The sequence below is a fragment of the Megasphaera sp. SC8-1 genome, assembly GCF_024436295.1.
GTDB lineage: Bacteria > Bacillota > Negativicutes > Veillonellales > Megasphaeraceae > Megasphaera > Megasphaera elsdenii.
This window is the reverse complement of the sequence record NZ_JANFQH010000003.1, coordinates 1-57,671: the sequence shown is the minus strand read 5'-3', so window position 1 is coordinate 57,671 and position 57,671 is coordinate 1. Positions and strand designations below refer to the sequence as shown.

The 57,671-nt window shown below is 54.8% G+C and carries 50 protein-coding genes and 2 pseudogenes (1 of these 52 running past the window's edge); 46 read left to right on the top strand and 6 right to left on the bottom strand.

Annotated elements, in window-relative coordinates:
* From NOS26_RS00375 to tnpB, 7 genes and pseudogenes are all read left to right on the top strand, one after another.
* Positions 1-1,561, top strand: partial view of an ESPR-type extended signal peptide-containing protein gene (locus NOS26_RS00375; RefSeq protein ID WP_255917098.1) — the 3' portion only. It extends 866 nt beyond the left edge of the window; only the last 1,561 of its 2,427 coding nucleotides appear in the window; the start codon falls outside the window, past its left edge; it ends in the stop codon at positions 1,559-1,561.
* Positions 1,509-1,733: pseudogene (locus NOS26_RS11655) on the top strand (hypothetical protein); the annotation flags it as partial. The gene NOS26_RS00375 and the pseudogene NOS26_RS11655, both read left to right, overlap by 53 nt.
* 252 nt (positions 1,734-1,985) lie before the next feature.
* Positions 1,986-3,512 (top strand): YadA C-terminal domain-containing protein, encoded by a 1,527-nt coding sequence (locus NOS26_RS00370; RefSeq protein ID WP_255917097.1) that lies wholly within the window; start codon positions 1,986-1,988, stop codon positions 3,510-3,512.
* A gap of 9 nt (positions 3,513-3,521) precedes the next feature.
* Entirely contained in the window at positions 3,522-3,701 is a 180-nt protein-coding gene (locus tag NOS26_RS00365) for a type II toxin-antitoxin system RelB/DinJ family antitoxin (RefSeq protein WP_014016379.1), read from the top strand.
* 486 nt (positions 3,702-4,187) lie between these two features.
* Complete coding sequence (locus tag NOS26_RS00360) at positions 4,188-5,171, top strand: hypothetical protein (RefSeq protein WP_014016380.1); 984 nt, start codon at positions 4,188-4,190, stop codon at positions 5,169-5,171.
* Positions 5,172-5,298: 127 nt separating this feature from the next.
* Positions 5,299-5,566, top strand: a pseudogene (locus NOS26_RS00355) (transposase).
* The gene (gene tnpB / locus NOS26_RS00350; RefSeq protein WP_255411320.1) at positions 5,563-6,684 is read left to right on the top strand and encodes an IS200/IS605 family element RNA-guided endonuclease TnpB; all 1,122 of its coding nucleotides are present in this window, start codon (positions 5,563-5,565) and stop codon (positions 6,682-6,684) included. The pseudogene NOS26_RS00355 and the gene tnpB overlap by 4 nt, the downstream one beginning before the upstream one ends.
* A 289-nt stretch (positions 6,685-6,973) precedes the next feature.
* Here tnpB and NOS26_RS00345 read toward each other — a convergent pair whose 3' ends face one another.
* On the bottom strand, positions 6,974-8,344 hold the full coding sequence (locus NOS26_RS00345) for an amino acid permease (protein WP_255917096.1): 1,371 nt from the start codon (positions 8,342-8,344) through the stop codon (positions 6,974-6,976).
* Positions 8,345-8,699: 355 nt separating this feature from the next.
* Here NOS26_RS00345 and NOS26_RS00340 point away from each other — a divergent pair, with 355 nt between their 5' ends.
* Both NOS26_RS00340 and NOS26_RS00335 read left to right on the top strand, forming a co-directional pair.
* A complete protein-coding gene (locus NOS26_RS00340; RefSeq protein ID WP_255917095.1) occupies positions 8,700-8,858 on the top strand; it encodes a hypothetical protein in 159 nt (52 codons plus the stop codon).
* A gap of 12 nt (positions 8,859-8,870) precedes the next feature.
* Positions 8,871-9,827 (top strand): D-2-hydroxyacid dehydrogenase, encoded by a 957-nt coding sequence (locus NOS26_RS00335; protein WP_255917094.1) that lies wholly within the window; start codon positions 8,871-8,873, stop codon positions 9,825-9,827.
* 115 nt (positions 9,828-9,942) lie between these two features.
* Here the strand turns inward: NOS26_RS00335 and NOS26_RS00330 are convergent, their stop codons facing one another.
* The 3 genes from NOS26_RS00330 to NOS26_RS00320 form a co-directional block, all read right to left on the bottom strand.
* Positions 9,943-10,578 (bottom strand): YigZ family protein, encoded by a 636-nt coding sequence (locus NOS26_RS00330; RefSeq protein ID WP_170101404.1) that lies wholly within the window; start codon positions 10,576-10,578, stop codon positions 9,943-9,945.
* Positions 10,579-10,743: 165 nt separating this feature from the next.
* Positions 10,744-11,106, bottom strand: a complete 363-nt coding sequence (locus tag NOS26_RS00325) for a helix-turn-helix transcriptional regulator (protein ID WP_255917093.1) — start codon at positions 11,104-11,106, stop codon at positions 10,744-10,746.
* Positions 11,107-11,282: 176 nt separating this feature from the next.
* Positions 11,283-12,569, bottom strand: a complete 1,287-nt coding sequence (locus NOS26_RS00320) for a M18 family aminopeptidase (protein ID WP_014016387.1) — start codon at positions 12,567-12,569, stop codon at positions 11,283-11,285.
* 154 nt (positions 12,570-12,723) lie between these two features.
* Between NOS26_RS00320 and NOS26_RS00315 the strand changes: the two genes are divergently transcribed.
* The 25 genes from NOS26_RS00315 (at position 12,724) to dprA (ending at position 43,691) form a co-directional block, all read left to right on the top strand.
* Positions 12,724-14,175 (top strand): TrkH family potassium uptake protein, encoded by a 1,452-nt coding sequence (locus tag NOS26_RS00315; protein WP_027894808.1) that lies wholly within the window; start codon positions 12,724-12,726, stop codon positions 14,173-14,175.
* 116 nt (positions 14,176-14,291) lie between these two features.
* The gene (locus NOS26_RS00310) at positions 14,292-14,816 is read left to right on the top strand and encodes a helix-hairpin-helix domain-containing protein (RefSeq protein ID WP_074787241.1); all 525 of its coding nucleotides are present in this window, start codon (positions 14,292-14,294) and stop codon (positions 14,814-14,816) included.
* Complete coding sequence (locus tag NOS26_RS00305) at positions 14,813-16,930, top strand: ComEC/Rec2 family competence protein (RefSeq protein ID WP_074787243.1); 2,118 nt, start codon at positions 14,813-14,815, stop codon at positions 16,928-16,930. The genes NOS26_RS00310 and NOS26_RS00305 overlap by 4 nt, the downstream gene beginning before the upstream one ends.
* Positions 16,909-17,928 carry a DNA polymerase III subunit delta gene (holA, locus tag NOS26_RS00300; protein WP_074787245.1) on the top strand — a complete coding sequence of 340 codons (1,020 nt, stop codon included), beginning with the start codon at positions 16,909-16,911 and terminating at the stop codon, positions 17,926-17,928. Before NOS26_RS00305 ends, holA begins: the two co-directional genes overlap by 22 nt.
* 77 nt (positions 17,929-18,005) lie before the next feature.
* Positions 18,006-19,541: a VanW family protein gene (locus NOS26_RS00295; RefSeq protein WP_255917092.1), complete on the top strand. Its 1,536-nt coding sequence runs from the start codon at positions 18,006-18,008 to the stop codon at positions 19,539-19,541.
* A 263-nt stretch (positions 19,542-19,804) separates the two neighbouring features.
* Positions 19,805-21,031 (top strand): RNA-guided endonuclease TnpB family protein, encoded by a 1,227-nt coding sequence (locus NOS26_RS00290; RefSeq protein ID WP_106699276.1) that lies wholly within the window; start codon positions 19,805-19,807, stop codon positions 21,029-21,031.
* A 146-nt stretch (positions 21,032-21,177) separates the two neighbouring features.
* On the top strand, positions 21,178-24,816 hold the full coding sequence (locus NOS26_RS00285) for a PolC-type DNA polymerase III (protein WP_014016395.1): 3,639 nt from the start codon (positions 21,178-21,180) through the stop codon (positions 24,814-24,816).
* A gap of 204 nt (positions 24,817-25,020) precedes the next feature.
* Entirely contained in the window at positions 25,021-25,344 is a 324-nt protein-coding gene (locus tag NOS26_RS00280) for a YerC/YecD family TrpR-related protein (protein WP_255917091.1), read from the top strand.
* Between the two features lie 16 nt (positions 25,345-25,360).
* Positions 25,361-25,927, top strand: a complete 567-nt coding sequence (locus tag NOS26_RS00275; RefSeq protein ID WP_255917090.1) for a hypothetical protein — start codon at positions 25,361-25,363, stop codon at positions 25,925-25,927.
* Positions 25,928-25,947: 20 nt separating this feature from the next.
* Positions 25,948-27,465 carry an FGGY-family carbohydrate kinase gene (locus NOS26_RS00270; protein WP_255917089.1) on the top strand — a complete coding sequence of 506 codons (1,518 nt, stop codon included), beginning with the start codon at positions 25,948-25,950 and terminating at the stop codon, positions 27,463-27,465.
* 933 nt (positions 27,466-28,398) lie between these two features.
* Positions 28,399-29,253, top strand: a complete 855-nt coding sequence (locus tag NOS26_RS00265; protein ID WP_014016399.1) for a 3-hydroxybutyryl-CoA dehydrogenase — start codon at positions 28,399-28,401, stop codon at positions 29,251-29,253.
* A gap of 192 nt (positions 29,254-29,445) precedes the next feature.
* Positions 29,446-30,228, top strand: coding sequence for a short-chain-enoyl-CoA hydratase (locus tag NOS26_RS00260; RefSeq protein ID WP_014016400.1), 783 nt, complete (start codon positions 29,446-29,448; stop codon positions 30,226-30,228).
* A 184-nt stretch (positions 30,229-30,412) separates the two neighbouring features.
* The gene (locus tag NOS26_RS00255; RefSeq protein WP_014016401.1) at positions 30,413-32,026 is read left to right on the top strand and encodes a hypothetical protein; all 1,614 of its coding nucleotides are present in this window, start codon (positions 30,413-30,415) and stop codon (positions 32,024-32,026) included.
* Between the two features lie 199 nt (positions 32,027-32,225).
* The gene (gene hrcA, locus NOS26_RS00250; protein ID WP_014016402.1) at positions 32,226-33,260 is read left to right on the top strand and encodes a heat-inducible transcriptional repressor HrcA; all 1,035 of its coding nucleotides are present in this window, start codon (positions 32,226-32,228) and stop codon (positions 33,258-33,260) included.
* 16 nt (positions 33,261-33,276) lie between these two features.
* Complete coding sequence (gene grpE, locus NOS26_RS00245; protein ID WP_014016403.1) at positions 33,277-33,888, top strand: nucleotide exchange factor GrpE; 612 nt, start codon at positions 33,277-33,279, stop codon at positions 33,886-33,888.
* A 33-nt stretch (positions 33,889-33,921) separates the two neighbouring features.
* Positions 33,922-35,781: a molecular chaperone DnaK gene (gene dnaK / locus NOS26_RS00240; RefSeq protein ID WP_014016404.1), complete on the top strand. Its 1,860-nt coding sequence runs from the start codon at positions 33,922-33,924 to the stop codon at positions 35,779-35,781.
* Positions 35,782-35,805: 24 nt separating this feature from the next.
* A complete protein-coding gene (gene dnaJ / locus NOS26_RS00235; RefSeq protein ID WP_014016405.1) occupies positions 35,806-37,065 on the top strand; it encodes a molecular chaperone DnaJ in 1,260 nt (419 codons plus the stop codon).
* Between the two features lie 14 nt (positions 37,066-37,079).
* A complete protein-coding gene (gene prmA, locus NOS26_RS00230; RefSeq protein WP_074787272.1) occupies positions 37,080-37,955 on the top strand; it encodes a 50S ribosomal protein L11 methyltransferase in 876 nt (291 codons plus the stop codon).
* 4 nt (positions 37,956-37,959) lie between these two features.
* On the top strand, positions 37,960-38,688 hold the full coding sequence (locus NOS26_RS00225; protein ID WP_014016407.1) for a 16S rRNA (uracil(1498)-N(3))-methyltransferase: 729 nt from the start codon (positions 37,960-37,962) through the stop codon (positions 38,686-38,688).
* The gene (gene mtaB / locus NOS26_RS00220) at positions 38,688-39,992 is read left to right on the top strand and encodes a tRNA (N(6)-L-threonylcarbamoyladenosine(37)-C(2))-methylthiotransferase MtaB (protein WP_074787270.1); all 1,305 of its coding nucleotides are present in this window, start codon (positions 38,688-38,690) and stop codon (positions 39,990-39,992) included. The genes NOS26_RS00225 and mtaB overlap by 1 nt, the downstream gene beginning before the upstream one ends.
* A gap of 105 nt (positions 39,993-40,097) precedes the next feature.
* Positions 40,098-40,442, top strand: a complete 345-nt coding sequence (locus tag NOS26_RS00215) for a histidine triad nucleotide-binding protein (RefSeq protein WP_014016409.1) — start codon at positions 40,098-40,100, stop codon at positions 40,440-40,442.
* Complete coding sequence (locus NOS26_RS00210; protein WP_014016410.1) at positions 40,439-40,564, top strand: hypothetical protein; 126 nt, start codon at positions 40,439-40,441, stop codon at positions 40,562-40,564. The genes NOS26_RS00215 and NOS26_RS00210 overlap by 4 nt, the downstream gene beginning before the upstream one ends.
* 107 nt (positions 40,565-40,671) lie before the next feature.
* Complete coding sequence (locus NOS26_RS00205; protein WP_014016411.1) at positions 40,672-41,043, top strand: YraN family protein; 372 nt, start codon at positions 40,672-40,674, stop codon at positions 41,041-41,043.
* 4 nt (positions 41,044-41,047) lie between these two features.
* Positions 41,048-42,562 carry a YifB family Mg chelatase-like AAA ATPase gene (locus NOS26_RS00200; protein ID WP_074787268.1) on the top strand — a complete coding sequence of 505 codons (1,515 nt, stop codon included), beginning with the start codon at positions 41,048-41,050 and terminating at the stop codon, positions 42,560-42,562.
* A 13-nt stretch (positions 42,563-42,575) separates the two neighbouring features.
* Positions 42,576-43,691 carry a DNA-processing protein DprA gene (dprA, locus tag NOS26_RS00195; protein ID WP_255917087.1) on the top strand — a complete coding sequence of 372 codons (1,116 nt, stop codon included), beginning with the start codon at positions 42,576-42,578 and terminating at the stop codon, positions 43,689-43,691.
* Here the strand turns inward: dprA and NOS26_RS00190 are convergent.
* A complete protein-coding gene (locus tag NOS26_RS00190; protein WP_232501458.1) occupies positions 43,686-44,444 on the bottom strand; it encodes a hypothetical protein in 759 nt (252 codons plus the stop codon). The two genes, dprA and NOS26_RS00190, sit on opposite strands and share 6 nt — an antisense overlap.
* A gap of 231 nt (positions 44,445-44,675) precedes the next feature.
* On the opposite strand from NOS26_RS00190, the gene NOS26_RS00185 reads away from it, so the two are divergent.
* The 8 genes from NOS26_RS00185 (at position 44,676) to NOS26_RS00150 (ending at position 51,657) form a co-directional block, all read left to right on the top strand.
* A complete protein-coding gene (locus tag NOS26_RS00185; protein ID WP_014016415.1) occupies positions 44,676-44,894 on the top strand; it encodes a hypothetical protein in 219 nt (72 codons plus the stop codon).
* Positions 44,895-45,021: 127 nt separating this feature from the next.
* A complete protein-coding gene (locus tag NOS26_RS00180) occupies positions 45,022-45,306 on the top strand; it encodes an HMA2 domain-containing protein (RefSeq protein ID WP_014016416.1) in 285 nt (94 codons plus the stop codon).
* Positions 45,307-45,308: 2 nt separating this feature from the next.
* Entirely contained in the window at positions 45,309-45,959 is a 651-nt protein-coding gene (locus NOS26_RS00175) for an HMA2 domain-containing protein (protein ID WP_014016417.1), read from the top strand.
* A 3-nt stretch (positions 45,960-45,962) separates the two neighbouring features.
* Entirely contained in the window at positions 45,963-48,056 is a 2,094-nt protein-coding gene (locus NOS26_RS00170) for a cation-translocating P-type ATPase (protein ID WP_255917086.1), read from the top strand.
* A 272-nt stretch (positions 48,057-48,328) separates the two neighbouring features.
* Entirely contained in the window at positions 48,329-48,619 is a 291-nt protein-coding gene (locus NOS26_RS00165; protein WP_014016419.1) for a DUF2325 domain-containing protein, read from the top strand.
* Positions 48,620-48,642: 23 nt separating this feature from the next.
* Positions 48,643-48,879 (top strand): FeoA family protein, encoded by a 237-nt coding sequence (locus tag NOS26_RS00160; protein ID WP_027894788.1) that lies wholly within the window; start codon positions 48,643-48,645, stop codon positions 48,877-48,879.
* A gap of 18 nt (positions 48,880-48,897) precedes the next feature.
* The gene (gene feoB, locus NOS26_RS00155; protein ID WP_074787266.1) at positions 48,898-51,333 is read left to right on the top strand and encodes a ferrous iron transport protein B; all 2,436 of its coding nucleotides are present in this window, start codon (positions 48,898-48,900) and stop codon (positions 51,331-51,333) included.
* Between the two features lie 138 nt (positions 51,334-51,471).
* Entirely contained in the window at positions 51,472-51,657 is a 186-nt protein-coding gene (locus NOS26_RS00150) for a hypothetical protein (protein ID WP_014016422.1), read from the top strand.
* 40 nt (positions 51,658-51,697) lie between these two features.
* On the opposite strand, the gene NOS26_RS00145 is transcribed toward NOS26_RS00150, so the two are convergent.
* The gene (locus NOS26_RS00145) at positions 51,698-52,642 is read right to left on the bottom strand and encodes an alpha/beta hydrolase (protein ID WP_255917085.1); all 945 of its coding nucleotides are present in this window, start codon (positions 52,640-52,642) and stop codon (positions 51,698-51,700) included.
* 210 nt (positions 52,643-52,852) lie between these two features.
* On the opposite strand from NOS26_RS00145, the gene NOS26_RS00140 reads away from it, so the two are divergent.
* The 4 genes from NOS26_RS00140 (at position 52,853) to alr (ending at position 57,539) form a co-directional block, all read left to right on the top strand.
* Entirely contained in the window at positions 52,853-54,025 is a 1,173-nt protein-coding gene (locus NOS26_RS00140; protein ID WP_014016424.1) for a lipopolysaccharide assembly protein LapB, read from the top strand.
* A 102-nt stretch (positions 54,026-54,127) separates the two neighbouring features.
* On the top strand, positions 54,128-54,925 hold the full coding sequence (locus NOS26_RS00135; protein WP_014016425.1) for a hypothetical protein: 798 nt from the start codon (positions 54,128-54,130) through the stop codon (positions 54,923-54,925).
* Positions 54,926-54,996: 71 nt separating this feature from the next.
* Positions 54,997-56,283, top strand: a complete 1,287-nt coding sequence (locus NOS26_RS00130) for a serine hydrolase (protein WP_072983584.1) — start codon at positions 54,997-54,999, stop codon at positions 56,281-56,283.
* A gap of 56 nt (positions 56,284-56,339) precedes the next feature.
* Complete coding sequence (alr, locus tag NOS26_RS00125) at positions 56,340-57,539, top strand: alanine racemase (protein ID WP_014016427.1); 1,200 nt, start codon at positions 56,340-56,342, stop codon at positions 57,537-57,539.
* Positions 57,540-57,671: the final 132 nt, after the last annotated feature.

The window sequence follows — 57,671 nt, the reverse complement described above, 5'->3', positions numbered from 1 at the left end:
GGCTACTTTTTCCAGTCCATATTCTGGAATTGCTAACAGTATCGTAGGCACCGCCAACAGAGCTTCTAACTCCAATGGTTCTCTGATTTTTGGGGCGGGTAATGAAATTCAAAATTCTATCACTGATATTTCTTCTGCGCCTTCAAGTGGGGGAGACTCAGCACAGGCTTTGCAGAATAATTTGATGAAGGCAGTGCAGGACAGCGAAAGCGGTGGAGCTACGCTTGCCATTGGTGGTGGAAATAAAGCGAATTATACCCAAAAAACATCTATTATTGGTGTGAATAATACAGTAGTAGGAGAAAAGAGCAGTATTAGCTCCTATAATTCTATTAATGGTTTTAAAAATACGGTAACAAATGCCAGCCATGTAAAGGTGCTGGGACAGGGTGTCACGATCAATAAGGGGGCTGATTCCAATACGGTCATCGGCGATTATCGCGCCGTAGCAGAAGACCAGACCCATAACGTGATTATCGGCAATGCCGACGAAACGGCGCCCATCACAACAGAGAAAAAAGACACAGTCATCCTCGGTCATAATGCTAATGCCACTATCGATGGCGGTGTAGCCATCGGTGCCGGTTCCGTAGCTGTTATCGATAAGGGTGCAGATGGTTATGACCCGGCAAATGGTGACCATCAGACTGATACCACTGGCACCTGGAAATCAAAGGCGGCTGCTGTTTCCGTCGGTGATGCTTCTAAGAACCTTACTCGTCAGATTACTAACGTCGCAGCCGGTAAGGAAGATACCGATGCGGTTAACGTAGCTCAGCTGAAAAGTGCCCAGATTCATTATTATAGTATGAATCCAAAAAGTGGTGCTGTTACAGGTACTGATAGTAATTATAACAATAATGGAGCTACAGGGGATGATGCTATTGCTATCGGACCCTTTGCTTCAGCCCGGGGAACTCATTCATTAGCGTTAGGATATAGTGCTAAAACAACCCATTCCGATGTTTTAGATGAAAATCATAAAATGGATGATAACACGGCGGTTGGTTATAATAGCCAGTCTGGTTATCGTTCGACCGCCCTGGGCTATAATAGCAAGGCAACAGGGCGGTATGCTGTTGCACTAGGTACCGATGCCCTGGCCAATCAAGATAACAGTACGGCTATTGGCATGAATGCACAGGCTGAAGGAACGCAGGCAACCGCACTGGGTTCGCTCGCCAGGGCTAGTGGGGAATCGGCTACTGCCGTAGGTGAAGGTGCAGAAGCTTTGGCCAATTACTCGTCAGCTGTTGGATTAGGAGCTATCGTAGACACAGGTGCGTCTAAGGGAACGGCATTGGGATATCAGGCAAAGGTTTTGGCCGGTGCAGAAAATAGTATGGCCTTAGGTGCAAGCAGTCAGGTAAGTGGAGCAAACAGTATGGCTATAGGTATGAATGCACAGGTTTCCGGTGCAAAATCTGTTGCCATTGGGAAAGATGCAAAGGTTTCAGTAGAAAATTCCGTTGCCCTGGGCCAAGGTTCGGAAGCTTCGGGAAACTTGAATGATTACAATGTCATGTCTCTTACGATTCCGAATCTTAACAGCAACTTATAGTGTAAGCGGCGGGTGGCCAAGCGGAATCGTTAGTGTAGGTAATGATAAAGTGGTACGGACTATTACGAACGTAGCCGCCGGACGTGTTACGCCTACGAGTACGGATGCCGTCAATGGGAGCGAACTTTATGCCGTAGCTATAGAGGCTGCCAAGCATGCGACTGTCAAAGCGGCTGCAAACAGTCGTATTACAGTAGATAACACAGGCGTTAACAAAGGAAAGGGTATCGAATATACGATTGGCTTAAATACGGACGGATTGGCTAAAAGTACGGATGGTTTAACATTTGCTGGTGATGACGGAAAGTCAGATAATAGCAAAGTCATATCGAGAAAGTTGAATGAGCAACTTAATATTGTCGGAGGAGCGACCGAAACTGTTGACGCTGCTAACATTGGTGTTGTAAGAAAAGATGATGATACCTTGAATATTCGTCTTGCAAAAGACATTACAGGTCTCAACAGTCTGCAAGCCACAACTGTTACTTCTGGTAATGTGACTGTAGACGGTCAGCATAATGTGATTACAGGTTTGTCTAATACGACCTGGGATAAAACGAAAGATTATTCTCAGTCTACAAAGGCTGCTACGGAAGCTCAGCTCCACGAAGCGATGACACAGGCCACAGCCGATGCCAATGATACACATATCACGGCTGGAGATTATGCCGTTGGTACTATTACAGACAAGGATGGCCAGTCAGTGCAGGGCGTATCGATAGACGTTGTAGATAAGACGGGAAAAGTTGGTACCGTCCGGATTACGGATGTAGCCAAAGCCAGTGATGTAGGCAATGTAACGGATTTGAATGCAGATATTAAAAATGCTGAAGGTAAAACGACCGTAGTAGATGCTGTCAATCATGTAGATAACAAAGTGGGGAATCTTGACTACAGCAGCACGAAGTACGTTAAAAAAGGTGAAGACGTCACGACTTCCATTGGAAAACTTGACGAAGCCATTAAATATGCGTCAGAAGCTGCAGGCAAGCATACTATTGTATCAACGGAAGATGCTAATCTTTCTGTTGAAAATATTGCCAAAGAGGGAGAAGCAGCGAATTATCAGATTTCCCTGAATAAAGATCTGAATGTCGATTCAGTTACAGCAGCTAATAAGATTACAACAAAAGACCTCGAAGTGACAGGTTCCGCTGCCATTGGCAAGGTCACCATCAACAAGGATGACAAAGGCACGATTGGTGGATTGACTAACAAGACCTGGGACGCCAAGAACATTACGTCCGGTCAGGCTGCTACGGAAGACCAGTTGCAAGCTGCGACCAAGAACGCCGTCAACTATGACGGTGACGACAGCAAGACCGTTACGCTGCGGGAAGACACGACCATCCAGAATGTAGCCAACACCACGATTGAGGAAGGCTCTAAGAACGCCGTCAATGCCGGGACCGTCTACAAGGAAACGAGAGTCGAAAAGGACGGAATCTTCATCAGACAGGCTAACACAGCTGGCCAAAACATAACGGCTTTGGATCATCAGGTCGCTGCCAACACGGAATCCATTTACCACATCAACAACCGCGTTTCTGACCTCGATAACCGCGTCAACAAGGTCGGTGCTGGTGCGGCTGCTTTGGCAGCGCTTCATCCATTGGACTTCGACCCTAATGATAAGTGGGATTTCGCCGTTGGTTACGGCAATTACCGCAATGCCAACAGTGTCGCTTTGGGTGCCTTCTATCGTCCCAATGAAGATACCATGTTCAGTCTGGGTACGAATTTCGGCAACGGGGAAAATATGTTTAACGCCGGCTTGAGCTTCAAGATTGGTCAAGGTGGCAGCGGCATCACGACGTCGAAGACGGCCATGGCTAAGAAGATTGAAAGCCTGGAAAATACGGTGGATCAGCAGGATAAGAAGATTGCCGAACTGGAAGCTCTGGTCAAGGAACAGGGAGAAATGATCCGTCAGTACGTCGGCAAGAAATAGAGGGGTATCATGGCACAGACAACGATTTGTATTCGCGTCGACGCGGATCTGAAAAAAGACTTTGAGAAATTTTGTGACTCCATCGGCATGAGCATGTCGACGGCAATCAACATTTTCATCAAGAAATCCGTCGGGGAACAACGGATCCCCTTCGAGATTACGGCTAGAAGCAATATAAAGAAAGCGTAAAGTAAAAACGGCGCTGTCGCTTAAAGCCATCCGCCAACAACTAACTGCTAGCCACTAACAACTTTAACGGGCTTGTCGTCGTGCGACAAGCCCGTTTTTTATTTTTGTATTACGACCGTGTACCACTCGTCATAAATTCCGGCTATGCCCAGGATTCACGCGGCCTTTTTGGCCCGTCAGGTGCCGAACAGCGGGAGGTGCAGGACGGCTGCCAAAACGGACAGCCGTGGCTGGACGCCCTTTGGCCGTCCCCTACGAATGCGGCCTGCGGGGCCCTCAACTCTAAAATTCGATGAACGACTTTTCGCCCGGCCGATAGGCACTAATCTACATTAACGGTTCCTTAAATATTCGGGAATTCGATTAAAGGACGATTAGAATTTCTGGCGGGCCCTGTTTGGTAGTGTATGATAGAATCAGAAGCCGTTCTATTGCGGAGCGGAAATGATTATTATACAATAAAAGTGAATCTGGAGGTGTGACATCATGTCCGATTCGGCACAACAGGCCAAAGCGCAAAAGAAAGCGTATGACGAGGCGTGCAAGCGGGTCCTTTCGGAACGGGAAATCATGGCCCATATCCTCAAGTCCTGCACGGAAGAATTTAAGGATTGTAGTTTGCTGGATATTGCGTGGCGCTATATCCAGGGCGAACCGAGTATCAGCCGCATTGCCGTGGAACCGGAAACCATTTCACCACGCATCGAAAGTGAGCAGACGGAAGACAAATCTGGAGCGGAAGGAACGGTGTATTACGACATCCGGTTCCATGCCGTAGCTCCCGTGGATGGGAAAATGATTCAACTCATCATTAATCTGGAAGCGCAGAACGATTTTAACCCGGGCTATCCGCTGCTAAAGCGGGCCGTCTACTATTGCGGTCGCATGATTTCCAGTCAGTATGGCACGGTTTTCGTAAAATCCCATTATGAAAAAATTCAGAAGGTCTATTCCATCTGGATCTGCACGATGCCAACGAAAAAATGGGAGTACCATATTTCACGTTACCAACTGACTGAGAAACATCTAATCGGGCATACCCAGGCCGAGCGGAGTCATTACGATTTGATCAGTATCGTCTTGGTCTGTCTGGGAAGCAAAAGCCATAGGCAGTTAAAAGGTATTTTGCGGTTGCTAAACATGCTGCTCTTGGATAACATCAGTCCTCAAGAAAAGCAGAAAGTATTGGCGAAAGAATTTAACGTAACAATGACACCGCACTTAGAGAAAGGAGTGGCGACAATGTGTAACTTGAGCGAAGGTATTGAACGGCGCGGGGAACGGCGAGGAGAAAAACGCGGACGTAAACTGGGGGAAGAAGTAGGAGAAAAACGTGGTTGGGATTTAGGAAAACAAGACGACGTACTGGAAATGCTGAAAGATGGCGTACCTTTTGAAAAGATTGCTCAGTATACTAAGTTATCCTTAGAAGCTATTGCTGACATTGCCAAGCAAAATAAATTAACCTAATCCGCCAGAAGTCCTCCACCTCTTAGGTGGGGGATGAAGGCGGGTATGGCGAATTTACGTAAGTAATTGAGCCATACCATTGCTCTGTAGATAGTTCTGTAGTATAATCAGTCGTAGATGAGAAAGAATTGATTATACTAAGAAATTGGATAGTAATAACTATTCAGTATTCTTATTCTATTACCAGCTGGTTCTAGTGGTAAAATACCGCCGCAAAGTGTTTTCTGATCAGATGAGCCAATATGCAAAAGGTATATTTGTCCACATAGAAAAAAGATTTTCCGGAAGTCAGATGTAAGCTTTGAAAGGAAATGTTTTGGTCAAAAAGCTATTGCCTGCTGACAACAGGCGGCGCTCCCATAATACGAAAATACATAGAAAATCAAGGCAGGTGATTATAGTGAATAAGGCATACCGATACAGGCTCTATCCAACAACTGAACAAAAAATTATGTTTGCCAAGACTTTCGGCTGTGTCCGATTCATCTATAACAAGATGCTTGGAGACCGCCTTGATTACTATAAGGAAACCGGTAAGAAACTGAATAATACTCCTGCACAGTACAAGGAAGAATTCCCTTGGCTGAAAGAAGTCGACAGCCTTGCTCTTGCCAATGCACAGATGAACCTGAACAAAGCATACAATAACTTTTTTAGAAATCGAAAGCATTTTGGCAAGCCACGCTTCAAATCGAAAAAGACAGGTCATGCTTCGTATTCTACGAACAACCAACACGGTTCTGTAAGAATCGAGGGGAACAAGGTCAGGCTGCCAAAAATAGGTTTGGTGAAATTGTGCCTGCATCGTCCATTGATGGAAAACAGCACGATAAAGACTGTAACCATAAGCAAAACATCATCAGGAAAATATTACATCAGTATTTTGGTGGAGTACGAAAACCAAATACTCCCTATAATGCCGAAGAAATTTCTTGGACTTGATTTTGCCATGCACGGACTATATGTGGCTTCCGATGAAGAGGATGCGGACTATCCCCATTTCTTGAGGAAAGCCGAGAAAAGATTAGCCAAGGCACAAAGAAAACTTTCTAAGCGGCAAAACGGAAGTCATAACCGAGATAAACAAAGGTTACGGGTAGCTAAACTCCACGAAAAAATTGCCAATCAACGCCGCGATTTCCTGCACAAAAAAGCCCGCTACTTGGTAGACCACTATGATGCCATAGGTATTGAGGATATCAGCGTCAAAGCTATGGCGAAGCACAAGAAAGGTGGTAAGTTCAGTTTTGGTAAATCTGTAGCCGACAATGGCTGGAATATGTTCACAAACATGTTGGAATATAAGCTGGCTTGGCAAGGTAAACAGTTTATCAAGATAGACAAATGGTATCCTAGTAGTCAGCTATGCCATGTTTGCGGTTACCAGAACAATGAAACGAAAGATTTGTCTATACGAGAATGGGATTGCCCGAAATGTGGCAGTCATCATGACAGAGATAAGAACGCTGCTATAAATATTAGAGAGGAAGCTAGGCGCATATCCGCCGCCTAATGTAACGCATAGAGTACCGTGGGTCGCACGGAAACTTACGCCTGTGGAGAGAGTGTAAGTCGCCATAACTCTTCAGAGTCAGTGGTGCTGTTCTCGCTGAAGCAGGAAGCCCCCGCCTCTGTAGGCGAGGGTACGTTCACTTTAAGTATGTTTAGCCAATAGAGAAGGGGCTGTTGCATGAAAGCATAGGCTATCATGCACAGCCCCTTTATAGTAAAAATATTATACGGATGAAAAGGAGATTTATGGAATAAGGGCAACCATTTTCAACAGACTGGGCAGCGTTGTGCTAAGGCTTTTGCATGGTGTGTGTCATCATGGGTGCCAGGGTCAGGCGGCGCCAGCAGCACCAGAGGATAGCCAGCCAGACAGGCATGATGAGGACGGCTGTGAGCATGTCCGGCATCTGGGTCATCATGAGGACGATGAAGCACAGGAAGGCCAGGCAGAAATAGTCGGCTGCCGGATACCAGAGGGACGGGAATTTCGTCGTCTGCCCTGTTTTCCGGCAGTAGGCTTTGAATTTTAAGTGCGTCACGATGATGGTGATCCAGTTGACGATGGTCGCGCCGACCGTGAGGGACAAGAAATACATAAAGATTTTTCCCGGGAAGAAATAGGTCACGGCGACGACGAACAAGGTCAGGCCCGAGCAGAGGCAGAGCGTGTGGACCGGTACGCCCCGGGACGACAGCTTCTTGAACCATTGCGGCGCGTTGCCTTCTTCTGCCAGGCCGAAGGCGATGCGGGAATTGCCGTAAATGGCCGAGTTATAGACGGAAATGGCCGCAGCCAGGACGACGAAGTTGAGGAGATTGGCCGCTGCCGGGAAGCCGACGTTGGTGAAAATCTGGACGAAAGGACTGTTCTGGGTGCCAATCTGGTTCCACGGCCACAAAGTCATGATGACGACCATCGTGCCGATGTAAAAGACGAGGATACGCCAGATGATCTGGTTGATGGCCTTGGGCAGGGACCGTTCGGGATTTTCCGCTTCGCCTGCCGTGATGCCGATGAGTTCGACTCCGCCGAAGGAAAAGATGACCGTCACCATGGCCAGGCAGAAGCCCCAGATGCCCTTGGGCAGGATGCCGCCGTAGGCCCAGAGGTTGCTGAAATTCTGCGGGAACGGCCGGCTGTCCTGCAAGATGAGCCAGGCGCCGAGGGCAATCATGCCCAGGATAGCCGCCACCTTGATGAAGGACATCCAGAACTCCGTTTCGCCGTAGGCCCGGACATTGACCAGGTTGAGACAGGTGATGGCTATGAGGCAGACCAGGGCCGTGACCCATTGCGGCAGGTCCGGCAGCCAGTAATGGACGTAGATGCCGACGGCTGTCAATTCAGCCATGCTGATAATGACGTAAGAGAACCAGTAATTCCATCCCAGCATGAACCCCGGGAAGGGGCCCCAATATTTGTCGGCATAATAGCTGAAGGAGCCGGACACCGGCTCTTCGACGGCCATTTCCCCTAACATGCGCATGATGAGAAAAATGACGATGCCACAGATGAGATAGGCTGCGATGACCGACGGCCCGCCCAGGGAAATGGTCGACGCCGACCCGTAAAACAGCCCGGTACCAATTGCGCCGCCCAGGGCGATCATCTGGAGATGACGGTTCTTCAGGCCGCGCTGCATTTGTGATGCTTCTTTCATGAAAAAGACCTCCTGACAAAAAAGACCGCACGAAAGTTTACACCCAAGGTGGTGTACCCCTTCGTGCGGTCGTTTTGCGATTACACTCTGTCTATTAGTATAGAACAAAAACGGAACTTGTCAATCCAAGAAGATATAGCCCCCGAATATGACCGGGCTGGCACAGTTCTGTTACAGCTATCATGGGGTGCTATCTTTTTCTTTATTGAGAAGCTATAATAAAATAGAAATTGACGGCTGTTACCTAGGGCCTTCTTAGGACTGGCAGCGGTTCCTTAAGAAAGAAGGATGATTCTTGTTGCAATATATATGCAGGCCTTTTTATTGTGTTATAATGGCAGAGGAGGCGGGAAAAATGGGCACATTCGTCAATGCGGACGGAGAACCGTGCAGTGTCGATCAGATTGTCAGAGATCTCTTGAAGGAAGACGTGACGTATGAATTCATTGCGCACATTGCCCAATGCCCGTTAGAAACGGTGAAACGCATTGCCGCGAAACAAAAAAAGCAATAGGGAGTGATTCTATTGAATATTTTAGTTGTCATGGATGTCGATGCAAAACAGAAACAGTGGCTGGAAATGGCCGCTCCGGAAGCGGATTTTTGCTATTGTCCCGGTGACGGGACGCAGGCCGGAAAAGCGTTGAAAGAAGCAGATGTCATCATTGGCAATATAGCTCCTGACCTGGTGAAGAAAGCGTCGCAGCTGCAGTGGCTCCAGCTCAACAGTGCCGGTGCCAACGAATACTGCCAGCCCGGCGTCCTGCCAATGGGGGTCACCCTGACCAATGCGACCGGCGCCTATGGCCTGGCGTTGTCAGAACACATGCTGGCCCAGACACTGGCGATGATGAAAAAATTGTACCTTTATTATGATAATCAGCATCAGTCGCAATGGCGCGACGAAGGGCCCGTTACGTCCCTCTATGGCGCGACCGTCGTCGTCGTCGGATTCGGCAACATCGGCCGCAACTTCGGCCAGCGCGTCAAGGCCATGGGGGCCCACGTCATCGGCCTGCGCCGCCGTCAGGGAGCCGTACCGCCCGAAGCCGATGAAATGGGGGATATGGCCCATTTCAATGATTACCTGGCCCAGGCCGACATTGTCGCTTCGTGCCTGCCCGATACGCCGGAAACGTATCACATCTATGATGCGGCGCGCTTTGGCGCCATGAAGAAAGGGGCGTACTTCGTCAACGTCGGCCGCGGGACCAATGTCGACCAGGAGGCACTCCGCGATGCCGTCGTGGCAGGCCATCTGGCCGGCGCTGCTTTGGATGTGACCGACCCGGAACCGCTGCCGTCGTCAGATTCCTTGTGGAAGACGCCAGGCATCTACATTACGCCGCACATTTCCGGCGGCTATCACCTCCAGGCGACGCACGACTACATCGTCCGCATCGCCGCGGATAATCTCAAACGCTACCTGACCGGCGACCCCTTGGAAAACATCGTCGACCTCATGACCGGGTATAAGGCGTAGGATAAACGGGGCCTCGCATGATGGAAAAAACATCGTGCGACAGCCCCATTTGTATATCGCCAACTGTTCGCGGCGGGCCATTAGGTCGCCCATACGAAACACTAACCACGAGCCACTAACCACTAACCACCGGCTTGACGAGGGTGCCGGTTTTCTGGCAGGTGACGCGGCCGCTGGTCGTGTCGGTCAGGGCGGCGGCGAAGGGGGCGGCTTCGTCCTGGGGGACTTCCATGGTGAAGGTCACGTCAGCGGCGAACTGGCGGTCCGTGATGGTGCCGCCGTGGTCGGGGACGAAGCGTTCCATCGTGCTGACCAGGGGGTAGGCGACAGTCGCCTTGAGGATCGTGAACGGCGTATAGACGGCGATATCCGCAGCTTCCAGGCCCAGGGCGGCCGTATGGCTGTAAGCCCGGATGAGGCCGCTGGCACCGAGCTTGATGCCGCCAAAGTAACGGGTGACGACGATAGCCGTATTGGTCAGGCCCTGCTTCTTGAGGACTTCCAGGATGGGCCGTCCTGCCGTGCCGGCCGGTTCGCCGTCATCGCTGGACCGCTGGAAACGGCCGTCGGGGCCGACCTGGTAGGCCGAGCAGTTGTGGCGGGCATCCCAGTATTTCTTTTTCACTTCGTCGATGAAGGCAGATGCTTCATCTTCGGACTTCACTTCGCAGACCGTCGCGATGAAGCGGGACTTCTTGATGACATATTCAGCGTCAGCCCGGCCATAGACCGAGCGGATAAGAGATTCCATAACACATCGTCCTTTACTTTTTTTATCATCATACCATGGATTCGTGGCTCGTGGCTAGTGATTCGTGGCTCGTAGGGGCTGTCGCACGAAGGCTTCTGCATCCCCTAACCACTAACCCCTAAAAAAAGGGCTGTCGCATGTGCGACAGCCTCTTTTTGTGATGCTTTATTTTTTCTCATTGATATTCAATAAGGTTTTGATGGCTTCCTGCTTTTCCGGCGGTAAGGCGTGGATAGCCCGGATGATGAGGCTGTCGTCTTCGGTGATGGAAGCGCAGAAGTCACAGTTATTGCCGTGTTCTTCACTGCCTTTGCAGTACATACCCGGTCGGCCGACGAGGATACAGATGGGAATCTGGAAGAAGTCTGCCATCTTCAGCAATACGGAAATATCCGGCGAATAGAGGCCCGTTTCCCAAGAATAGACGGCCTGTTTGGACATGCCGAAGAGGGCACCGAAAGCCGTCTGGGTTAAGCCCTTTTTTTGCGATAATACCTGATTTCTTGTCCTAAAGTCATGCGCGTTCACTCTTTCTGTATACAAAATCTCTGTTTTATGCAAGGTTTTTGGGATATAGTATCATGTACCGTGTACAACGTAATGTACTATACATTAGTCATTATAATATGGATAGCCAAAAGCGTCAACCGTATAAAACCGCATTTTTAAAACAAATAGATTTATGAAGCATGGGGGATGGAAACCTATTTATGGCCGAAAAAAGCGCGGATCAGGCGGACCAGGCTTTCCTCGTCAGCAGCGCCCATCAGTTCCCGGCAGGAATGCATCGCCGTAATGGGGATGCCGATATCCATGGTCCGCAGGGGGAGATTGGCCGAGAGCAGCGAGCCCAGGGTCGAGCCGCCGGGGATGTCCGACCGGTTCATGAATACCTGATAGGGAATTTCATTTTCCCGGCACAAGGCCTTGACGACGGCCACGGCTGTGGCATCGCCGGCATAGCGCTGGCTGCTGGCAATCTTCAGGGCGACGCCATGGCCCATGACGGGCTGGTTGGTGACGTCGCATTTTTCCGGCACGTTGGGATGGATGGCGTGGGCCACGTCGACGGAGAGCATGAAGGCCCGGCCCAGGTCGGCCGAGAAGTCGTCGTCGGTGAAGCCGAAGGCGTGGTAGATGCGGCGCAGGATGCCCGGCAGGATCTGGGAGTCCGCACCCTGTTTCGTCTGGCTGCCGACTTCTTCATTGTCGAAGAGGGCCGTCACGTTGAGGCCGTCGGCCCTATCTTCCTTGACCAGCCCCATCAGGCAGGCCAGGACCGACGTCAGGTTGTCCAGCCGCGGCGACGAGATAAATTCATCGTGCCAGCCCAGGGAGCAGCCCGTTTCACAGGGATAGACCGTCAGGTCATACGATAAGATGGCTTCCGGCAGGCAGTGACATTTTTCCGACAGGAAATCCAGGAAGAAGTGGTTCGTCAAGGCCTGGTCATCGAGGCCCATGACGGGCAGGAGGTCCTTCTGGGGATTGAGGGCGACGCCGTCGTTGGCCTGGCGGTTCATGTGGATGGCCAGGCGGGGGATGGTCAGGACGGGCCGGCCGATGTCGATGAGGCGGACTTCCGGCCGGAAGGCATCCTTACTTTGCAGGGCCACGGTACCTGCCAGGGACAAGGGGCGGTCGAGCCACGATTCGCGCAGCAGGCCGCCGTAGACTTCGGCGTTCAGCTTGAGATAGCCGTGCTGGCGCAGTTCCGGCCGGTATTTCAGGCGCAGACAGGGGAAATCCGTATGGGCCGCGCTGAGGCGCAGGTGACGGCGCACATCGGAACCCGTGCGGAAGGCGACCAGGCCCGAATCATAGAGGGGTACATAATAGGCGCTGTTCGGGGCCAGGTGCCAGGTTTTGGACAGGGCCAGGGCCTGGAAGCCGGCCTGATCGAGATAGGTCCGGCTGGCCTGGACCGTATGGTATGGCGACGGGCTGCGCTGGATAAATTTCAACAAATCTTGGGTATAGTCATAAGTCATGGGCGTCATCCTTTCTGACAGGATAAGTCTTTAATTTCAATAGTAGTTCTTATTATAACATATATACAAGAATCTATGGAATGATTGTTTTTTTGCGGTTCTCTCGCCAGCCATGGTATAATAAAAAGGATTTTATTTTTTTGAAGGGAAGCTTATGGATTTACACGTAATCTGTCAATTTTTAGGAAGAATCGCCTGGGCCCAGTCCGGCGTCATGACCCTGCCCCTGGTGATGGCCCTGGTCTTTGCCGAAGACAGCTGGCTGGCCTTTTTGGGCACGATGGGGACCTGTGCCCTGGCGGGCTGGGGATTTCTGCGTTACGGCCACGTGCGGACGAAGAAACTGACCATGCGCGAAGGCATCGCCATCACCGGCCTGGGCTGGCTCCTGGCGACCTTCCTGGGGATGCTGCCTTATTGCCTGGGCGGCTACCTGAACTATTTCGACGGCCTGTTCGAGAGCATCTCCGGCTTTACCGGAACCGGGGCGACGGTCATCCCCGATTTGGAGATCCTGCCGCAGAGCCTCCTTTTCTGGCGCAGCCTGACCCACTGGCTCGGCGGACTGGGTATCGTCGTCATCTTTATCGCCCTGCTGCCGGAAGCGGGCCAGTCGACGGTCTACATGTACAATGCCGAATCGACAGGGCCTACGCGGGAACGGGTCCTGCCCAGGCTCCATGACATGACCCAGGTCCTGTTTCGCATGTACATGGCCTTTACGGCGACGGCCTTCGTCATCTTCTTCCTCTGCGGCATGGACTTCCTCGGGGCTCTGAACCACGCCTTGTCGACGGTCTCGGCCGGCGGTTTTTCCACGTATAATGCCAGTGCGGCTCACTTCGAGAGCCCGGCCGTCGAAGCCTGGATGACCTTTTTCATGATCCTCACCGGCGGCAACTACGGCCTCTATTACCAAGCCTGGCAGAAAGGCGCGCACGTCCTCTGGCGCAATACGGAATTTAAGGCCTATTTGCTGATCATCGCTGTGGCGGCCGCCCTCATCGGTATCAATCTCATGGATGGCTTTGACGTATCGGCTGCTACGGCCTTGCGCTATTCGTCGTTCCAATCGGCGTCCATCGCGACGACGGGCTTCGTCTCGGCCGACTACGACCGCTGGCCATCCTTCTCCAAAGGCATCCTGCTCTTGCTCATGATCTCCGGCGGCTGTGCCGGATCAACAGCAGCAGGCCTCAAAGTCTCGCGCGTCGTCATTATGGTGCGCTACATCTGGCAGGCTGCCAAGGCCAAACTCCATCCGCGCCAGGTCGTCGCCCTGAACATGAACGGCCACCGCATCGGTGACGACACGGTCGTCCGCGTCGCCCAATTCTGCTTCCTCTACCTCATGTTCATCGCCCTCTGGGCCCTGCTGCTGACCTTCGACGGCATCGGTGCCTTCGACGCCATCGGCATCAGCGTCTCCACCATGGGCTGCATCGGACCGGCCTTCGGCATCACCGGCGCGACCTGTACCTATGCCGAACTCTCGGTCTTCTCCAAATCCATCCTCTGCCTGTCCATGCTCCTGGGACGACTGGAAATCTTCACCCTCCTGGTCATGCTGCGCAAGAGTTTCTGGAAATCCAGGAGCAGCTGGTAAATGAGAGAATGATTAAATTTTGCCAAATTCGATTAAAGGACGATTAAATTTTCCAAGAAGACCTGAAAAATGGGGCATACTATACATATATAATCATATGTATAGGAGTGATAAGCATGAAGAAAATGGTAGTCCTGGCTTTGGTCTTATTGGGGGTAGCCCTGTTCCAGTTTGCCCCTGTCTTTGAGTCCCTTGTTAGCGAGCCGCCGCCGGCTGTGGAAGAACCGCTGCCGGAAAAAGCCTTTGTCTATGTCACGGGGGCTGTCAAGAATCCCGGGCTCTACGCCTTGGAAACGGGAAAAACGGCCGGTGAAGCCGTAGAAGCAGCTGGCGGCATGATCGCCTATGCCGATACGAGAGCCGTCAATTTAGCGGACCGGGCTGACGACGGTGCCCATATCCACGTGCCCTATGATTTCCAGGGGATTCCCGAAAATCCGGCAGAAGCCGGCAAGGTATCTCTGAACCGGGCCGATGAAAAGGCCCTTACGGCGCTGCCTGGCATCGGACCGGCTATGGCGGCCAACATCATCGCTTATCGTCAGGAACATGGCTCTTTTGGCAGTATCGAAGAGCTGCAGAAAGTCAAAGGGATCGGCCCGGCGAAGTTTGCCAAGCTGAAAGACCAGGTGTGCTTATGATGGGACATAGACATAACATTAAACCTGAATGGGTCAGCTTGTCCCTGGTCCTGGCCTTGGCGACAGGGATGATCTTGGCCGATGCGTTCACTTTGCCCCTGATTCTTTGGCTTTTTATCTTTTGGCTGGCCCTGTCGGGAATCTTCTTTTTCCGGTCCCGAAGCCGTGTCGTCCTATCCGTCTGTCTGTTTCTGGTTGCTTTGGTCTTGGGGGTGGGGCGTCTCCAGCTGGAAGCGAATCGTTATGAAGCCCTGCCGCATCAGGCTGTCGGGGCCAAGTTGACCGTAGAAGGGACGCTGCAAGAGCGGCGCAGTACTTATGCTACGGAGAAGGGCCTTGTCGGAAGGTATGTCATGCAAGTCCGGCGCTATGCCTATGCCGGAGAAGAGGACGTACAGCCGGGAAGTGGTTGTGCCTACGTGACTTTGCCTGAGCCGCAGGTCCTGGGCAGTACAGTCGTCGTCACGGGCGACAGCCGGCCTTTGACATATTATAAGAACGACGGCATGTATGATGCATTCCATCGCGACCGGGAAAAGGCGATTTGGCTGCGTTTATTTGCCGATGATGGGAAAAAGGTGTCCGTGACGGCTCCACCGGGTCGCTGGGACTCTTTTTTGCAGGCCTTGCGCCAGGCACTGACCGGGCGGTATGAGGCTGTCCTCGGCGAATCCTATGCGCCTGTGCTTGCTAGTCTGCTCTTCGGCGGTCATTACGATGAATTGCCGCCAGGCCTGCTGGAATCGTTCAGCACGACCGGACTGATTCACATCCTCTCCGTGTCCGGGTCCCATGTGGCATTGTTGCTGGCTGTCATCCAGCTCATGGGCCGCGCCCTGGGATTGCGCCCGCGCGGTTTGTGCCTGGTTTCTGTGAGTTTTTTGTTCCTGTACGGAGCGCTTTCGGATTTTTCGTCGCCTGTCGTCCGGGCTTCTCTCATGGGTGCCGCTAGTGCCTTGAGCCTGACTGTGCGGCGCGAGTATTTGGCCGGTCATGCCCTGGCTTTGGCCATGGCGGCTATGCTGATTTACAGTCCCTATCTGGTCTTTGATTTGAGTTTTCGCCTTTCCTGCGGGGCCTCGGCCGGCATCATCCTCTTTCAGCGTCCTGTCAGTGCCTGGTTTTCGGCACTGCCTGATTTTTTGCGGGATTGCCTGACAGTCTGCGTGGCGGCGCAGATCTTAGTCGTGCCCCTCTTGTTTTCGGCTTTCTTTTCCTTTCCCGTCTATTCACTGGTTGCCAATATTCTGGTAGCCCCGGCCTTGGACCTGGTCATGGTCCTGGGTCTGTTGGCATCGGTCCTGTCCCTCTTGTGGGGCGTCGGTGCCGATATGGTGTTGTGGCTCATCAAGCCCTTGTTGGCTCTGGCTTTGAAGGGCAACGCCTTCATCGCAGCCCTGCCGGGGAGCCGCTTCTGGGGCGGGCAGCCGTCGGTCTTGGCTGTGCTGGCCTGGTATCTGGTCGTAGCTTTTGGCTTTTGTCCGGCTTTTCGCAGGCGCATCGGTCCCGGGCTGGCCCTTTGTCTGGCAGCGGCATGGTTCCTGCGGCCGTCTGGGCCCGAAGTCTTAGTCCTCGATGCCGGACGGGACCAGGTGACTGCTGTCATTTATGAAGATAAATCGGCCGATATATGGTATAATAAGTCGAGATTCGCCAACCCCGACCAGGCAACTGTCGTCGTGACGCCGGCTTTGCGGGCTCAGGGTGTCTTTCGTCTTCGCCAATGTCGTGTCGATGGCGACGGGGCAGGCTATACGCTAGCCTTGCTGCGGCGCCATTTTGATTTCCTGCCGGAGCAAGGGGCGGAGGACGTGCCTTTTCGCTGTCTGCCGTCAGCGTCGTCGGCTTTTCCCGACGGGCCGTTGTGTCTGGAATTTCGGTCCCTGGCGGGCTGGAATGGCCGGGATTTCCCCGTATCGGCCATGGCGACCATTGTCTATGCTTCGCGCCGCGGCGATGAGGCCTTGACGGAATGGGGCGAAACGGCGGCATTTCATGGAAGGCCCTGTTATACTCCGAGCCGGGACGGTCAGATCCGGCTGTATCGCTGGCGGGGACAGTGGCAGGTAGCTACTTTTGATGAGGAACAATCATGGAATATAAGAAACATATAATGATTATTTATGGGACAGAACCTTATGTCATGGAAGACGGGCGCCGGCGTTTCCTGGCGGCTGCTAATAAGCGGGCCGGCGGCGAGGCCGAGGTCCAGTCTTTCCAGAAGGATGCTGTAGCGGCGACAGTCGTCGAATCCTTCCAGGGGGCGAGTCTCTTTAGCAGTGGGACAGTCACGATTTGGTATGACTGTCCCTTTCTGCCGCTCAAGCGCGGCGGCCGGTCGCGGAGTAAGCTCACCAAGGAAGAGCAGTGGTTCCTGGATGAAGCCCGGCGGCTCAGTGACGAGAACAGCCTTTTGTTTTATACTAAGGGCAAGATGGATACGGGCAGTGCTTTTTTCAAGGCCCTGAAGCCCATGGCCGACGTCGTGGCGGCGGAAGCGGTGACGGAAAAGACGGTCATGCCCTATGTGACGGACTATTTGAAAGGCAAGGGCAAGCATCTGACCAGCCGGGCGGTAGCCTATTTGCGGGCTCTGTTCCAGACTTGGGGTGATATTTCCCTGCTATATGTCTTTTCGGAGCTGGAAAAGTTGTGCATCACCGTGCCCGACGACAGGCAGAGCGTCGATGTGGCCGATTTGCAGGACCTCTTTGCCGGGACGATGGAAAAGAATTTGTTCACTTTTATGGATGAATTTTTGCGGCGCAATGGGGACAAGACCCTGCCTTTTTTGGAAGGCCTTTTCAGCCGGCAAGATGCGTTTTTGAAGAATACCGGCTATATGTTGTCGCGCCTGCGCCTGCTCCTGGCCTATAAGGAGTTGCGCCGGGCCCATGCCGGCCAGCACCAGTGTGAACAGATTTTGCAGACCATCAATAAGGGCCGCAGTGTAAAATATGTCTTATACCACTTGCAAAAAGTGGCATCTTATTGGAAAATAGAAGAGTTGGAAAGTTGTATTTGCCAAATTTTTACGCTCCAGCTCCATATCCGCCGCGGCATGGCGTCGCCCGAGGATATAGGCCCTCTCATTTGCCTGTATTGCAGGTAGGGACGGCCCCTACGAAGCGGCATTTTAATGCCGCGTGAGCTATAAAATGAATATAATGAGTAAAGGCAGGTTAGAATGTGACTGACGAAGAACGAGCACGGAAAGAACGGATGAAGGAATATCGCCGGCGGTACCGGGAAAAGCACGGGCTGCCTCCGGAAAAGGAAAGGCCGGCCTGGAAGAAGCGGGCGGCTGTGATTGTCGCTTTGTGTGTGATTGGATTCGGCGGCTTTTTTGCGGCCCAGAGCAAGGCGGAACAGATGGTGACCCTCAACGGCCAATCCATTGCCGATATGACGTCCGATGATATTACCAATTATCTGGATCTCCATGAAAAGGATGTAGAAGATAAGAAGCTGCGCCTGGCGACGGACGGTGTCGATGTGACGCTGGATCTCGATGAACTGGGGGCTAAATTGGACCGGGCCTATATCGACGATGAATTGCATCTCGTCGGTCGCCGGGGCCTGCCCTGGCAGCGCGTGGCCGATGTGGTGACGACGCTCCGCCATGGCAAGGATGTGCCTTTGGCCATTGCCGTCAACGACGATAAATTGGATAAGGTCTTGTCCGATGTCCACGACAAGTACGATAAGGACCCGCAGAATGCCTATGCCTATGTCAAGGATGACCAGAAGACTGTTGCCATCGAAGACGCCAAGGACCGCATCGTCATCAATACGGGTAAGCTGAAGGACGCCGTGACCGATGAACTGCATACGGGCAAGACGGATACCCTGGACGTTCCCGTAGACAGCCGGGAAGGGGCGGACATCAAGGCCGATGACCTCAAGGATATCGACACGGTCTTGTCGTACTATACGACGCATTTTGACGACACCAACCCGGACCGCAACGTCAACATCCGCCTGGCCCAGCAGCGCCTGAACCACGCCGTCGTCATGGCTCAGAAGGATTTCTCTTTCAATAAGTATGTCGGCACGCGGACGGCGGACAAGGGCTATAAGCCGGCGCCGTCGTATTTCGAGAATAAATTGGAACAGTCCACCGGCGGCGGTGTTTGCCAGGTCAGCACGACTTTGTTTAATGCCGCACTGCGGGCCGGTCTGTTCATTGCCAGCCGGGAACCGCATTTCGCTCCGGCCGCGTATGTGCCCGTCGGCATGGATGCGACCGTCGCCGATGACGGCCTGGACTTCTCCTTTACCAATCCCTTCCAGCACCCGGTCTGTGTCTATACGGTGGCCGGCAAGAATACGGTGACGACGTACATCCTGGGCAATCATGCCGATACGTGCAGTGTATCTTTTGAAACGACGCATCTCCAGAACCTGCCCCATAAGGTCATCAAGAAGCACGATGACAGTGTGACCGAAGATAAGCGCAAGCAGGAAGGCTATGACGGCCACGACGTGACTATCCGCCGGACCGTGGCTTACAGCGACGGCGACCGCCATGTCGATACCATCGAGTCACATTACGACCCGAATGATGAAATTATCCTCACGCCCGGCGACGACAGCGAAGAAGTCGTCAGCACGGCCGACCTGGAACCGCAGGACCCGCTTCTCAACGCGCCCCACGACATGATGGACTTCAATGTCCCGGCGGCCGATACAGCCGATACGGCCGATACGGCCGATGAGGAATAACTCATCGGTTAATGTAGGAGCCGTCCTTCGTAGGGACCGTCCTGCTAAGGCGGCCCGCAGACCGCTTCGTAGGGGCCGTCCCAAAGGGCGGCCCGCCTGAATCCCCTATTCATCTTCATGGTGCGGCGGAGACTCGTGACTTTAGTCATGAGAGGAGCCGCACCTCCCCTCCTTTCAATAATAAATAATAGACTTTTAGCAAAAAAATTATGATATAATAATTTTAATGAAGTAGTATAGATTTTAGAAAGGCAGGTGAAAAAATGTCTAGCCTAACTAAAACGATAAAACTTCGTATACACGTTACTCCCGAACAAGAGACGCTGTTCCGTCAGATGACGGAACAATACCGTCAGGCTTGTAACTTCGTGTCGCAGTACATCTTCGACCACCGATTTAACATGACCTACCAAAGTCTCAACAGAGAGCTGTACAGTGACCTGCGCAGCCAGTTCGGTCTGAAATCGCAGCTGGCCCAGTCTTCTATCAAGACGACGATTGCCAGATATAAGACGGTAAAACAACAGCTCTTCCAAAATCCTTACAGATATAAGGATGAGAATGGCAACTGGAAACGCATCGCCAAGACATGGGAATGGCTTTGGAAGCCTGTGTTCTTTAGCCGCCCACAAGCGGACTTGGTTCGCAATCGTGATTATAGCTTCGTTGATAGCGGACAGGTTCTGTCCATCAATACGCTCGGGAAAAGAACTAAATGCGCCTTTGAGGGCAAGCATTTTGCGGAATATCTTGATGGCGCTTATGACCTTGGAACAGCAAAACTGGTCGAACTCAAAGGTTTATGGTATCTCCATATTCCCGTAACCCAAGCTGTCGAAGATTTTCAGAAAGAAAACGTCCGTCACGTTGTCGGTATTGACCGTGGATTACGTTTTCTTACTGTTAGTTACGACGAACAGGGCAAAACTGAATTCGTCTCTGGTAAGAAGATGGCTACTAAACGCCATAAATTTCAGGAAGTCCGCCGCCAGCTCCAGTCTAAAGGCACAAAATCAGCAAAGCATAGACTCAAGGCCATTTCAGGACGAGAGAACCGTTGGATGTCTGATGTAAACCATCGGATTTCTAAGACACTCGTTGAAAAATACGGCAAAGATACGCTGTTTGTGCTTGAAGATTTGACCGGTGTTAGCTTCGAAGAGTCCCATCTTTCAAAAACGGCTAAACAAAATTACGACCTGCGCAGCTGGGCGTTCTATCAGTTGGAGCAATTCTTGACCTATAAGGCTCATGAAAATCGTTCCGAAGTTCTGATGGTATCTGCTCAGTATACCTCTCAACGTTGTCCCAAATGCGGTACTATCCACAAAGAAAACCGTGACCATCACAAACACTTATATCGTTGTCAGTGTGGTTACAGATCTAACGATGACCGTATCGGAGCTATGAATATCCAACTCCTCGGAACTATGTGGATTTCCGGAGATAACCATCCTCATTATGAAAGAATAACAACTGCTTCGGAGTAAACTCCTTAGCAAAGCGGGTGTTGTCAGCCACCCGATGATGTAGGCGGATTTAGGAAGACATCTTTTGATGCCGTTAGTACCTATGCAGTTCCGACCTACAAGCTCCCGACTTTAGTCGGGAGTAGTTGACATAGAAAGGAAAATATATGAAAGTCTGGCATATTGTTCCTAAAAATGATATTTTGATTCCCGCCGATGGCGGGCGTTCCGTGACCATCGCTTCGATTGCGGCGGATCTGGCCGGCCATGCCTGGCATGTCAAGACCGAGTCGCCTTATGCTATCGGCGACATGGACCTGCTCCGCGACCGGGTCTGCCGCAAATTGGGCCTGGATGGGACGGTATCTGTCGAACACCGCGTGACGTCTGTTTTCCACGGCGGCGACATGTCCCTGGCCGTACCCGACAACGACCCGCTGCGTCAGGTCGCCGATATTTCCACTGACGATATGGAAGGCTACGGGATTCCCCACGAAGACTGCTATGATGCCATTTACGACGTCGACGATGAATTGTACGACGATGCCGATTACAAGAAGGCCTGCCAGTCGGCGTCCCAGAGCGGCGACAGCAGCGCCAAGAAGGGCAGCAAGGGCAGCGGCACCAAGACTGGCAGTGACAGCCGGGTCTGGATGGGCCGGGCCTTTGGCGGCGATGCCGTCTCCATCAACGACGTCCTCGGCGAGGAACAGAACGACGTCATCCTCAAGGGCAAGGTCGTCAAGGTCGAGTTCCGCGAGCTCAAGTCGAAACGTACCCTCCTGACCTTCCAGATGGCCGACAGCACCAACGGTATTTCGGCCAAGAAGTTCCTCGACGTCAGCAATCAGGGCGGTGGCGGCAAGTACCGCCGCAAGAATACGCTGACGCCGGAAGAATACGACAACCTGGTCAAGAAGCTCAAGCCCGGCGTCTATGTCCGGGTCCACGGCAATATCCAGTATGATAATTACCAGAACGACTACGTCCTCATGGCCTACGACATGATGGAAGCCGACGGCGGCACGGTGGAACGGGAAGACCACAATCCGACGCCGCGCGTCGAACTCCACCTGCATACGGTCATGAGCGACATGGACGCCCTGATCACGGTCAAGCAGCTCATCAAGACTATCAAGAAGTGGGGCCATCCGGCCGTCGCCGTCACCGACCACGGCGTCGTCCAGTCGTTCCCGCTGCTCCAGGAAATTTCGACGGATAAGACCAACAACGTCAAGGTCATTTACGGCATGGAAGGCTATCTCTTTGACGATAAGATCGACCAGTCGTACCACATCATCATCCTGGCCAAGAACCAGATCGGCATCCGCAATCTCTATAAACTGGTCAGCATTTCCCATCTGAAATATATCTACCGCGGCCGGCCGCGCATCCCCCGGGCGGTCCTGTCGGAATACCGCGAAGGCCTCATCCTGGGTTCGGCTTGTGAAGCCGGCGAACTGGTGCGGTCCATGGTCCAGAAGAAGCTGCCTTATGAAGAGCTGAAGAAAATCGCGTCGTTCTACGATTATCTGGAAATCCAGCCCCTCACCAACAACGGCTTCCTCGTCCGCGAAGGCTTCGTCGCCGATGAAGAAGGCCTGCGCGACATCAACCGGACGATTCTCAAGCTCGGCGATGATTTGGGGAAATTGACTGTCGCCACGTGTGATGCTCATTTCATGAACCCGGAAGACAAGATTTACCGGGAAATCCTCATGACCGGCAAGGGCTTCAAGGATGCCGAATTTCAGCCGGATCTGTACCTGCGCACGACAGACGAGATGCTGGCGGAATTTGCCTATCTCGGCGAAGAACGGGCGCGGGAAGTGGTCATTACCAACCCCAATAAGATCAACGATATGATTGCCGACTGCCGGCCGGTACCGAAGGAAACGCTCTATTTCCCGCAAATCGCCGGGTCATCGGAAGCGCTGAAGAACATGTGTTATAAAAAGGCTCATGAAATTTACGGCGACCCGCTGCCGAAAATCGTCGAAGACCGGCTGGAAGAAGAATTTACGTCCATTTTAGGCCATGGTTTCGGCGTCCTCTATTACATTGCACACAAGCTGGTCAAGCACTCCAACGATGACGGCTACCTCGTCGGCTCCCGTGGGTCTGTCGGCTCGTCCTTCGTGGCGACCATGTCGGATATTACCGAAGTCAATCCTTTGCCGCCTCATTATGTCTGCCCGAAATGCCAGTGGAGCGAATTCTTTACGCACGGCGAAGTGGGCGGCGGTTTCGACTTGCCGGACAAGGTCTGCCCACAGTGCGGTACGCCACTTCATAAGAACGGCCATAATATTCCTTTCGCTATCTTCTTGGGCTTCGACGGCGACAAGGTCCCTGATATCGACCTCAATTTCTCTGGCGAATACCATCCGAAAGCCCATAAGTATACAGAAGAACTGTTCGGCAAGGACAACGTTTTCCGCGCCGGGACTATCGGTGCTGTGAAGGACAAGACGGCCTATGGCTATGTCATGAAGTGGGCCGAAGCCAAGGGCATCAAGGTCAATGACGCTTACGTCAACAGCCTCGTCGCCGGTTGCACGGGCATCAAGAATACGACAGGCCAGCATCCGGGCGGCGTCATGGTCATTCCCCGCGATATGGACGTCCATCATTTCACGCCCGTCCAGTACCCGGCCAACAAGAAGGACAGCGGCATCATTACGACCCATTTCGATTATCACTCCATCGAAGGCCGTCTGGTCAAGCTCGACATCCTCGGCCATGATGATCCGACGGTCATCCGTATGCTCGAAGATATGACCGGCATCAAGGCGACGACCATTCCCTTTGATGACCCGGCCACCTTGAGCCTGTTCAGTTCGACCAAGGCCCTGGGCGTGACGCCGGAAGAGCTGGGCTCGAAAGTCGGCAGCCTGGGCATCCCGGAATTTGGCACGTCTTTCGTCCGCCAGATGCTCGTCGACACCAAGCCCAAGACCTTTTCTGAATTGGTCCGCATTTCCGGTTTCTCCCACGGCACCGACGTCTGGCTGAACAATGCCCAGGACCTGATTACGTCGGGCACGGTTCCCCTGAAGGAAGCCGTCTCGACGCGTGACGACATCATGAACTATCTCATCCAGCACGGCATCAAGCCCAAGACGAGTTTCAAGGTCATGGAAAATGTCCGTAAGGGCAAGGGCATCGACAAGCTCAATAAATTGGGCCAGAAGACGACGGACTACGAAGGGGAGCTGAAAGCCGGCCATATCCCGCAGTGGTTCATCGACTCGTGCCATAAGATCGGCTACCTCTTCCCGAGGGCCCACGCCGTGGCCTACGTCATGATGGCTTTCCGCATCGCCTGGTATAAGATCAACCAGCCGTTGGCCTACTACTGCGCTTTCTTCACGATTCGCGCCAAGGCCTTCAAGCTGTCGGCTATGATCCACGGCCTGGAAGGGCAGGAACGGGCCATGAAGGAAATCGCCGCCAAGGGCAAGAGCGCATCGAAGATCGAGCAGGACCTCTATTCGGCGCTGGAACTGGCCAAGGAAATGAGCCTGCGCGGTTTTTCCTTCATGAACGTCGATATCAACCGCTCGGCGGCGACGAAGTTCACCATCTGCGACGGCAAGATCCTGCCGCCCTTTACGGCCATCGACGGCCTGGGCGCCAACGTAGCCGAACAGATTGTATCGGCCCGCGAGCAGGCGCCGTTCAGCTCCAAGGCCGACCTCAAGATGCGCGGCAAAGTGTCCCAGTCCCTGGTCGACGTCATGAGCCAGGAAGGCTGCCTGGGCGATCTTCCCGAAGATGAACAGATCGACCTCTTTGCCATGTAGGCGCCTGCAGCGCCGCAGTTAGCCGCAGGCGGCTGTAGGGGCTCGCATGTGGCGAGCCCGCGCGAATCCTGTAGACATCCCGGTGGGTATTTGGATGATTTGGGATGAATTATAGAGACGCCCTCGACAGATGACCTGTCGTGCCGTATAATATTTTTAGTGTTTAACGAACTAAAGGAAATGGTCATAGAAAGAGGGATTGTCATGGCAGTGAATGAAAAATTGCGAGATCATTTGCACGATCAGCTGTTTCGTGCTATTTTGGAATTGAAAAGTGTCGACGAATGTTATGAATTTTTTGAAGACCTTTGTACCATTCAGGAAATGAAGGCCATTTCGGCCCGCCTGGAAGTGGCCCGCATGCTCAAGGCCGGCGATATCTATGAAGACATCGTCCAGAAGACCGGTGCCAGTACGGCGACGATCAGCCGCATCAAGCGCTGCCTGGTCTACGGCAGCGGCGGCTATGAGAAAATCCTCACGCGCATGGCCGAAAAGGACCCGGATTTCCTGAAGTTATCCAAGTAGGAGGGTAGCCGCTTTTATGAAGGCTAAGATTGATGTCACTATTTTCCATAATGGTGATATGGATATATTGCATGCTTCCATTTATGAAGAGTTGTGGAAGGATTATTGTACATTTAAGAAACGGGCTGCTATGCAGCAGGAGAAGGGGACAAAGAAAGGGACGTTCCTGGCCCGGCGCTATTACCGGGCGGCGCTCCTTTCCTTGTTCGCTTTCTTCGAAGGCGTCTTGAACAACTGGATCAAGACGATCATCCAGGAACGGCAGGAATTTGTCGGCGTCGAACGGCAGGATACGCTCAAGAAATGCGACGCCATGGTGGAATACTGCTTTTTCTGTTCCTACACCAAGCGGCCCGGTACGTTTTGTTCGCTCTACGGCTACATCAACCGCTATGAACAGCACGACCTGGCCCTCATCGAGCACATCGACGGCCAGACCCTGGGGCGGATCGAGACGGCCATGGAAGAGTTCTTCTGTTATGTCGAAGCCATGACCGCCCTGCGCCGTTTTCCCAAGCCGAATGAATCGACGACGGGCCTCGTGAGCCGCCTTGGCGGGATGGTAAAGGACTGCCGCGGGTGAACGGAAAGGATGTGTTACCCATGAGTGACAAGTATTATCTCGGTTTCGACGCCGGCACGCAGAGCGTCAAAGTCGCCGTCTATGACGAGGACCAGCACTGCCTGGCCATGGACACGGCCAAGACGCATCTGGCCTATCCCCATCCGGGCTGGGTCCAGATGGACGTCGATGAATATTACCGCCTCATCAAGCAGTGCATGGCTTCGTGCAGCCGCCAGATGGAGGAAAAGGGCTGGGACGTAAAGAAGGTCCGGGCCATTATGGGCGACGGGATCATCTGCGGCATCGCCGGCATCGACGCCGACGGCAACGCCATCACGCCCTATGTCAATTACCTCGACAGCCGCACGGCCGACGACGTGGAAGCCCTGAAGGCGAAGAAACTCGCTATCTGGGGGAAAGAAACAGGCAATGCCGAACCGAACATCATGTTCCCGGCCATGTTCGCCCGCTGGTTCATGAAGAACATCCCGGCCTGGCAGGAAAAGGGCGTCAAGTTCGTCCACAACTGCCCGTATGTCCTCATGCACCTGGCCGGCCTCAAAGGGGAAGACGCCTTCATCGACTGGGGCGCCATGTCCGGCTGGGGCCTGGGCTACGACGTAGTCCAGAAGAAATGGTCGCCGGAGCAGCTGGAAATCCTGGGCATCCCGGAAACGTATATGCCCCGCATTGTCAAGCCCTGGGACATCATCGGCACGCTCTGTGAAGAAGATGCCATGGAAACGGGCTTCCCCGCAGGCATCCCCATCTGCGCCGGCGCCGGCGATACGATGGAATCCATGATGGGCAGCGGCATCCTGGAAGCGGGCCGCGCTGTCGACGTCGCCGGAACGTGTGCCATGTTCTGCGCCGCCACCGACGGCATCATCCCGGAACTGTCCGTACCGGGGAGCAACCTCATTTTCAACTCCGGCACCCTGCCGGGGACGTATTTCTACTGGGGCATGGTCCGCACGGGCGGCCTGGCCCTGCGCTGGTTCAAGGACAGCATCGCCCGCGAAGAAGGCGATGATTACTACGGGACCCTGGACGAACTGGCCAAGCGCCATCAGCCCGGCTGCGACGGCGCCATGTTCATTCCCTACCTGACCGGCGGCAATGGGGACTATCCCAACGTCCGCGGGACCTTCACGGGCCTGACCCTCGATTCCGACCAGGGCGCTATGTGGCGCTGCGTCCTCGAAGGCATCGGCTACGACTACATGGAAATCACCGACCGCTACCGCAAGGCCGGCATCGACCTGACCCAGCTGACCATCACTGAAGGCGGCAGCCGCGACGAACTGTGGAACCAGATTAAGGCCGACATGCTGGATACGAAAGTCGTGACCCTGAAAGTCGCCGGCGGTGCCGTCCCGACCAACTGCATCGTCGCCGCCTACGCCGCAGGCGATGTCCCGGACCTCAAACAGGCCCTCCAGCGCCAGCTGGAAGTCAAGGCCACCTACGTCCCGGACGAAAACAATACCACCACCTACCGCAAGGCCTACGAAAAACGCGAAGGCCTGCTCAAAGCCCTGAACGGCGTGTTGTAATCCATTTTCGCAGGCTGCAGTTCGCAGGCCGCTTCGGACTCAGATGCGGCGGCCCGCCGCGACAGACTCAAAATGAAAACGACGCTTCGGGATACCCTCAGCGCGTAGCGGGCCGCCCTCTGGGACGGCCCCTACGGATGCCGTTGCACGGCAGGTTCGTGGCTCGTGGTTCGTGGCTCGTGGTTCGTGGCTCGTGGTTCGTGGCTCGTGGCTCGTGGCTCGTGGGGCGTAGGGGCGTAGGGGCCGTTGCACGGCAGAGCCTCAAAGGGACAAGATCGCCTTGGATGACCCTCGACTCGTAAAAATGGTCCCGATTGGGGGTTTTTCGTAGGGGCCGTCCTGATAAGGCGGCCCGCCTGAATCCCGTGAACAACGCTATCCGAAGGGCGGCGCCCGGCTCTCCTCATAGGAGAGCTGTCAGTGAAGCTGACTGAGAGGTTGCTCTTAACTTCAAACTTCAAACTCAAAAAGGGCTTGTCGCACGACGACAAGCCCTTTAAAGTTGTTAGTGGCTAGCAGTTAGTTGTTAGCGGATGGCTTTAAATTTGAAGGTTTTCTCTGCAAACCGCCCTTTGGGACGGCCCCTGCGGAGCGACATCTTTGATGTCGCGGTGACCTGTGATTCCCGGAGGGAATCGCTATCCATGCACTTTGTGAAAAATAGAAGTATCTCCTATGATGTAAGTTCATAACGTCACATACACCTATGAGGCAATTGTATTGAATAATGCGGAGAAGTAATTTGACTTCTTGATTATTTCATAAAATGCATGCCATAAATGTGAAAAATTGAAAAAAGTGCCGTTTTTTAGTGGATTTTTTTGGGAAGTGTGGTATACTATCAGTGTAAGCAGTGAATCTTATTTAGAACGTGCGTGATTTTTTTTAGAGAAATCTAGTGAAAAAAATCACGCGACGAAGGAGGAGTTAAACATGAGTAAAGTAATGGTTATTGGTGCAGGTACAATGGGTTCGGGCATTGCCCAGGTTTTCGCTACGCACGGCTGGGACGTCGTCTTGAACGATATTAAAGACGAATTCATCGCTGGCGGCAAAGCTAAAATCGAAAAACAGTTGACCAAACAGGTCTCCAAAGGCAAAATGACCCAGGAAGACAAAGACGCAACGATGGCTCGCATCTCTGGCTTCGTAACCCGTACCCCTGATAACATGAAAGACATCGACCTCGTCGTCGAAGCAGCTATCGAAGACTTGAAGATCAAATCGGCTATCTTCAAAGAACTCGACGAATTCTGCCCGGAACACACGATCCTCGCATCCAACACTTCGTCCCTGGCTATCACTCAGATCGGCGCAGCTACGAAACGCCCGGACAAAGTCATCGGCATGCACTTCTTCAACCCGGCTCCTGTCATGAAATTGATCGAAGTCATCAACGGCATCGCTACTTCCGAAGAAACGTACGACAAGATCGACAAACTCTCGAAAGACCTCGGCAAAACGCCGGTTAAAGTCAACGACTTCCCGGGCTTCGCTGGCAACCGTATCGTCATCCCGATGCTGAACGAAGCTATCCAGGCTTTGATGGAAGGTGTTGCTTCCAAAGAAGATATCGATAACGTCTGCAAACTCGGCTTCAACCATCCGATGGGACCTCTGGCTCTCTGCGACCTTATCGGTAACGACGTCGTTCTCCATGTCATGGAAGTCCTCTATGATGGCTTCGGCGATCCGAAATATCGTCCTTGCGCATTGCTCAAGAAATATGTCCAGGCAGGTTACCTCGGCCGTAAGACTGGCAAAGGCTTCTACGATTACACGAAATAAGTTAGCAATCTGCTAATCGAATACGGGGCGTGACTTTCACACCCCGTATTATTTTTAGAATCTCATACGCGTATCGGCAGTACGTCTGTCCCAGCCGACAGGGGCGGTCTGGAAGCTGGGTCCCCATAGGGGAGGGGCGTCCTGTTATACATATTATTACTATACTATTATATGTTTTAGGAGGTTTTTCTCATGGATTACCAGAACATTATTTTTGCTGTAGAAGACGGTATTGCAACGATTACGATCAATCGCCCGAAGGCTCTGAACGCTTTGAACCAGGCTACGGTCAGCGAATTGAAAGACGTCGTTGAAAAGATTGCAGCTGATAAAGCTATCAAAGTCGTCATCATCACCGGTGCAGGCGCTAAATCCTTCGTCGCTGGCGCTGACATCAAAGAAATGGCTTCCAAGAACGCTGCTGAAGGCCGCGAATGGGGCCAGTTCGGTCAGAACGTCTTCACGGAAATCGAAAACCTGCCGCAGCCTGTCATCGCAGCTATCAACGGCTTCGCTCTCGGCGGCGGCTGCGAACTCTCCTGCGCTTGCGATATCCGCTATGCAGCTGAAAACGCTAAATTCGGCCAGCCGGAAGTCGGCTTGGGCATCACTCCGGGCTTTGGCGGCACGCAGCGCCTGACCCGTGTCGTAGGCCGCGGCCACGCGAAAGAACTCATCTACACGGGCGGCATGATCGACGCTGAAAAAGCAAAAGCTATCGGCTTGGTCAATGAAGTCTTCCCGCAGGAAGAACTGATGCCGGCTGCTGTTAAATTGGCTAAGAAGATCGCTAAGAACGCTCCTATTGCAGTACAGCTCTCCAAAGCTGCCATCAACCGCGGCATCAACTGCGACGTCGTAACCGGTATCGCTTATGAAGCTGAAGTCTTCGGCCTCTGCTTCTCCACGGCTGACCAGAAGGAAGGCATGGCTGCTTTCTGCGAAAAACGCAAAGCAACGTTTGAAGGTAAATAATTCCATTGTTTGACTCCTAATAGAGAAAGGACCTGTCGCTGTGCGGCAGGTCCTTTTCCGTTGTCCGTGACTAGGAGAACCACGAGCCACGAGTCTCCATCAAATTGTGTCACAACGGCCACAAGAAGGCTAACCAGGCGTGGTATAATGAATTGCAAAAAATTCAATTCGAGGTGACCTCTTCATGAAAGGTAAACATATTACCGCGCTGGCTGTATTGTGCTGTGCCCTCAGCCTGACGGCCCCTGTCTGGGCGGCACCGGCAGTTGAAGGCTTGAGTCAATCTGCTGTGACGGCGACGACAGCCGTGCCGGCAGCGCAGTCTTCTATTCGCGATGTGACAGCTTTGAGCACGGTCTATGGCGATGGCGAAAGCGTCTCGGCTGTGGCCCTCCATTATCCCAAGCCGATAGATGCCAGCCGCCTGAAGACGTCGGACTTCACCGTCGCCGGCAAGACCATTGACAAGGTCTACACCAACGATGTACCGGAAACGGCGCAGACCGGGAAAACAGGGGATTACGTCATCGTCAGCCTGGTTCATCCGGCTACGTCGTTGCCGACGGCAGCTTCCCAGAACAAGCCCAAAGCGGACCAAGGCGATAAGAGTAAAGAAGGGGCTAATGCCCTGAACGGCGGCGATGCGCCTATGTATTCGGACCGTAAGGCACCGGATCTGAGCGTCTCCGTCAGCCAGACCGGGACGGTCTATGCCACAGACGGCACGGCATACGGCCCGACGACGGTTGCGCTGACAGCGGATAAGACGGTCGATGCCGTCAAGGATGCTTTTCAGACTTATCTATATAAGGACCCGGCTACGGGCTATAAAATGCCTTATAATCTGTACTTGCCGAAAGGTTACGACGCTGACAAGACCAAAACGTATCCTATGGTCGTCTTTATTGCCGATGCCAGTGCCAATATCAATGACCCTAAGGCGGTCCTTTATCAGGGCAACGGGGCTATCGTCTGGGCGACGCCGGAAGAACAGGCTAAGCATCCGGCCATCGTCTTGGCACCGCAGTATACGGAAGACCTTATCCGCTCGATCGGCATGATGACGACGGATACGCACCAGTGGACGAAAGGACTGACGCTGGTGACGGACCTTATCCTCGATGTATCCCATAAGTACCGTGTCGACAAGGACCGCATCTACGGGACCGGCCAGTCCCAGGGCGGCATGGCCAACATTGCCATTAGCGACGCGTATCCGGACCTCTTTGCTGGTCAGTATCTCGTCGTCTGCCAGTGGGATACGCAGGAAATGGAAAAACTGAAGGACAAGAATCTTTGGATTACGGTCTGCCAAGGCGATACGAAAGCCTTCCCCGGCATGAATGAAGCGACGGCCTTGTGGGAAAAGGATGGCGCTGTCGTCGCCCGCAGCCGTATGTGGGACAGTACTGGCGGGACGCCTGTCTTTGAACAGATGATGCGGGTCATGGAAGACCAGCAGGCACCGATTAACTATACGGTCTTCCAAGGCGGCAGCCATATGTACACGTGGTCCTTTGCCTACAATATCGAAGGCATCCGGGATTGGCTCTTTGCTCAGACAAAAGCCAAAGATGTCCTGAAACAGACGGCTCCGACCCAGGGGGCAGCCCAGCAGGGCGAAAAGGGCCATGGTCCTAAGGGGAACCCGGCCGGACGAGCCCTGCTCAATACGGGCATTGCCTACTTGTACGGCCTGGGTGTAGCTGCCGATACGGCCAAGGCCAAAGCCTGGTATCAAAAAGCCGCTGCCACAGGTAATCTCGACGCCATCGAAGCGCTGAAAGCGATGGGCTAATCCTTTTTAATTCCATACGACGAAGAATCGACGTAAAAGGGCGCTGTCTTTATGGGACAGCGTCTTTTTTTGCAATTAATTTGACTTTTTGACTTATATTCTCTTGACAAAACATATTCTCCATGCTATCTTATATATAGTCTTAGAGGTCAAATAGTCAGACTGCTAAGAATAGTCAAATGAGCAGAAGGTGAGTACGATGGATTTGGATGCACGAAAACAAAAAATACTGCAGGCCATTATTCAGGATTACATCTCCTCTGCCGAACCTGTCGGGTCGAGAACGATTGCCCGCAAGTATGACTTAGGCGTCAGTGCCGCGACGATCCGCAACGAAATGTTCGATTTGGAAATGATGGGCTACCTGGAACAGCCTCACACGTCGTCTGGCCGCATCCCGTCGCTGAAGGGATACCGCTTTTACGTCGACTGCCTGCTCAAGCCGACGAAGATCACGGACGCAGAAAAGCAATTCGTCCGGGCCTGGTTCCAGGATAAAGTGAGCAGCGTCGACCAGATCTTTCAGTCGACGGCCAAGTTACTGGCCAGGATCACCCACAACGTCACCCTGGTCATGGCGTCACAGCGGCTCAATTCCAAGCTGAAGTACATCCGCTTCTTACCGCTTGATGACCGCCGGGCCATCATGATTGTCGTCACCGATACGGGGCAGGTAGAGAACTGCCTTTACCCCAGACCGGCCGGTGCCAGCCTGGACGATTTGAACATCATCGCCCAGCGGCTGACCAATTACCTGGCCGGCATGGCCATAGACCATATCGATGAAAAGGCCATCGAAGCCTTTCACGAGACCATCGTCGATGACGTCGAATTATACCGCCTGGCATTCCGGTCCATGGGACGGGCCTTCCACAAGGGACAGCAGTTCTATAAAGGCGGGACCATGGAACTTTTGAACAAGCCGGAATTTAAAGATGTCGACAAGGCCAAGAGCCTCTTTACCATGCTGGAAGAACAGGATGTCGTCGCCAATCTTCTTCACGACGAAGGAGAAGGCGAGGCCGTTACGGTCCGCATCGGCGAAGAAGCGAAGTTATCGCCTATCAATGATTGCAGTATCATTGAAGCGACCTTTACCGACCATGATGTAGTCCTCGGCAAGCTGGCCGTCTTGGGACCAGCCCGTATGGAGTATGCTAAGATTATCGGTCTCTTGGATTTCATGAAACAGCATGTGACACATATGCTGGCGCATTACCACGACGATAAGTAGGGAGGGGTACACAGACATGAGTAATAAAGAAAATAAAGAAGAAAAAGACACAGTGTTGAAAGACGACGCAGAAAAAGTCGTCGAAGACGCTGCCAAAGAAAAGGCAGACGAAGCCAAGGAAGCTGCGGCAGATGAAAGTGCCGATCAAAAGGCACCGGATGCCAAAGACGAAGCTGCCAGCGCAGACGCCGAAAAGGCCGCCAAGCTCCAGCAGCAGTTCGTCCGTCTCCAGGCAGATTTTGCCAACTATAAAAAACGCACAGCTGCTGAAAAGCTCCAGATTTCAGAAGTCGTCAAGATGGACGTCATCAGTAGCATCCTGCCGGTCATCGATAATTTCGAACGGGCCTTGCAGGTCCCGCAGGACCAGGTGGCAGATGATGTGAAATCCTTCATCGACGGCTATGAAATGATTTATAAACAGCTCCTGGGCGTCCTGGAAAAGGAAGGGGTCACCAAGATCGATGCCGTCGGCAAACCTTTCGACCCCAATTATCATCAGGCCGTCATGCGCGTGCCCAGTGACGAATACGATGACGACGTCGTCGTAGAAGTCCTCCAGGAAGGTTATCTCCTGGGCGACAAGACACTGCGTCCGGCCATGGTAAAAGTTGCATTCAACGGTTAACCATCGTTTGAAATAAGATTGGAGGAATCTTTTATGAGTAAAGTTATTGGTATTGACTTAGGTACAACAAACTCCGTAGTAGCTGTTATGGAAGGCGGCGAACCTACGGTCATCACGAATACGGAAGGCTCTCGCCTCACACCGTCTGTCGTAGGCTTCTCCAAGACGGGCGAACGCCTCGTCGGCCAGCTGGCAAAACGCCAGGCCGTATCCAACCCGGAAAACACCATTTCGTCCATTAAACGCCACATGGGTGAAAGCTACACTGTAGACATCCAGGGCAAGAAATATACACCGCAGGAAATCTCCGCAATGATTCTTCAGAAATTGAAGGAAGATGCTGAAAGCTACCTCGGCGAAAAAGTCACGCAGGCTGTCATCACCGTTCCGGCATACTTCAACGACGGCCAGCGCCAGGCTACCAAAGATGCTGGCAAGATCGCCGGCCTCGACGTTCTCCGTATCGTCAACGAACCGACGGCAGCTGCCCTCGCTTACGGCCTTGATAAAGGCGGCGACGGCAAGATCCTCGTCTTCGACCTCGGCGGCGGCACTTTCGATGTTTCCATCCTCGAACTCGGCGATGGCGTCTTTGAAGTAAAGGCTACCAACGGCAACACCCACCTCGGCGGCGATGACTTCGATAACAAAGTCATGGAATGGATGATCAGCGAATTTAAGAAAGAAACGGGCATCGACCTCTCGCAGGATAAGATGGCTGAACAGCGCCTCAAAGAAGCTGCTGAAAAAGCCAAGATCGAATTGTCCACGGTCCTCTCGACCAACATCAACCTGCCGTTCATCACGGCCGATGCTACGGGCCCGAAACACCTCGATTTGACCTTGACCCGTGCTAAATTCAACGAATTGACGGAAGACCTCGTCCAGGCTACGATGGAACCGACCAAGAAAGCGATTGCTGACTCGGGCTTCACCATCGACGAAATCGACAAGATCATCCTCGTCGGCGGTTCCAGCCGTATCCCGGCTGTCCAGGAAGCTATCAAATCCATCCTCGGCAAAGAACCGAGCAAGGGCGTAAACCCCGATGAATGTGTTGCTATCGGCGCAGCTATCCAGGCCGGTGTCCTCGTCGGCGATGTCAAAGACGTCCTGCTCCTCGATGTCACTCCGCTTTCCCTGGGCATTGAAACCCTCGGCGGCGTCTTCACCAAGATCATCGACCGCAACACGACCATCCCGACATCCGGCAGCCAGGTCTTCTCGACGGCTGTCGATAACCAGCCGTCCGTTGACGTCCACGTCCTCCAGGGCGAACGTGAAATGGCTGCTGACAACAAGACCCTCGGCCGTTTCGAACTGACAGGTATCCCGGCTGCTCCCCGTGGAGTACCTCGTATCGAAGTCACCTTCAACATCGATGCCAACGGTATCGTAAACGTTTCGGCCAAAGACCTCGGTACGGGCAAGGAACAGAAGATCACCATCAAATCTTCGTCGGGCCTCGATAAGAGCGAAATCGACCGCATGGTCAAAGAAGCTGCAGCTCACGAAGCGGAAGACAAGAAACGTAAAGAAGCCATCGAAGCCAAGAACAACGCAGACTCCCTCATTTACCAGGCTGAAAAGACCATCAAGGATATGGGCGACAAAGCCGATGCTTCCAAAGTTTCGGAAATCAAGGATAAGATCGCTGCCTTGAAAGAAGCCATGAAGACCGACGATACGGATAAGATCAAAGCCGCTTCCGAAGCCTTGACCAAACCGCTCTATGACCTGACCAGCGAAATGTACAAGAACGCTGACGCTGCCCAGCAGGCTCAGCAGCAGGCAGGTGCCCAGGCCGGTGCACAGCAGGCTCAGAGCGATGGCCAGAAAGATGAAAAAGTAGTCGATGCCGATTACACCGTAGTCGACGACGACAAGAAGTAAGATAGATAAGAGGGGCTGCCCACCATGAGTAAAAGAGATTATTATGAAGTCCTTGGCGTTCCCAAAGACGCCAGCGACGCAGAAATCAAAAAAGCGTTCAAGAAATTAGCGCTCAAATACCATCCGGACCGCAACCCGGACAACCCGAAGGCAGCCGAAGAAAAATTCAAGGAAATCAACGAAGCGTACAGCGTCCTGTCGAATAAACAGAAACGCGCCCAGTACGACCAGTTCGGTCCGGCAGCATTCCAGAACGGCAATGCTGCCGGTTCCGGTGCCGGTTTCGGCCAGGGCGGCTTCGGAGGGTTTGGCGGCTTTGGCGGATTCGGCCAGGGCGGCCAGGGCTTCGGCGGCTTCGAAGATATCTTTGATTCCTTCTTTGGCGGCCAGGGCAGCCGTCAGTCGGCCAATGGCCCGCAGCGCGGTGCCGATTTGCGCTTCGACGTAGACATCACCTTCAAGCAGGCTGCCTTTGGTACGGAAATGGAAATCCAGGTCCCCAAGGAAGAAACGTGTGACCACTGTCACGGCAACGGTGCCGAACCGGGCAGCAAAGTCGATACTTGCCCGGACTGCCACGGCACGGGCCAGCAGCGCGTCGTACAGAACACGCCTTTCGGCCAGATGGTCAATGTCCGCACCTGTTCCCGCTGCGGCGGCACAGGCAAGATCATCCATGATAAGTGCAAGAAATGCCATGGCACGGGGACGGTCAAGGTCCGCAAGAAATTGAAGATCAAGATCCCTGCCGGTGTCGATGACGGCGCACGCCTGCGCGTAGCCGGAGAAGGCGAACCGGGCGTCCGCGGCGGCGGTCACGGCGACTTGTACGTCTACATCTTCGTCCGCCGCGATCCCAAGTTCAGCCGTGAAGGCAACGATATCTTGTCCCAGGAAACGATTTCCTTCGCCCAGGCTGCCCTGGGTGCAAAGATTCCCGTCGAAACCCTGGATGGCAAGATCGAACTGACCATCCCGGCCGGCACCCAGACGGGTACGGTCTTCCGCATCCGCGGCAAAGGCGTCCCTGTCCTGGGGTCCAAGAACCGCCGCGGCGACCACCACGTCCAGGTCACGGTCTCCGTACCGAAAGACCTCAATGCCAAACAGAAGGAACTCCTGCGGGAATTTGCCTATGCTGGCGGCGAAACGTGGGTGGGGGAGCCAAAGCCGGCTGAACAACCGGCCGACGGTGACGCCACAGACGCGAAGAACGACAAGAAAGATACCAAGAAGTCTAAGAAGGGCTTTTGGAGTAAGTTAAAAGAAGATCTGGAAAGATAAAGGGAGAATGAACGATGCAATGGAATGAAGCAGATTTGCTCGTTTCCCCAACGGCCACCGATTTGGTGGCCCTTCTTGTTTTTGAATGTGGAAGCAATGGATCGGTCATCGATGACGAACACCCGGACCACAAAGGACGCATCCGCATTACGGCGTATTTCCCGCTGGCACAGGAAGGTCTTGTGGAAACGATACGAGAAAAGATGGGCGCCCTGGAAAGCCGGGGTGTCGATTTGGGCGACTGGAAGGTCGTCGAAAAGAAAGCCGATGACAAGGACTGGCTCTTTGCCTGGCAGGAACATTTCCATCCCAAGAAGATTTCCCGCCATTTCTGGGCGGCACCGGCATGGGAACCGGCCCGGCCGGCGGACGGCGAGGACGTCCTCTCCATCGATCCGGGCCTGGCCTTTGGCAGCGGCTTCCACGATACGACGTGTATGTGCGTCCAGTACCTGGAAGACACGGTGAAGCCCGGCGATACGGTCTTTGACATCGGCACGGGCACGGGCATCCTGGCCATTGCCGCCGCCAAACTGGGCGCGTCCCGCGTGACGGCTGTCGATTTCGATGCCGTCGCCGTCAAGCAGGCGGCCGTCAACGCCAAACTGAACGGCGTCGAAGAGCGATTGACCATCGCCAACAGCGACCTCCTGGCGGCCATCCCGCAAGGGGAACAGGCCGACGTCGTCGTAGCCAACCTGGTGACCAACGCCGTCCTGGCCCTGTTGCCGACACTGCCGCCGTACCTCAAGGAAGGCGGTACGCTCATCGCCAGCGGCATCATCGACGAACGCATCGACGAAGTGCGCCGCGCGGCGGCTGCCGTCGGCTTCACCTGGGTCGATGAACAGTTCCGGAGCGGCTGGTATGCCGTTTTGATGAAGAGGTGAGACTATGCGTAAGATTTTCACGGATTTCCCCATTTGCGGGACCTTTGAACTGTCTGCCGACGATGCCCATCACGTCGTCGTCGTCCTGCGCCATACCGTCGGCGACACGCTGAACGTCACGGACTGCACCGGCGCGACCTATGAATGTTTCATCACCCGCATGGAAGGCCATTCGGCGTACCTTACGCCGGCGCGCAAGCTGTCCGACGGGCCGTCAGCGAACGGCAAGGTCATCCTGGCAGCGGGCCTTCTCAAAGGTGACAAGTTCGACTGGGTCGTCCAGAAGGCGACGGAACTCGGCGTAGGGCGGATTGTTCCTGTACAAATGGAACATTGTGTAGTAAAATTAGATGATAAACGGCGGCAGGCCCGGCTCGGACGGTGGCAGCGCCTGGCCCTGGAAGCGGCCAAGCAATGCGGCCGCGACGACGTGCCGGAGGTAGCGCCGGTCATGAGCTTTACGGAGCTCGTCGACGCCTATGCCGACACGCGCTTCATCATCCCTTATGAACAGGAAACGGCGCCCTTGTCGGAAGCCTGCCACGACGTGCGGACCGGCGACGCCGTCATCGCCATCGGCCCTGAAGGGGGCTATGCAGAAAAAGAAATCGCCTATGCCACGCAGCATCTGGCGTGGTGCCGCACGGTCTCTCTCGGGCCCCGCATCCTGCGCGCTGAAACGGCGTCGCTGGCGGCCCTGTCTATCATTATGTACGAAAGAGGATTCAAGTAATGCCAACTATCGCTTTTGCCACTCTTGGCTGCCGTGTCAACCAGTACGATACGGACAGTATGCGCGGCCTCTTCCTGGCTGCAGGCTTCACGGAAGCCGATTTCAACGGCCCGGCCGACGTCTATGTCATCAATACCTGCTCGGTCACCCAGGTGGGCGAGAAGAAATCGCGCCAGCTCATCCGCCGGACGAAGAAGCGCAACGAGGCCGCCAAGGTCATCGTCACCGGCTGTTATGCCCAGCTCGACCCGGAGCTCCTGACGTCCATGCCCGAAGTCGATGCCGTCGTCGGGACCAATGAACGCAAGCGCATCGTTTCCATCGTCCGCGAGCTCCTGCACGACGGGGAAGACGAAGCCATCACAGCCGTCCACGACGTGCGCCGTCATGACGAATTTGAGGAGATCCCCCTCTATCCGTCAGCTGTAGAACATACGCGGGCCGATTTGAAGATACAGGAAGGGTGCAATAATTTCTGCTCCTATTGCATCATCCCCTATACGCGGGGCGCCCTGAAATCGCGCCGTCCCGATGCCATCGTCGCCGAAGCACAGCGCCTCGTCGCCGCGGGATTCAAGGAAATCGTCCTGACCGGCATCCATCTCGGCGCCTACGGCCGCGACCTCGACGACCATCCGACGCTGGCCCACATCCTGGACCGCCTGGTCAAGGAAACCGACGTGGCCCGCATCCGCCTGGGCTCCATCGAGTCCCTGGAAATCGGCGACGACATGATTGCCGTCATGAACAGTTCGGACCGCATCTGCCCGCATCTGCACCTGCCCCTCCAGTCCGGGTCGGACACGATCTTAAAGGCCATGAACCGCCATTATACCGTGGCTGAATATGAAGACCTCATCGCCCGCCTGCGCAGCCGCATCGACGGCCTGACCGTGTCGACAGACCTCATCCTGGGCTTTCCCGGCGAAACGGAAGCCCTCTTTGACGAAACCATGGCGGCCCTGGAACGGCTCCGGTTCTCCCATATCCACGCCTTCCCGTACTCCCAGCGCAGGGGGACGCCGGCTGCGGATATGAAGGACCAAGTCGATACGGCCGAAAAGAAGCGGCGCGTCGAACTCGTCAATGAACTGTCGGCCCGGCAGAAAGAAGCGCTCCTGACGTCCCTGATCGGACAGAAGGCCGCCGTCCTCATCGAAAAACAGGACGGCACGACCGGCGAAGGCTTCACGGAAAACTACGAACGGGCCGTCGTCGGGAACCTGCCGGATGATGCCGCAGGCACCATCGTCGAAGTCACCCTCACCGGTACCGACGGACAGAAGCTGGAAGCTCGTTGTTAGTGTCTCGTGGTTTCGGCCTGCTAACCACTAACCACTAGTTTCCGACACGAAACGGGTAGGGGCTCGCACGTGGCGCGCCCTTACACAACAAAGGAGGAATTTATCATGGAAGACTGCATTTTCTGCAAGATCGTTGCCGGGGAAATCCCGAGCACCAAAGTTTGGGAAGACGATGATTTCTTCGCCTTCAAGGACATCAACCCGGTCGCCCCGGTCCACGTCCTGGTCATCCCTAAGAAGCATATCCAGAGCATCGCGGCCCTGACGCCGGACGATGCCGATGTCGCCGGCAAGATGCTCTTCGCCATCCAGAAAGTCGCCCAGGTCATGGGTCTCGACAAGGACGGCTTCCGCGTCGTCTTCAACACCGGTGAAAAGGCCGGCCAGACGGTCCATCACATGCACGCCCATATCTTAGGCGGCAAGGAAATGGCTTGGCCCGGCGTATGAGTACGCAGCGGGGACAGAAGCCCCGGCGCCAGGTGACGATGACGCCGGCCGTCCTGACCCGCATCATCGCTATCGTCCTGCTCATCGGTATCGTCGCGTTCCTGATGATTCACAAAATTTAATCTTCTTCTCAGAAAAAAAGGCCCGGAAGGGTCTTTTTTTTATGTATTTTTAATCTTTCTCTGCTACTATGGGGGTAATTGGAATCAAGAGAGAAGGGGGACCCGCCATGGAGAAGAAAGCATTAGGTTATTATGGAGAACAGGCGGCGCTGGCTTATGTGCGCCACGAGAAGGGCTATCACGTGCGCTGCTGCAATTACCGCAACCGCCTGGGGGAAATCGACCTCATCGCCGAAGACGGCCATACCTTGGTCTTCATCGAGGTCAAGACGCGGACGACGGCCGCTTACGGCCTGCCCTGTGAGGCCGTGGAACGGAACAAGCGCCGCAAGATCACCCGCGTTGCCTCGGCCTACCTGGCCCAGTTCGATCTTTGGGAGCGGCCGTGCCGGTTCGATGTCATCGAGGTCTGGCCCGATGACCAGGGGGAACCCGTTATCCGCCACCTCGTCCACGCCTTCCAGGCAGAAAGGCGGTGAGGCTGTGTTCGCGCGTATCTACGGGGCGGCGACGTTGGGCCTGAACGGCCATGTCATCGCCGTCGAGACGGACATCTCCAACGGTCTGCCGTCGTTCGACCTGGTCGGTTTGGCCGCGACGTCGGTGAAAGAGGCCAAAGAGCGGGTCCGGGCAGCCGTCAAGAACAGCGGCTATGAATTTCCCATGCGCCGCCTGACGGTCAACCTGGCGCCGGCCGACCTCAAGAAGGATACGGCCGGTCTCGACCTGAGCCTGGCCGTGGCCATCCTCGTGTCGAGCGGCCAGATTCCCGAAGAGGTCTGCGAAAACTGCCTCTTCCTGGGTGAACTGGCCCTGGACGGTCGCATCCGCCCGGTGAACGGCATCCTGCCCATGGTCCTGGAAGGGGCGGCCCAGGGGATGAAGACGGTCTTCGTCAGCCGGGACAATGCCGCCGAAGCCCTGCTCTGCCCGGACCTTACGGTCTATGGCGTCGGGACTCTCTGCGACGTCGCCGGCCATTTGACGGGCGAGAAGGCGTTAGAGGCCGCCCGGGCCGCACTGCCGGACCCGGACCTGCCCGATTACGACGTCGATTTTTCCGAAGTCCAGGGCCAGGCCGAAGCCAAACGGGTCCTGGAAATCGCTGCGGCCGGCGGCCATAACGTCCTCATGATCGGACCGCCCGGGAGCGGCAAGACCATGCTGGCCAAGCGCATCCCGACGATCCTGCCGCCCATGAATGAAGCCGAGGCCCTGGAAGTGACCAAAATCTACAGCGTCGCCGGTCTCCTCGGGAAGGGCCGTCTCCTGCAGCAGCGGCCCTTCCGCAGCCCGCATCATACCATTTCCATGGCCGGCCTCGTCGGCGGCGGGTCCATCCCCAAGCCGGGCGAAGTGACCCTCAGTCATCACGGCGTCCTCTTCCTCGACGAACTGCCGGAATTTCCCCGGTCGGTCCTGGAAGTCCTGCGCCAGCCCCTGGAAGACGGTGTCGTCCATATCGCCCGTGTCCAGGCGGCTCTGTCCTATCCGTCGCGCTTCGTCCTGGTAGCCGCCATGAATCCCTGTCCCTGCGGCCGTTACGGCTTCGATGAAGGCTGTATTTGTTCAGAAAGCGAGATACGCCGCTACACCCATAAGATTTCCGGCCCCCTGTTGGACCGCATCGACCTCCACGTCCGCGTCGAGCGGCCGGCGTACCAGGAACTGATAACCCGGCGGAAAGCCGAATCGTCGGCAGCCATCCGCTCGCGGGTCCTGTCGGCGCGCCGTCGCCAGCAGGAGCGCCTGGCGCCCTATGGCTGCACCTGCAACGCCCACATGGGCCACCGGGAGATACGGGCGACGTGCCAATTGACCGAAGCAGCCCAGCAGCTGCTGCGCGAAGCCTTCGACGTCCTGCGCCTCAGCGCCCGCAGCTACGATCGGATCATCAAAGTGTCCCAGACCATCGCCGACCTGGCCAAAGAGCCGGTCATCGCCAAGGAACACGTCGCCGAAGCCATCAGTTACCGCAATAAGATGCAGCAGCCATGAAGGAGGGAAGACTGTGAACCATGAAACGATGTACGCCGCGGCCCTCCAGTCCCTCAAGGGCTGCGGCAGCCGCCGCCTGCAGGCCCTCCTCGACGTCTGCCGCTCGCCGCGCCGGGCCTGGGAAGCCGTCTGGGATGAGGATTTGCGGCGCCGGACGGGAATCCCGGCCAAGATATTTTCCCAGCTCAGACAAGAACGAAACGTTTTTGACTGGGACCGATTCCAGCATCAGCTGGATTTCTATGGCGTCCGGCCCCTGGCCCTGTGGGATGACGACTATCCGGCGTGGCTGCCCTTCACCGCCCAGCCGCCGCTGGTCCTCTTCTGTCAGGGAACGATGGGCCGCGACAGCAGCAGCCTCGCCATCGTCGGCTCGCGCAAGGCCAGCCCTTACGGCCTGAACGCGGCGGAGTCACTGGCTGCCGAACTGGCGGCCCAGGGCTTTACCATCATCAGCGGCGGTGCCCGGGGCATCGACACGCGGGCCCACCGGGGCGCCCTGAAGGGGAAGGGGCGGACCGTCGTCGTCGCTGCCAACGGCCTGGACCGGACTTATCCCAGGGAAAACAAGGCCCTGTTCCGGCAGGTCGTCGAGAACGGCGGCGCCGTCATTTCCGAGTATGCCTTTGGCGTCGAGCCGCTGTCCCGGAATTTCCCGGCCCGGAACCGAATCATCGCCGGCATGGCGGCGGCGACGATCGTCGTCGAAGCAGCCCTGCGCAGCGGCTCCCTGATTACGGCCGACCTGGCCCTCGACGAAGGGCGCGACGTCTTTGCCATGCCGGGCAGTGTCTTTTCCGAGACCAGCCGCGGGACGAACCACCTCTTGCAGCTCGGCGCCATTCCCTTGACCTGCGTCGACGATGTAATCCGGGAATTTCGCCGCCGCGGCTGGCAGGGACCGGAAACCGTCGCTGAGGCAGCAGCACCCAGCCTGAGCCCGGCTGAACAGGCCGTCATCGACGTCATCCCCTTCGACCGGGCGGCGCCGGTGAGCGAGCTCCTGGAAAAGACGGGCCTGGCCGTCGCCGACCTGCTGCCCATCCTCCTGGCCCTGCAGATGAAAAAAGCCGCCGAGGAATTGCCTGGCGGCTACATCCGCTGTGCGGCGGCCTTTTCTGTCTTATAAGGCGGCGATATAGGCTTTGGCCTTGTCTACGGAGACGACGTCGATCCAGCCGAAGGGGGTCAGGGCGTGACACACCGCGAAGAGGGTGTGGTGGTCTGCGATGAAGGCTTTCAGCGCCATGAAGACCTGGTCGCTGCCTTCGACGCTGCCATAACCGGCGACAGCCGCATCGATGAGGGCGTTGTCCGGCCATTCTTCGCGGAAACAGCTGTGCAGGAAGAGGAACAGGTCCAGGACCGGTGCCGGCGCGTCGACGAATTTCTTTTCGTTTTCCCAATCGAGGAGGGTAATCGTCCCGTCTTCCCGGTCGTAGGCGATGTCCCGCAGGGCCGGCCGGCCGTGGTGCAGTCCGGCGGCGTGGAGACGGGCCAGGCCCTGGCCGGCTTTTTCAAAGGCCTCCTGGCGGACGTCGGCATATTCTGCTTCTTTGGCGACGCCCTGCAGGGTCTTGCCGGCCGCTTCCATGACGAAGAAGTCTTCATCCAGGAGGACCAGTTTCGGCGCCAGGCGCAGGCGGGCGTTGACGGTCATGATCTTATAGGCTTCGCACCAGAACGCGGCAGACGGGTTCTGTTTGGCAAAGGCATTGCGGCCGTTGCCCCTGCGGCGTTTGATGAAATACTTTTTATTTTCAAATGAAAGCGATAAAACCCGCTTGTCCGGGTGTTCGGCAATGGCAGACTGAACGGATTTTAAGAGAGACTTGTTGAACAAGAAAGTCACACCTTTCAAAATATTAAGATACAATTTCATAATTTACAGTTTCTATACCTGGAAGTATTTCTATATTATAGCAAATCCGGCCGGGAAAATAAATGGGGAACCCAGTAACATAGCGCAATCAGGCGATATAGGATGATTTTATGTTTGCAATAATAACAAAATGCACTAATGAAATTGATAAGTACTATTGACACGTGAAGAAAAGCACTTTATAATAATAGCTGTAAATGAATATCAATATTTTAAAGGGAGATGTGTCGTATGTTTCAGAATACAGATTTTTGGATTGGCTTAGGTATCGGTGTCGTCGCCGGCGTCTTCGGTTACAAATTGATGTCTGAACGGGAACAGCAGCTCATGGCTCTGCAGCAGCCGGCTGCCGGTGCTATGACCGCGTCGGTTCCCCTGGCTGAATTGCAGCGTCAGAAAGAAGAATTGGAAGACATGATTGCAGCCCAGGAAGCCGCACAGGCGAAATAAGTTTGTAGTGAAGGCCTTTGCGTTTTCACTTGCTGAAAACTAAAAACTACAAACTTCAAACTCAAGAAGAGGCCGTCTTGGATGACGGCTTCTTTTTTTTAGGAAAAAAACAGGAAGGACTGCTTGTATGATTATTCCGACGTCGAAATGGGACCTCATCATGAGATCTGTTACTATTTCGTCTTACTTGCCGGGCCGTATCCGCCTGTACAGCAAGAAACTCGTCGGCAATGCTGATTTGGGCCGCAAGGTCTATGCCTACATTGCCAGCTATAAAGAAATCGATAAAGTCGATGTCAATGTCCTCACGGGTTCTGTCTTGATCACGTATCGTCCGCAGGTCCTGCGGGCCAACCGGGAACTCGTCCGGGTAGAAAATTATATCATGAGCCACGTTGAAAGGAGAAGGTAATTATGTCTTATGCCTCAGGTTTTATGGTGGGCACGTCGATTGGCAAAGCCGTATACGATATGTTCCACAATAAGAAGGGCAAAGCGGCTGCCGCAGCTGCGCCCGCCGGTGTATGCCGGTCTCAGGTCCAGGCGGCAAAGCCTGCCGCTGCTGTGCCCCATTTTGCCTGCGTTTCTGTCTTGAAAGGACGCCGCCGTTACCGTGCGGCCGCCCTCGTTGGCAATGCGGAATTGGCTAAATTGATCGAAGAAAAAGTCAGCACCCTGCCGGATGTCCAGTTCGTCCAGGTCAGCGCCGTTACGGGCAGCATCTTGGTCTTCGCCCATAGCGAAGGGACCTTGGATAAATTGGAAAACTTTTTCCGCTTCCGCCTCTTTCCAAATGCCGTAGAAGGCCTTGTCGGTGCCGTCTGCGATGCCGGACAGGCTGAAGCCGGGAAAGCGGAATCGGCGACGTATTTGAAGGCTGTCCAGGATACGGCCGACGTCTTCAGTCAGGCTATTTTTCGGAAAAGCAAGGCCTTCCTGGATTTGCGGACCCTGATCGCCGTAGTCCTGACCCTTCGCGGCCTGCGGAAGACCGTATTCCTGGGTCAACGCCCGACAGGACCGCAGATGCTGTGGTGGGCCCTGTCTTTATTGAGGAGGCGTTAAGTCATGTACATGCGCAATACGATCTTCCTGAACAGCGAGCTCCCCAGCCGCCTGCGGCCTGTCCTGAGTGTCAAGCTCCGCCAGGTCCGGGGCATCGTCTCAGCTGTTGTCGAAGAAAAGAAGGTCACTGTCTACTATATGGGACGGCTGGACCTGCGGGCGCTCCAGCTCTTCGTCCGCGCTTTTGAAGAAAAATATGGCCGCAAGAAAGAAGCCAAGAACGACGATATGGACGTCGCCACGTACCGCCGGGAAGCGATTATCTCCGTCGGCGGCTTCATCGCCATGAACATCCTGCGCAAGGTTAATCCGGAATTTTACGGGTCGATCCTCTTGTTTCGCCAATTATTTACCTTATATATTGCACGCCGTTACATTAAGAACGGCATCCTGGGCCTCGTAAAAGACCATCAGGCCAATGCCGACACGCTGACGGCGACGGCTGTCGCTGCGTCCGTCCTGGCCGGCAAGCCCGAATCGAGCCTGACCCTCCTGGCCCTGTCGAACGGCGCCGAAATGATGACCGAATACGCCGCCGAAAAGGCACGCCGTCAGATTTCGGGCCTGCTCAAACTAGACCAGCGCGACGTCTGGCTCGTCGAAAACGGCCATGAACGCAAGGTCCCCGTCGAATCGCTGAAGCGGGGCGACCTCATCGCCGTCCACCTGGGCGAAAAGATCTGTGTCGACGGCAGCGTCGTCAGCGGCAATGCCGCCGTCAACCAGGCGTCCATTACGGGCGAATCGAACCCGGCCATCAAGCAGGAAAAATCGCCGGTCTATGCCGGTAGCGTCATCGAAGCGGGCGACCTGGTCATCCGCGTCGAGAAGGTCGGCGCCGATACGTCCCTGGCCCAGATCATCCACCTCGTCGAAGAAGCTCAGACCCGCCGGGCACCGGTCCAGAACTTTGCCGATAAGATGGCCAATCTCCTGGTTCCTATCTCCTTCATCGGCGCAGCCATCGTCTACGGGGCGACCAAGGACTGGCAGCGCGTCCTCAATCTCTTGTTCATCGACTTCTCGTGCGGCCTGAAATTGTCGACGGCAACGGCCATCTCGGCCGCCATCGGCGTGGCAGCCCGCAAGGGGATCCTCATCAAGGGCGGCAACTACATCGAAAACCTGGCCGATATCGACACGGTCGTCCTCGATAAGACCGGGACCATCACCATGGGCGTTCCGCAGATCGACCATATCGAAACGGTCGAAGGCGTCGATGATAAAGAAATGATCCTCCTGGCCGCTTCGGCAGAAATGCACTCCGTCCATCCGCTGGCTGTAGCCGTCCAGAAATACGTCAATGCCCAGGGCTGGCAGACGCCGCCGCACGCTTCGTCGGAAACGGTCGTCGCCCGCGGCATGAAAGCTGCCGTGCCGGACTTTGAAGGCTACGAAGGCGGGGACGTCCTCGTCGGCAGCCGCCGCTTCATGACCGAAGAAGGCGTAGAAGGCATGCCGGCCACGGACAACAAGACGTGGGGCAAGAACCTCTTGTACATCGCCCGCAATGGCCGGTATCTCGGCTTTTTGGTCATCCAGGACCCGGTCCGTCCGGGCATGAAGAAGACCTTGAACCGCATGCGCCGCCTGGGCATCGACGAAGTCGTCATGCTCACGGGGGATTCCAAGGATGTCGCCGCCGAAGTCGCCCGCGACATGGATATCGACTCGTATCATGCCGAAATCCTGCCGGAAGACAAGGCCAATTACGTCATGAAAATGCAGAAGCGGGGCAACGTCATGATGGTCGGTGACGGCATCAACGATGCGCCGGCCCTGGCCTTTGCCGATATCGGCGTCAGCCTCGGCGGCAACAAGACGGACATCGCCGCTGAATCGGCAGCCATCACCATCCGCTCTGAAGACCCGTCGAAACTGTACGATGCCCTGTACATCGGGCGGGAAACGATGCGGGCCATCAACCAGAACTTTACGGCTACCATCGTAGTCAACTCGGCAGCCATGCTCCTCGGCGCCTTAGGGAAGATCAGCCCCCTCTGGGCCGCTGTAATCCATAACACAGCCACCCTGGCCGTCGTCCTCAACAGCGTCCGCATCCTCAAACCGGCCCGGACCATCCGCCGTTCCGCATAGTAAGGGCTCGCCCATGCCCATGATTTGTAGGGGCTCGCATGTGGCGAGCCCGTCAGGTATATGTAAGCTGTCTGTGAACGGATTGGCGTGAACGGGCGCCCCTAAAAAGGGACTTGTCGCAAAACGACAAGTCCCTTTTTTATAAATGAATTTCAATAACATCTATTGACAGACTATGTGAAAAAATATATAATGTTTTTGGTAATGAAATATATTATCATAAAAGAAGGGATGTGTGAGTATTATTTACGGAGCTGAAAGGAGCGAGGTAAATGAGTGTCGTCATCGTAGGTGGAAATGATTGTATGGTTTGTCGTTATAAGCGTATCTGCAAAGAATACGATTATAAGGCCAAAGTCTTTACACAAGTACCGAGCGATTTCAAGTCGAAAATCGGATCGCCGGATCTTGTCGTGTTATTTACCAGTACCGTGAGCCACAGTATGGTCCGCTGCGCCATCAAGGAAGCGCAGCGCAAGAACGTCGAAGTCGTCCGTTCCCATACGAGCAGCTCGAACGCGCTGAAGAGCATATTAGCCGCCCGGACGGAAGAAGCCGTCTGAGGGCCAGAAAAGGGGAGTTAGTCATGAAAATTGTTTCATTAGCCGACATGAAAGTCGGCCAGTCGGGCGTCGTCGAAGCCTTAGAAGGGCGGGGGAACATCCAGCACCGCCTCGTCGACATGGGCGTCGTCAAGGGCTCGCACATTACGGTCTTCAAAAAGGCCCCGCTTGGAGACCCTGTCGAAGTCAAAGTCAAAGGGTGCGCACTGGCATTGCGTATGAATGAAGCGGCCATGATTTCCGTCGCTGTTGAATCATAAAGGGGGTACATAGTAGTCATGGAAAATGCAGCAAAAATCAAGATTGCCCTGGCCGGCAATCCGAACTGCGGTAAAACGACGATTTTTAACAACATTACCGGCGCCAAACAGCACGTCGGCAACTATCCTGGCGTTACTGTCGAAAAGAAAGAAGGCCATCGCACCTTCAACGGCAAGGACCTGCTCTTCGTCGACCTGCCGGGTACATATAGCCTGACGGCGCGGTCCCTGGACGAAGTCGTCGCCCGTAACGTCATCATCAATGAAAAACCGGACATCATCGTCAACGTCCTCGATGCGTCCAACCTGGAACGTAACTTATATCTGGCGGCACAGCTTGTCGAACTGGGCCGGCCCATGGTCATCGCCCTGAACATGATGGACATTGCCGACCGCATGGGCATCAAAATCGACTTCAAGAAACTGGGACAGCAGCTCGGCGCCGTCGTCGTGCCCCTTGTCGGCAGCAAGAACATCGGCACGAAAGAATTGCTCGACGCCATTTCCGGCACGCAGACGAAGGACCTGGTCAATGCCAAAGTCGATTATGGTCCCGACGTCGAACCGGCTATCGCCAATTTGACCGATGCCATCGAAAAAATGGGCATCATCAAATATCCGGTCCGCTGGCTGGCTGTCAAGCTCTTGGAGAACGACTCTGATGCCGTCGAAAAAGTCCGTGCCATGGAAGGCACCCAGTCCATCCTGGCCCTGGCTTCGACCCTGCGCGATTCTCTGACCAGCAAGATTGATTTGGATTTTTATTTCGCTCAATGCCGATATCAATTCGCAACAGACGTATTTAATAAATCGATTATTAATGTCGGTTCCAGCGACTCCTTATCCGATAAGATCGACAGTGTCTTGACTCATCGCTATTTAGGGATTCCTATTTTCCTGGCCCTCATGTGGCTCATGTTCGTCGTCGTCATCAACGTTGGCGCTTACCCGCAGGGATGGCTCGATACGGGCTTTTCCATGCTCGGCGACTGGTGCAGTGATGTCATCGAAGATGAACAGCTCCGGTCTCTCGTCGTCGACGGCGTCATCGGTGGTGTCGGCTCCGTCCTGTCCTTCGTCCCGCTTATCGTCCTCTTGTATTTATTCATCAGCCTTCTCGAAGATACGGGCTATATGGCCCGCGCCGCTTTCCTCATCGACCGCGCCATGCGTGCCCTGGGGCTGCACGGCAAGTCCTTTATCCCGATGATCCTCGGCTTTGGCTGCAACGTACCGGGCATCATGGCCGCTCGTACCTTGGATAACGAAAAAGACCGTCTGGTCACGATCCTGGCCTGCCCGTTCATGAGCTGCGGCGCCCGCCTGCCCGTATACACCCTGCTCATCGCTGCTTTCTTCGGCGCTTCCGGCCACGGCGGTACAGTCCTCTTCGGCATTTACCTCTTAGGCATCGTTATTTCCATCTGCGTCGCCCTGGTCCTCCGTCACACGACCTTTAAAGGGGAACAGGAACCGTTCGTCATGGAAATGCCGCCGTATCACATTCCGACCTTGAAAGGCGTCCTCATGCACATGTGGGAACGCACGGTCTTGTACCTCAAGAAAGCCGGTACCTTCATCCTCGGTGCCTCTGTCCTGGTTTGGTTCCTCACAGCTTACCCGGTGGATGTCGATTATTCCCAGGATTTCGATGCCGCTAAAGATCAGGTCACAGCCGAAATGGAACAGAAACAGGCTGACATCCTCCAGTCCTATGGCCTCAGCGCTATCGAAGACAATGACGCCTTGAATGAGATGTATGAATCCATGGTCGCCGCCGCCGATGAAGCCGCTGACGAAGCCGATGAAAACGAAGCCGATACGGGCAACGCCTTGAACCCGGCTGCTGCCTTGAGCTCCGTTGAAGACCAGGTCAAAGACTCTGAAAATGCAGAAGATAACCTCTTCATGGGCAAATACCCGCAGAGCTTCGCCGATCTCCAGGAACAGAATCCGGCCGTCTTCGCCCAGGCTCTGCCGCTCTTCGATGCCAAAGCCGATGCGGACGACGAAACGTCTAAGCTCGAAGATCAGCAGAATGCTGAAAAATTGGAACAGTCCTATGCGGCCCGCCTCGGTCACTTCGTAGAACCGGTCATCGCACCGCTCGGCTTCGACTGGAAAATCGGCGTAGGCCTTATCGCCTGCACCGCAGCTAAAGAAGTCATGGTCTCCACGCTGGGTACGATTTACAGCGTCGGCGGGGACGATACTCATGAATCGGGCATCGTCGCTTACCTCCGAGATGACCCGGACTTCAACCAGGCCGTTGCTCTTTCGCTCATGGTCTTCGTCTTGCTCTACATGCCTTGCGTAGCGGCTATGGCTGTTATCAAACGTGAAACTGGCTCGTGGAAAATGCTCCTCGCCAGCAACGGCATGTGCCTCGTCCTCTCGTACGTCCTGGCCTTCGTCACCTATCACCTGGCCCTCATGGCCGGCCTCGGCGCCTAAGCCTTGAAACAACCCCTTCCATAACGTATAATGTTAGTGGCCTGCCTCCCCTCATAGGGGAGGTGGCCCAAAGGGCCGGAGAGGTTGCTCTCACAACTAATAATCGCTAATTTGCTAATCCCGGGAGGAGGTATATCTATGAGTCCTGCAACCATTATCGTCGCTATCGTCGTCCTCATGGCCGTAGCGTACTTCATCCATCATATCCGTGGTCTGTTCAACGGAACCACCAGCTGCTGCAGCCATTGCTCCGGCAGCTGCTCATCCAGCAGCAAAACAAAAACGGGAGGCAACTCGAAACTGCCTCCGTGCTGCCAGAAATAGCATAAGAAAAGAGGCTGTCGCACGTGCGACAGCCTCTTTTCTATTTTTTCAAATACGAATCGAAGAAGGTCGTGATGATATCGAGTACTTCTTTTTGGTTCCAGTAGATGCCGCCATGGGCCGCGCCTTCTACCAGGTAGCGTTTTGACGGGACATGATGTTTCTGGAGGGCCTGGAAGAGCAGGTCCGTCTGGCTCGGGGAAACGACGGTGTCATTCGTGCCGTGCATGAGCAGCAGGGGCGCACTGGTCTGAGAAATGTACGTGATGGGGTTGGCCTTTTGGGCGCCTTCCGGATTGGCCAGGATGCCGCCGTCGTGGCCGCCGAATACGGCAGAGCCGTTCACCCAAAGGGCTTCGGTGGCGCCGGCCGATCGGTGGGCTTTTTTCACGGAATCATTATAGTCATCGCCGATGCGGGTCAGGTCAGAGAGTCCGTAGAGGTCGACGGCGGCTTTGACGTCGCTGCCGACCTGGAGATTATCGCCTTTGTCGAAGGTTTTCGTGCCGCTGGTCGTCGCCGCCATCGCCGTGAGATAGCCGCCGGCACTGCCGCCGATGATGCCGATTCGTTCCGGGTCGATGCCGAATTGGTCTGCATGGGCTTTCAAATAGCGGATAGAGGCCTTCACATCTTCCAGGGGTTCCGGGAAGCGGGCCGTCGGTGCGACACGGTACTGGATGGAAGCGACGACATAGCCCGCTTCGGCCAGGTGCATGCGGAGCTGGATGCCATTGTCCTTATTGGCGTTGATGAAGCCGCCGCCTGTGACATAAACGATGGCAGGCAGTTTCGCAGCTGATTTCGGCTGAAGGATGTCCATCTTCATGGCCACGTTGGGGTAGCCCCGCATGGGGACTTGTTCATATACGACATCGGAAATCTGATTGATGACCGGTGTCTTTACCGGCACGGATAGCTTCGTGCTTTCTACTTTTCCCGGCATGTCTTTCGTCGCCGAGTCGACGTTTACCTGGGTGGCCATGGCATTGCCTCCTATACACATCAACCCCATCAAAGCCAGGGTTAGCAGCTGTTTTTTAGATTTTTCCTTGCCTTTGAATATTTGCATGCATATTTCTCCTTACATTTTTTCTTCATTATAGCATATTATTTTCATTTGTTAGCAGGATTTTGGCGGGCCTGTGTCGAAATTTATAAAGTAAAGCAAATTCCGAAAGATAGGGGGCTCGTTATGAGACGATGGAAAGAATGTATCTTAGCCGGGCTGATTTCATGCTTTTTGGCCGTTCCCTGCCTGTCCCTGGCTAACGATGAGAAGATACCGGAAGGCGCGGGCGGAGGAGCCATCGCCTTGCAGACCGATGGGAAAAGCGACCTGTTGCAGGCCGTCCGGGCCAAGGATTATGACAAGGCCCTGCAGATCGTCAACGGCCAGATCGAAGCCCATCCCGGCGATGCCGATGCCTACGACCGCCGCAGCGCCATTTACGCCCTTTTGGGACGCTATGACCAGGCCCTGGCCGATTGTGACAAGGCCATTTCCCTGGAACCGGGCGCAGCCTTCCATTATTTCAACCGCGGCGCTATCTATGAACAGCGTAAAGAATACCAGCTGGCCGTCAACGATTATACCAAGGCCTTGTCCCTGAGCCAGAACGGGGATCACCTGCAGGGACTGATGTATTTCAATCGGGCCCGGGCCTATACGGCCATAGAAGCCTACGACAAAGCCCTGGCCGACCTCAAGCAGGGTGAAAAGCTGGCGCCGGCCTTCCCGCATAATTATTTCCTCGAAAGCCTGGTCTATGAAAAGAAAGGCGATAAGAAATTGGCCGATCGGAGCCGCCATGTCGGCGTCATGTACGAACTCATGCACCGCGGCGATTACTTCCTGGCCGGGTCCGTCGCCGAAGAAGCCGGTTTCTATGACCAGTCCCTGGCCCTGCTCCAGGAAGCGGTGAAACGCCATCCCGACGACAGCCGGGTCTATTCCGAACGGGGCCTGGTCTATGCCAAGATGGGTCAGGATGAGCTGGCCATTGCCGACTTGACCAGAGCCCTGGCACTGAAGGAAACGGCTATGGATTACAACAACCGCGGCGAATGTTACCGCCACTTGAAACAATTCGACCTGGCCAAACGGGACTACGACCAGTCCATCCGCCTGGCGACAGATGATGACGATAAGCTGGCCGTCTACGACAGTCTGGGCCAACTGGCCATAGACCAGGGCGACTACCGGCGGGCGGTGCAGTACCTGAGCCAGGCCCTGGCCATCAAGCCCTATGAAGACGGCTATCGCCTGCGCAGCCAGGTCTGGCGCAAGTTAGGCGATACGAAGAGAGCTGACCAGGATGAAGCAGCGGCCCAGGAAATCGAGCAGCGCGAGCTCCTGGGTTCGTAACTGGACTTTTCAAATTCCCCTGAATATGATATAATTGAAATGTTGTTCGTGAAAACAAGTAAATGTCATACACATAATTTCAGTATTTTAAGGGGGAATTTAATGAAGAAGTCTATCATTACCATTCTGTTTCTCTGCTGTCTTATGGGAACCGTCACGGCTTCGGCTGCACAGGTCAAAGATGCGGAAACCGTATCTCCGGCCGTCGCTGCCATGGCTCAGGTACAGGCACAGGACAAAGCCAAAAAGAAAGATAAAACCACTGAAAATAAAAACTCCGATAAGATCGGTGACCGCCTTCGGGACCGCGTCCACGCCCTGATTCCGGCATCGGCCTTTTCTAATATCGACAACCCCGGGACGATTACGCCCGACACTGTCAAGTACCACTATGCCGAATCGCAGCACATGGCTACGCCGGTCACGGCCTGGAACCGTCAGAAATATGAAGACCAGTACCAGTATCAGTACCAGCATGACTCGTATGATGCGGCCATTGCCGACGCCTATGCGTACCGCCGTGATTTCGGCAAGAGCAACCTGCGCAAGTGGAGCAGCACTGAAGGCATGGATACGCCGTGGGACAGCAACTGGACGACCGATACGGCTCATTTCCAGAGCTCGACCATCGCCTTCCTGGACCGTCTGAATACGGAAGCCCGCCAGGCCGGCATTTCCTTCGTCATTACCGGCGGTGCCGAAAGCGGTTACCACGCCAGCGGTATCTATTCCCATGAAAATGGTTATAAAGTCGACATCTCCGATGATGGCATCTACCAGGGCACCAAAGCCTACGAAGTCCTCATCAACGCCTTGTCGCCGTATAAACACCAGATTACCCACGAATGGGACAAGAACCACTACGACATCACGATCTATCCGGAAAATTATAAAGGGTAAGAAACAACTTCAAACTCAAAAGGGCTTGTCGTACGACGACAAGTCCTTTTTTGCACCCGAAAGGAGCTATTATGAAGCGAAGGGATTGGGATGGCTATTTTGCCTCCCTTATTGGCGACAGCGGGACCTGCGTGCCCGGCCTGGCCGTCCTGGCCTATGCCGGCGGCCGTGAGGTCTACCGCTTTGCCGGCGGTGTCCGCCGCATGGCCGGGGCACAGACCAGGCCCATGACGGAAGACAGCCGTTTCCGCATGGCGTCCGTCTCCAAGATGTTCACGGTCTTTACGATTATGCAGCTCGCCGAAGCAGGGAAGCTGTCCCTCGACGAGGATGTCAGCGAGTACCTCGGCTTTCGCCTGCGCCATCCGTCGTATCCCGACATGCCCATTACGCTCCGCAGCCTGGCTTCTCATACGTCGGGCCTGCGCGACGGCAAAGTCTACAGTATCCCGCCATCCGTCAGCGTCCGGGCCTTCTTTACGCCAGGCAGTCCCTATTGGGAAGGCGGCGCCCATTTCGCGCCGGCCGGACAGGCACCGGGCGCCTATTTCACCTATTGCAACCTCAACTACGGCCTCTTGGGGACGGTCATCGAAGCCGTGACGGGCCAGCGTTTCGACCAGTATCAGAAGACCCATATCCTGAAGGACCTGGCATGCCGGGCTGATTACGTGCCGGGCAACCTGGAAGCGCCTGAGTTCGCCCGCTTAGGGACGATTTACCGCAAGCAGGATAGACAGGGCCGGTGGGAGGAAAAAGGCCCCTGGCAGGGAATTATGGACGATTTTGGCGGTGTCCAGCCGCCAAGGGAGACCCTGTCCTTGCAGAATCCCTATGCCCAGGACGTCTGTCAGACTTACGACCTGGCCGGTTATCAGCCTGGGACCAATGCGACGATTTTTTCTCCCCAAGGCGGCCTGCGCCTGTCCCTGGAAGAATTGGGCCACGTCCTGGCGATGCTTCTTCACGACGGCCGTTACGCCGGGCGGCAGGTCCTCCGGCCCGCTTCGCTCCAGGCCATGTTCAGCCTGCAATGGACCTATGATGGCCACAATGGCGATACGTGCGGCCAGACCCTGCTGACCTATGGCCTGGGCGAGTTCTTCGTCGACGGCAGAGGGCCGGCCCGCTGCTGCCGGACAAAGGCCATCGATTTATGGGGCCATACAGGCCAGGCCTTTGGCCTCTTATCGGGCCTTTTCATCCGTCCCGGGACGGGAAGCGGCTTTGCCTATGTCATGAATGGGGAGGCCCTGGCCGAAGACGACGACCCGCGCAGTGCCGGTCAGTTCAGCCGCAATTATATTTGGGAAGAAAAGGTCATGGACGGCCTGTGCCGGTTGATTGACGGCCTATAAGGGCTGTGCTATGATAGTGAAATGTAAATGACATTCCCTATAGGAAGGCGATAACGATGAATGCATATGAAAGTACCATGAATTTTACGCGCCGCGCCGTCTGGGCCCAGATCGACCTGGACGCAGCCGCTCACAATATGCGCCAGATCCGCAAACACGTCGGTCCTGACGTCAAGATTGCCGCCGTCGTCAAGGCCAATGCCTACGGTCACGGCAGCGTCGAACTGGCCAAGACCTTTGCCGAAAACGGCGCCGATTGTTTTGCCGTATCCAGCCTGGACGAAGCCGTCGAACTTCGCCGCTACGCGCATATCGACAAGGAAATCTTCATCCTCGGCCATACCGATGCCCGGCGGACGGAAGAACTCCTGACCTATGACATCGAACCGGCCGTCTTCAACTTGAAGAACGCTGAATTTTTCTCGCAGGAAGCCCAGCGCCTGGGCAAGACCTTGCGCGTCCACATCGCCGTCGATACGGGCATGAGCCGCGTCGGTTTCCAGGTCAATGAATTTAGCGTCTCTGAAATCAAGGCCATCGCCGCCCTGCCCAACATCGAGATCCGCGGCATGTTCACTCATTTTGCCGTCTCCGATATCAAGGACAAGACCTTTACGCGCGAACAGTACGGCCACTTCCGCTGGATGTGCAAGCGCATGGAAGAAGAAGGCATCCACATCGCTCTGCGCCACTGCTGCAACAGTGCGGCTGCCCTGGAACTGCCGGAATACTATTGTGACATGGTCCGGCCGGGCATCATCATGTACGGCTGCGAACCGTCGCCGGATGTCGATATCAAACCCTATGACCTGCGGCCGGTCATGTCCCTGCGCTGCTGCATTGCCCATGTCAAACTCATCGACGCCGGGGCGACGGTCAGCTATGGCCGCCATTATACGGCACCGTCGCGCCGGAAAATCGCGACCCTGCCTGTCGGTTATGCCGATGGCTATTCGCGCATCCTGTCGGGGAAAGTCGACGTCCTCTATCATGGCCACCGCGTCCCCCAGGTCGGCGCCATCTGCATGGACCAATGCATGATCGATGTCAGCGGCGAAGCCAATGTTCATGCCGGTGACGAAGTCGTTCTCTTCGGCCGCCAAGGCGACAGCTTCATCCCCATCGAAGAAATCGCCGCCGCCTGCGGCACCATCAACTACGAAATCATGTGCGACATCTCGCGCCGCGTCCCCCGCGTCTACATGAAGAACGGCAAAGTCGTCGGCCGCGAAGAATATTTATTTGATAAACCGTAAGAAATCGTTCATCGTAGGCCGTTCATCGATGTAGGGGCCGCCATAGTCGGCGGCCCGCCTGAATCCTGTGAATAGCCTTATTCAGTATTTGTGTGAATCTTCGACAAACGATGAACGACAAACGAACCACGA

What these genes read in the sequence shown, in the direction of transcription:
- NOS26_RS00180 (WP_014016416.1), top strand. Translation starts at nt 45,022, where the DNA reads ATGATTATTCCGACGTCGAAATGGGACCTCATCATGAGATCTGTTACT.
- NOS26_RS00165 (WP_014016419.1), top strand. Translation starts at nt 48,329, where the DNA reads ATGAGTGTCGTCATCGTAGGTGGAAATGATTGTATGGTTTGTCGTTAT.
- NOS26_RS00170 (WP_255917086.1), top strand. Translation starts at nt 45,963, where the DNA reads ATGTACATGCGCAATACGATCTTCCTGAACAGCGAGCTCCCCAGCCGC.
- dnaJ (WP_014016405.1), top strand. Translation starts at nt 35,806, where the DNA reads ATGAGTAAAAGAGATTATTATGAAGTCCTTGGCGTTCCCAAAGACGCC.
- feoB (WP_074787266.1), top strand. Translation starts at nt 48,898, where the DNA reads ATGGAAAATGCAGCAAAAATCAAGATTGCCCTGGCCGGCAATCCGAAC.
- alr (WP_014016427.1), top strand. Translation starts at nt 56,340, where the DNA reads ATGAATGCATATGAAAGTACCATGAATTTTACGCGCCGCGCCGTCTGG.
- NOS26_RS00330 (WP_170101404.1), bottom strand. Translation starts at nt 10,578, where the DNA reads ATGGAATCTCTTATCCGCTCGGTCTATGGCCGGGCTGACGCTGAATAT.
- NOS26_RS00320 (WP_014016387.1), bottom strand. Translation starts at nt 12,569, where the DNA reads ATGACTTATGACTATACCCAAGATTTGTTGAAATTTATCCAGCGCAGC.
- NOS26_RS00225 (WP_014016407.1), top strand. Translation starts at nt 37,960, where the DNA reads ATGCGTAAGATTTTCACGGATTTCCCCATTTGCGGGACCTTTGAACTG.
- NOS26_RS00340 (WP_255917095.1), top strand. Translation starts at nt 8,700, where the DNA reads ATGGGCACATTCGTCAATGCGGACGGAGAACCGTGCAGTGTCGATCAG.
- NOS26_RS00285 (WP_014016395.1), top strand. Translation starts at nt 21,178, where the DNA reads ATGAAAGTCTGGCATATTGTTCCTAAAAATGATATTTTGATTCCCGCC.
- NOS26_RS00365 (WP_014016379.1), top strand. Translation starts at nt 3,522, where the DNA reads ATGGCACAGACAACGATTTGTATTCGCGTCGACGCGGATCTGAAAAAA.
- NOS26_RS00310 (WP_074787241.1), top strand. Translation starts at nt 14,292, where the DNA reads ATGAAGAAAATGGTAGTCCTGGCTTTGGTCTTATTGGGGGTAGCCCTG.
- NOS26_RS00275 (WP_255917090.1), top strand. Translation starts at nt 25,361, where the DNA reads ATGAAGGCTAAGATTGATGTCACTATTTTCCATAATGGTGATATGGAT.
- mtaB (WP_074787270.1), top strand. Translation starts at nt 38,688, where the DNA reads ATGCCAACTATCGCTTTTGCCACTCTTGGCTGCCGTGTCAACCAGTAC.
- NOS26_RS00270 (WP_255917089.1), top strand. Translation starts at nt 25,948, where the DNA reads ATGAGTGACAAGTATTATCTCGGTTTCGACGCCGGCACGCAGAGCGTC.
- prmA (WP_074787272.1), top strand. Translation starts at nt 37,080, where the DNA reads ATGCAATGGAATGAAGCAGATTTGCTCGTTTCCCCAACGGCCACCGAT.
- NOS26_RS00145 (WP_255917085.1), bottom strand. Translation starts at nt 52,642, where the DNA reads ATGGCCACCCAGGTAAACGTCGACTCGGCGACGAAAGACATGCCGGGA.
- NOS26_RS00175 (WP_014016417.1), top strand. Translation starts at nt 45,309, where the DNA reads ATGTCTTATGCCTCAGGTTTTATGGTGGGCACGTCGATTGGCAAAGCC.
- NOS26_RS00150 (WP_014016422.1), top strand. Translation starts at nt 51,472, where the DNA reads ATGAGTCCTGCAACCATTATCGTCGCTATCGTCGTCCTCATGGCCGTA.
- hrcA (WP_014016402.1), top strand. Translation starts at nt 32,226, where the DNA reads ATGGATTTGGATGCACGAAAACAAAAAATACTGCAGGCCATTATTCAG.
- NOS26_RS00315 (WP_027894808.1), top strand. Translation starts at nt 12,724, where the DNA reads ATGGATTTACACGTAATCTGTCAATTTTTAGGAAGAATCGCCTGGGCC.
- NOS26_RS00130 (WP_072983584.1), top strand. Translation starts at nt 54,997, where the DNA reads ATGAAGCGAAGGGATTGGGATGGCTATTTTGCCTCCCTTATTGGCGAC.
- NOS26_RS00260 (WP_014016400.1), top strand. Translation starts at nt 29,446, where the DNA reads ATGGATTACCAGAACATTATTTTTGCTGTAGAAGACGGTATTGCAACG.
- NOS26_RS00215 (WP_014016409.1), top strand. Translation starts at nt 40,098, where the DNA reads ATGGAAGACTGCATTTTCTGCAAGATCGTTGCCGGGGAAATCCCGAGC.
- NOS26_RS00160 (WP_027894788.1), top strand. Translation starts at nt 48,643, where the DNA reads ATGAAAATTGTTTCATTAGCCGACATGAAAGTCGGCCAGTCGGGCGTC.
- NOS26_RS00345 (WP_255917096.1), bottom strand. Translation starts at nt 8,344, where the DNA reads ATGAAAGAAGCATCACAAATGCAGCGCGGCCTGAAGAACCGTCATCTC.
- NOS26_RS00290 (WP_106699276.1), top strand. Translation starts at nt 19,805, where the DNA reads ATGTCTAGCCTAACTAAAACGATAAAACTTCGTATACACGTTACTCCC.
- dnaK (WP_014016404.1), top strand. Translation starts at nt 33,922, where the DNA reads ATGAGTAAAGTTATTGGTATTGACTTAGGTACAACAAACTCCGTAGTA.
- NOS26_RS00360 (WP_014016380.1), top strand. Translation starts at nt 4,188, where the DNA reads ATGTCCGATTCGGCACAACAGGCCAAAGCGCAAAAGAAAGCGTATGAC.
- NOS26_RS00210 (WP_014016410.1), top strand. Translation starts at nt 40,439, where the DNA reads ATGAGTACGCAGCGGGGACAGAAGCCCCGGCGCCAGGTGACGATGACG.
- NOS26_RS00185 (WP_014016415.1), top strand. Translation starts at nt 44,676, where the DNA reads ATGTTTCAGAATACAGATTTTTGGATTGGCTTAGGTATCGGTGTCGTC.
- holA (WP_074787245.1), top strand. Translation starts at nt 16,909, where the DNA reads ATGGAATATAAGAAACATATAATGATTATTTATGGGACAGAACCTTAT.
- NOS26_RS00280 (WP_255917091.1), top strand. Translation starts at nt 25,021, where the DNA reads ATGGCAGTGAATGAAAAATTGCGAGATCATTTGCACGATCAGCTGTTT.
- NOS26_RS00205 (WP_014016411.1), top strand. Translation starts at nt 40,672, where the DNA reads ATGGAGAAGAAAGCATTAGGTTATTATGGAGAACAGGCGGCGCTGGCT.
- NOS26_RS00140 (WP_014016424.1), top strand. Translation starts at nt 52,853, where the DNA reads ATGAGACGATGGAAAGAATGTATCTTAGCCGGGCTGATTTCATGCTTT.
- NOS26_RS00265 (WP_014016399.1), top strand. Translation starts at nt 28,399, where the DNA reads ATGAGTAAAGTAATGGTTATTGGTGCAGGTACAATGGGTTCGGGCATT.
- NOS26_RS00190 (WP_232501458.1), bottom strand. Translation starts at nt 44,444, where the DNA reads ATGAAATTGTATCTTAATATTTTGAAAGGTGTGACTTTCTTGTTCAAC.
- NOS26_RS00255 (WP_014016401.1), top strand. Translation starts at nt 30,413, where the DNA reads ATGAAAGGTAAACATATTACCGCGCTGGCTGTATTGTGCTGTGCCCTC.
- NOS26_RS00305 (WP_074787243.1), top strand. Translation starts at nt 14,813, where the DNA reads ATGATGGGACATAGACATAACATTAAACCTGAATGGGTCAGCTTGTCC.
- NOS26_RS00135 (WP_014016425.1), top strand. Translation starts at nt 54,128, where the DNA reads ATGAAGAAGTCTATCATTACCATTCTGTTTCTCTGCTGTCTTATGGGA.
- grpE (WP_014016403.1), top strand. Translation starts at nt 33,277, where the DNA reads ATGAGTAATAAAGAAAATAAAGAAGAAAAAGACACAGTGTTGAAAGAC.